Origin of the sequence: Priestia sp. TRN 1309, assembly GCF_050846875.1 — a bacterium.
Taxonomy (GTDB): Bacteria; Bacillota; Bacilli; order Bacillales; family Bacillaceae_H; genus Priestia; species Priestia zanthoxyli.
This window is the reverse complement of sequence record NZ_JBOZGM010000013.1, coordinates 1-49,246: the sequence shown is the minus strand read 5'-3', so window position 1 is coordinate 49,246 and position 49,246 is coordinate 1. Positions and strand designations below refer to the sequence as shown.

51 protein-coding genes and 2 tRNA genes are annotated in these 49,246 nt (G+C 37.8%); 3 read left to right on the top strand and 50 right to left on the bottom strand.

Annotated elements, in window-relative coordinates:
* Positions 1-258: 258 nt before the first annotated feature.
* The 15 genes from lysS to spoIIE all read right to left on the bottom strand — a co-directional run bounded on the left by lysS (position 259) and on the right by spoIIE (position 17,193).
* Positions 259-1,743 carry a lysine--tRNA ligase gene (gene lysS / locus ACRPLQ_RS26060; protein ID WP_013054894.1) on the bottom strand — a complete coding sequence of 495 codons (1,485 nt, stop codon included), beginning with the start codon at positions 1,741-1,743 and terminating at the stop codon, positions 259-261.
* 272 nt (positions 1,744-2,015) lie between these two features.
* Positions 2,016-2,561, bottom strand: coding sequence for a 2-amino-4-hydroxy-6-hydroxymethyldihydropteridine diphosphokinase (folK, locus tag ACRPLQ_RS26055; RefSeq protein ID WP_165635902.1), 546 nt, complete (start codon positions 2,559-2,561; stop codon positions 2,016-2,018).
* The gene (gene folB / locus ACRPLQ_RS26050) at positions 2,562-2,921 is read right to left on the bottom strand and encodes a dihydroneopterin aldolase (protein WP_028412654.1); all 360 of its coding nucleotides are present in this window, start codon (positions 2,919-2,921) and stop codon (positions 2,562-2,564) included.
* A 21-nt stretch (positions 2,922-2,942) separates the two neighbouring features.
* Positions 2,943-3,806 (bottom strand): aminodeoxychorismate lyase, encoded by an 864-nt coding sequence (pabC, locus tag ACRPLQ_RS26045; protein WP_033580816.1) that lies wholly within the window; start codon positions 3,804-3,806, stop codon positions 2,943-2,945.
* A gap of 4 nt (positions 3,807-3,810) precedes the next feature.
* Positions 3,811-4,392, bottom strand: coding sequence for an aminodeoxychorismate/anthranilate synthase component II (pabA, locus tag ACRPLQ_RS26040; RefSeq protein WP_013054890.1), 582 nt, complete (start codon positions 4,390-4,392; stop codon positions 3,811-3,813).
* 2 nt (positions 4,393-4,394) lie between these two features.
* Positions 4,395-5,810 (bottom strand): aminodeoxychorismate synthase component I, encoded by a 1,416-nt coding sequence (gene pabB / locus ACRPLQ_RS26035; RefSeq protein ID WP_028412651.1) that lies wholly within the window; start codon positions 5,808-5,810, stop codon positions 4,395-4,397.
* 97 nt (positions 5,811-5,907) lie between these two features.
* A complete protein-coding gene (gene cysK, locus ACRPLQ_RS26030; protein WP_013054888.1) occupies positions 5,908-6,846 on the bottom strand; it encodes a cysteine synthase A in 939 nt (312 codons plus the stop codon).
* Positions 6,847-7,047: 201 nt separating this feature from the next.
* Positions 7,048-7,926: an Hsp33 family molecular chaperone HslO gene (gene hslO, locus ACRPLQ_RS26025; RefSeq protein ID WP_028412650.1), complete on the bottom strand. Its 879-nt coding sequence runs from the start codon at positions 7,924-7,926 to the stop codon at positions 7,048-7,050.
* Between the two features lie 12 nt (positions 7,927-7,938).
* Positions 7,939-8,706 carry a type III pantothenate kinase gene (locus ACRPLQ_RS26020; RefSeq protein WP_013054886.1) on the bottom strand — a complete coding sequence of 256 codons (768 nt, stop codon included), beginning with the start codon at positions 8,704-8,706 and terminating at the stop codon, positions 7,939-7,941.
* Positions 8,707-8,925: 219 nt separating this feature from the next.
* A complete protein-coding gene (ftsH, locus tag ACRPLQ_RS26015; protein ID WP_013054885.1) occupies positions 8,926-10,836 on the bottom strand; it encodes an ATP-dependent zinc metalloprotease FtsH in 1,911 nt (636 codons plus the stop codon).
* Between the two features lie 93 nt (positions 10,837-10,929).
* Complete coding sequence (gene hpt, locus ACRPLQ_RS26010; RefSeq protein ID WP_028412649.1) at positions 10,930-11,469, bottom strand: hypoxanthine phosphoribosyltransferase; 540 nt, start codon at positions 11,467-11,469, stop codon at positions 10,930-10,932.
* A gap of 27 nt (positions 11,470-11,496) precedes the next feature.
* Entirely contained in the window at positions 11,497-12,873 is a 1,377-nt protein-coding gene (gene tilS / locus ACRPLQ_RS26005; protein WP_028412648.1) for a tRNA lysidine(34) synthetase TilS, read from the bottom strand.
* Positions 12,874-12,969: 96 nt separating this feature from the next.
* Complete coding sequence (locus ACRPLQ_RS26000) at positions 12,970-13,935, bottom strand: protein kinase domain-containing protein (RefSeq protein ID WP_034263697.1); 966 nt, start codon at positions 13,933-13,935, stop codon at positions 12,970-12,972.
* Entirely contained in the window at positions 13,904-14,644 is a 741-nt protein-coding gene (locus ACRPLQ_RS25995; RefSeq protein ID WP_013054881.1) for a VWA domain-containing protein, read from the bottom strand. Before ACRPLQ_RS25995 ends, ACRPLQ_RS26000 begins: the two co-directional genes overlap by 32 nt.
* 71 nt (positions 14,645-14,715) lie before the next feature.
* Entirely contained in the window at positions 14,716-17,193 is a 2,478-nt protein-coding gene (gene spoIIE / locus ACRPLQ_RS25990) for a stage II sporulation protein E (protein ID WP_013054880.1), read from the bottom strand.
* A gap of 312 nt (positions 17,194-17,505) precedes the next feature.
* Between spoIIE and ACRPLQ_RS25985 the strand changes: the two genes are divergently transcribed.
* Together ACRPLQ_RS25985 and ACRPLQ_RS25980 are read left to right on the top strand one after the other, a co-directional pair.
* Positions 17,506-17,579, top strand: a tRNA-Met gene (locus ACRPLQ_RS25985).
* Between the two features lie 10 nt (positions 17,580-17,589).
* Positions 17,590-17,661, top strand: a tRNA-Glu gene (locus ACRPLQ_RS25980).
* Between the two features lie 121 nt (positions 17,662-17,782).
* On the opposite strand, the gene ACRPLQ_RS25975 is transcribed toward ACRPLQ_RS25980, so the two are convergent.
* From ACRPLQ_RS25975 to metG, 25 genes are all read right to left on the bottom strand, one after another.
* Complete coding sequence (locus tag ACRPLQ_RS25975; RefSeq protein WP_013054879.1) at positions 17,783-18,250, bottom strand: S1 domain-containing RNA-binding protein; 468 nt, start codon at positions 18,248-18,250, stop codon at positions 17,783-17,785.
* Positions 18,251-18,338: 88 nt separating this feature from the next.
* Entirely contained in the window at positions 18,339-18,710 is a 372-nt protein-coding gene (locus tag ACRPLQ_RS25970; protein ID WP_013054878.1) for an FtsB family cell division protein, read from the bottom strand.
* A 4-nt stretch (positions 18,711-18,714) separates the two neighbouring features.
* Entirely contained in the window at positions 18,715-19,338 is a 624-nt protein-coding gene (yabQ, locus tag ACRPLQ_RS25965; RefSeq protein ID WP_028412646.1) for a spore cortex biosynthesis protein YabQ, read from the bottom strand.
* Complete coding sequence (yabP, locus tag ACRPLQ_RS25960; RefSeq protein ID WP_013054876.1) at positions 19,335-19,640, bottom strand: sporulation protein YabP; 306 nt, start codon at positions 19,638-19,640, stop codon at positions 19,335-19,337. The genes yabQ and yabP overlap by 4 nt, the downstream gene beginning before the upstream one ends.
* A 99-nt stretch (positions 19,641-19,739) precedes the next feature.
* Complete coding sequence (locus ACRPLQ_RS25955; RefSeq protein WP_013054875.1) at positions 19,740-20,006, bottom strand: RNA-binding S4 domain-containing protein; 267 nt, start codon at positions 20,004-20,006, stop codon at positions 19,740-19,742.
* Between the two features lie 20 nt (positions 20,007-20,026).
* Entirely contained in the window at positions 20,027-21,487 is a 1,461-nt protein-coding gene (mazG, locus tag ACRPLQ_RS25950; RefSeq protein ID WP_432236331.1) for a nucleoside triphosphate pyrophosphohydrolase, read from the bottom strand.
* Positions 21,488-21,499: 12 nt separating this feature from the next.
* Entirely contained in the window at positions 21,500-23,104 is a 1,605-nt protein-coding gene (locus ACRPLQ_RS25945; RefSeq protein WP_028412644.1) for a putative polysaccharide biosynthesis protein, read from the bottom strand.
* A 229-nt stretch (positions 23,105-23,333) separates the two neighbouring features.
* The gene (gene spoVT / locus ACRPLQ_RS25940; RefSeq protein ID WP_028412643.1) at positions 23,334-23,870 is read right to left on the bottom strand and encodes a stage V sporulation protein T; all 537 of its coding nucleotides are present in this window, start codon (positions 23,868-23,870) and stop codon (positions 23,334-23,336) included.
* A gap of 249 nt (positions 23,871-24,119) precedes the next feature.
* On the bottom strand, positions 24,120-27,650 hold the full coding sequence (gene mfd / locus ACRPLQ_RS25935) for a transcription-repair coupling factor (protein ID WP_048021886.1): 3,531 nt from the start codon (positions 27,648-27,650) through the stop codon (positions 24,120-24,122).
* A 69-nt stretch (positions 27,651-27,719) separates the two neighbouring features.
* Positions 27,720-27,950 (bottom strand): anti-sigma-F factor Fin family protein, encoded by a 231-nt coding sequence (locus ACRPLQ_RS25930; protein ID WP_013054869.1) that lies wholly within the window; start codon positions 27,948-27,950, stop codon positions 27,720-27,722.
* Positions 27,951-28,009: 59 nt separating this feature from the next.
* Complete coding sequence (pth, locus tag ACRPLQ_RS25925) at positions 28,010-28,567, bottom strand: aminoacyl-tRNA hydrolase (protein ID WP_028412641.1); 558 nt, start codon at positions 28,565-28,567, stop codon at positions 28,010-28,012.
* 139 nt (positions 28,568-28,706) lie between these two features.
* Positions 28,707-29,336 carry a 50S ribosomal protein L25/general stress protein Ctc gene (locus ACRPLQ_RS25920; RefSeq protein ID WP_028412640.1) on the bottom strand — a complete coding sequence of 210 codons (630 nt, stop codon included), beginning with the start codon at positions 29,334-29,336 and terminating at the stop codon, positions 28,707-28,709.
* A gap of 186 nt (positions 29,337-29,522) precedes the next feature.
* Positions 29,523-30,476 (bottom strand): ribose-phosphate diphosphokinase, encoded by a 954-nt coding sequence (locus ACRPLQ_RS25915; protein WP_014462059.1) that lies wholly within the window; start codon positions 30,474-30,476, stop codon positions 29,523-29,525.
* Between the two features lie 18 nt (positions 30,477-30,494).
* Positions 30,495-31,874: a bifunctional UDP-N-acetylglucosamine diphosphorylase/glucosamine-1-phosphate N-acetyltransferase GlmU gene (glmU, locus tag ACRPLQ_RS25910; RefSeq protein WP_014462060.1), complete on the bottom strand. Its 1,380-nt coding sequence runs from the start codon at positions 31,872-31,874 to the stop codon at positions 30,495-30,497.
* A 194-nt stretch (positions 31,875-32,068) separates the two neighbouring features.
* Positions 32,069-32,359: a septation regulator SpoVG gene (gene spoVG / locus ACRPLQ_RS25905; RefSeq protein ID WP_013054864.1), complete on the bottom strand. Its 291-nt coding sequence runs from the start codon at positions 32,357-32,359 to the stop codon at positions 32,069-32,071.
* 155 nt (positions 32,360-32,514) lie between these two features.
* A complete protein-coding gene (locus ACRPLQ_RS25900) occupies positions 32,515-32,892 on the bottom strand; it encodes a RidA family protein (RefSeq protein WP_013054863.1) in 378 nt (125 codons plus the stop codon).
* 21 nt (positions 32,893-32,913) lie between these two features.
* Complete coding sequence (purR, locus tag ACRPLQ_RS25895; protein ID WP_013054862.1) at positions 32,914-33,735, bottom strand: pur operon repressor; 822 nt, start codon at positions 33,733-33,735, stop codon at positions 32,914-32,916.
* Positions 33,736-33,791: 56 nt separating this feature from the next.
* Positions 33,792-34,661 carry a 4-(cytidine 5'-diphospho)-2-C-methyl-D-erythritol kinase gene (gene ispE, locus ACRPLQ_RS25890; RefSeq protein WP_013054861.1) on the bottom strand — a complete coding sequence of 290 codons (870 nt, stop codon included), beginning with the start codon at positions 34,659-34,661 and terminating at the stop codon, positions 33,792-33,794.
* Between the two features lie 193 nt (positions 34,662-34,854).
* Positions 34,855-35,025, bottom strand: coding sequence for a small, acid-soluble spore protein, alpha/beta type (locus ACRPLQ_RS25885; RefSeq protein WP_016762700.1), 171 nt, complete (start codon positions 35,023-35,025; stop codon positions 34,855-34,857).
* 194 nt (positions 35,026-35,219) lie between these two features.
* On the bottom strand, positions 35,220-35,453 hold the full coding sequence (veg, locus tag ACRPLQ_RS25880; protein ID WP_013054859.1) for a biofilm formation stimulator Veg: 234 nt from the start codon (positions 35,451-35,453) through the stop codon (positions 35,220-35,222).
* Positions 35,454-35,726: 273 nt separating this feature from the next.
* Positions 35,727-36,599: a sporulation peptidase YabG gene (yabG, locus tag ACRPLQ_RS25875; RefSeq protein ID WP_028412638.1), complete on the bottom strand. Its 873-nt coding sequence runs from the start codon at positions 36,597-36,599 to the stop codon at positions 35,727-35,729.
* A gap of 77 nt (positions 36,600-36,676) precedes the next feature.
* Complete coding sequence (gene rsmA / locus ACRPLQ_RS25870) at positions 36,677-37,555, bottom strand: 16S rRNA (adenine(1518)-N(6)/adenine(1519)-N(6))-dimethyltransferase RsmA (RefSeq protein ID WP_028412637.1); 879 nt, start codon at positions 37,553-37,555, stop codon at positions 36,677-36,679.
* The gene (gene rnmV, locus ACRPLQ_RS25865; RefSeq protein WP_028412636.1) at positions 37,549-38,112 is read right to left on the bottom strand and encodes a ribonuclease M5; all 564 of its coding nucleotides are present in this window, start codon (positions 38,110-38,112) and stop codon (positions 37,549-37,551) included. The genes rsmA and rnmV overlap by 7 nt, the downstream gene beginning before the upstream one ends.
* Positions 38,113-38,335: 223 nt before the next feature.
* Complete coding sequence (locus ACRPLQ_RS25860; protein WP_028412635.1) at positions 38,336-39,106, bottom strand: TatD family hydrolase; 771 nt, start codon at positions 39,104-39,106, stop codon at positions 38,336-38,338.
* A gap of 71 nt (positions 39,107-39,177) precedes the next feature.
* On the bottom strand, positions 39,178-41,160 hold the full coding sequence (gene metG, locus ACRPLQ_RS25855; RefSeq protein ID WP_028412634.1) for a methionine--tRNA ligase: 1,983 nt from the start codon (positions 41,158-41,160) through the stop codon (positions 39,178-39,180).
* Between the two features lie 566 nt (positions 41,161-41,726).
* Between metG and ACRPLQ_RS25850 the strand changes: the two genes are divergently transcribed.
* On the top strand, positions 41,727-42,017 hold the full coding sequence (locus ACRPLQ_RS25850) for an AbrB/MazE/SpoVT family DNA-binding domain-containing protein (RefSeq protein WP_170836841.1): 291 nt from the start codon (positions 41,727-41,729) through the stop codon (positions 42,015-42,017).
* A 32-nt stretch (positions 42,018-42,049) separates the two neighbouring features.
* Here ACRPLQ_RS25850 and rsmI read toward each other — a convergent pair whose 3' ends face one another.
* The 10 genes from rsmI to ACRPLQ_RS25800 all read right to left on the bottom strand — a co-directional run bounded on the left by rsmI (position 42,050) and on the right by ACRPLQ_RS25800 (position 49,033).
* Positions 42,050-42,922: a 16S rRNA (cytidine(1402)-2'-O)-methyltransferase gene (gene rsmI / locus ACRPLQ_RS25845; protein ID WP_016762698.1), complete on the bottom strand. Its 873-nt coding sequence runs from the start codon at positions 42,920-42,922 to the stop codon at positions 42,050-42,052.
* The gene (locus tag ACRPLQ_RS25840; protein WP_013054850.1) at positions 42,900-43,187 is read right to left on the bottom strand and encodes a GIY-YIG nuclease family protein; all 288 of its coding nucleotides are present in this window, start codon (positions 43,185-43,187) and stop codon (positions 42,900-42,902) included. Before ACRPLQ_RS25840 ends, rsmI begins: the two co-directional genes overlap by 23 nt.
* Complete coding sequence (locus ACRPLQ_RS25835) at positions 43,174-43,920, bottom strand: tRNA1(Val) (adenine(37)-N6)-methyltransferase (RefSeq protein ID WP_028412633.1); 747 nt, start codon at positions 43,918-43,920, stop codon at positions 43,174-43,176. Before ACRPLQ_RS25835 ends, ACRPLQ_RS25840 begins: the two co-directional genes overlap by 14 nt.
* 78 nt (positions 43,921-43,998) lie before the next feature.
* Positions 43,999-44,364, bottom strand: a complete 366-nt coding sequence (gene yabA, locus ACRPLQ_RS25830; protein ID WP_013054848.1) for a DNA replication initiation control protein YabA — start codon at positions 44,362-44,364, stop codon at positions 43,999-44,001.
* A 14-nt stretch (positions 44,365-44,378) separates the two neighbouring features.
* Positions 44,379-45,206: a PSP1 domain-containing protein gene (locus ACRPLQ_RS25825; protein WP_013054847.1), complete on the bottom strand. Its 828-nt coding sequence runs from the start codon at positions 45,204-45,206 to the stop codon at positions 44,379-44,381.
* 4 nt (positions 45,207-45,210) lie between these two features.
* Complete coding sequence (holB, locus tag ACRPLQ_RS25820; RefSeq protein ID WP_013054846.1) at positions 45,211-46,203, bottom strand: DNA polymerase III subunit delta'; 993 nt, start codon at positions 46,201-46,203, stop codon at positions 45,211-45,213.
* Positions 46,204-46,236: 33 nt separating this feature from the next.
* Positions 46,237-46,566: a cyclic-di-AMP receptor gene (locus ACRPLQ_RS25815; protein WP_013054845.1), complete on the bottom strand. Its 330-nt coding sequence runs from the start codon at positions 46,564-46,566 to the stop codon at positions 46,237-46,239.
* Positions 46,567-46,629: 63 nt separating this feature from the next.
* Complete coding sequence (gene tmk / locus ACRPLQ_RS25810) at positions 46,630-47,256, bottom strand: dTMP kinase (protein WP_028412632.1); 627 nt, start codon at positions 47,254-47,256, stop codon at positions 46,630-46,632.
* A 16-nt stretch (positions 47,257-47,272) separates the two neighbouring features.
* Positions 47,273-48,697, bottom strand: a complete 1,425-nt coding sequence (locus tag ACRPLQ_RS25805) for an aminotransferase class I/II-fold pyridoxal phosphate-dependent enzyme (protein ID WP_165635903.1) — start codon at positions 48,695-48,697, stop codon at positions 47,273-47,275.
* A gap of 153 nt (positions 48,698-48,850) precedes the next feature.
* A complete protein-coding gene (locus tag ACRPLQ_RS25800; protein WP_013081329.1) occupies positions 48,851-49,033 on the bottom strand; it encodes a sigma factor G inhibitor Gin in 183 nt (60 codons plus the stop codon).
* Positions 49,034-49,246 lie beyond the last annotated feature (213 nt).

Genomic DNA, 49,246 nt, shown 5'->3' with positions numbered 1-49,246 from the left:
ATAAAAATTAACGTTGACGTTTGTCGCTTTGTTCAGTTTTCAAAGTTCAACCGCCGCTCTTAAGCGACTTTACTATCTTATCAAGTTATCAACGTAATGTCAACAACTTTTTTTATTTCTTTTTGTTGTTTTCGCTTATCTGCGTTAGCAACAGATATAAATATACCAAATCGTTTTCATAAAAACAAGAGGTAAATTAAAAGTTTAAATTTTCTAATATTAATACCTAAAAAAAGATGGCCGTAGCCATCTCTTTTTTTAGCGTTGACGCATATGTGGGAATAATAGTACATCACGGATTGACGGTGCATTTGTTAGTAACATAACAAGGCGGTCAATACCGATTCCTAGACCACCTGTAGGTGGCATACCGTATTCTAATGCCTCAATGAAGTCATCATCCATCTCATGTGCTTCATCGTTTCCTTGTTCTTTCTCTTTCAACTGAGCTTCAAAGCGCTCACGTTGGTCAATTGGATCATTTAGCTCTGTAAATGCGTTCGCGTGTTCACGCGCAACGATAAACAGCTCAAAACGGTCAGTAAAACGCGGATCTTCCGCATTTTTCTTAGCAAGTGGAGAGATTTCTACAGGATGTCCGTAAATGAACGTCGGTTGAATTAACTGCTCTTCTACTTTTTGTTCAAAGAATTCATTTACAATATGTCCATATTGCATATGTTCAGTGATTTCTACCCCGTGTTCTTTTGCTAAAGCACGAGCTTCTTCAACAGATGTTTCTCCCCAGAAGTCTACGCCCGTATATTGTTTAATAGCATCGACCATATGAAGTCTTGTCCATTCTGGCGTTAGGTCTACCTCTTGATCACCATACTGAATCTTTGTTGTGCCAAGTACTTCTTGCGCAATGTGTGCAATTAAGTTCTCTGTTAAAGCCATGATATCTTTGTAGTCCGCATACGCTTCGTACAATTCGATCATTGTAAATTCAGGATTGTGACGTGTAGATACACCTTCATTACGGAATACACGGCCAATTTCATATACTTTTTCTAATCCACCTACGATTAAACGTTTTAAATGAAGTTCAATCGCAATACGCATATAAAGTTCCATATCAAGCGCATTGTGGTGTGTCACAAACGGACGAGCTGCTGCTCCACCTGCGATTGAATGCATCATCGGTGTTTCAACTTCTAAGTATCCGTGATTATCTAAGTAACGGCGCATCGATTGAATAATGCGGCTTCTTGAGATAAATGTTTGTTTACTTTCTGGGTTTGTAATTAAATCTAAGTAACGTTGACGGTAGCGCTGTTCAATATCTTTTAAACCATGATATTTATCTGGAAGTGGACGAAGCGCTTTTGTTAGTAACGTGAAATCTTTTACTTTAATAGAAAGTTCGCCAACTTTTGTTTTGAATAAAACACCTTCAACCCCTACCAAGTCACCGATATCTACGCTGCTGAAGATTTCGTACTGTTCTTCGCCAATTGCATCTTTACGTACATAAAGCTGAATTTGTCCTGTTAAATCTTGAACGTGAGCGAAACCTGCTTTTCCTTTTCCACGCTTTGTCATAATACGACCAGCTAGTGACACAGGCACTTCATTTTCTTCTAACTGTTCTTTTGTTAACTCGTCATACTCACTAATTAATTGCTGTGATGTATGTGTACGTTCAAAACGTTGACCAAACGGATCAATACCCTGATCTCGTAGGTTGCTCATTTTTTCGCGACGAACGAGAAATTGATCATTTAATTCTTCATGACTCATCGTTTACTCATCTCCATCGTATAATTAAGTTTTCCGAAACAGAAAAAAGGCCAGCATGTTTACTGGCAACTACTACGTTTCTTTAAAATTATTATAGGTTCAGTCGTTTCTCTATGTCAAATCGCTTTATTCTTGCTTCGCTTCTCTTTTTCTTCGATTTCTCTAACAAGCTACCGAATAAACCAACAACCTGCGAACCCAAACCTTAAAGTTTTCACTGTGAACTCTACTTTACGCCAATATAAAAATGAATCAACTAATAAGATTCATTTTTAATTATGTAAATCATTCCTATTATTTTCGAACATATCTAGTATATCAGTTGTTTGCTCTCGAAATAATTTTACATCTTTTAAATCCGATAACCGTTTTGTGATGGTTTCAACTTTTTCTTCTGCTACAGGGAGAATAAGAGATGGAGCTAGTTCGTTTAGAGGAACCATCACAAACGCCCGTTCAAACATTCGGGGATGAGGGACGTTCAGCCTATCCGTATGAATGATTTCATTACTATAAAGTAAGATATCCAAATCAAGGGTTCTAGGTCCCCATACAATCTCTCTTTTTCGACCTGCCGCTTGTTCAATGGCTTGCAAACAATCTAAAAGTTGCTCTGACGAATACGTTGTTTGTATTTTTACTACCATGTTTAAAAAGCTTGCTTGATTCGTATACCCGACCGGGGCCGTTTCATAAACAGATGAAACAGCCACTACCTTAACCTCAGAATGTTTCATCAAGCCAGTAACTCCCGACTTCAAATGTTCCATTCGATTTTCAATATTTGATCCTAATGCAATATATGCTTCTGTTGTCATTCAACGGCTCCTTTTAATTTCAATAGCTACCGATTGATAATAACCGGGAATTGGCGGATCAGGCTTATATACCTTTACTGTACAAGCCTGCACGAGTTCGTAATTAGCAAGCAATTCAGATGCAATCGTTTCGGCCACCGTTTCAACTAACTTGAACGTGCGCTTCTCTACAACTTCCTGGCATGTTTGGTATAAATCTGCATAGCTCACCGAGTATTCTAAATTGTCCGTAGTACCAGCTTGTTTTAAATCTAGTTCTACAGTTAAATCCACGTGAAAACGCTGCCCTAATTTATTTTCTTCTGGAAATACACCATGATATCCATAGAAACGCATATCATTCACATAAATTTTATCCATCTTTAGCCTCTCCTTTCGCTTTTATACATGTAGCTCGCGTCGACTCATTAGCGACATCGTGTAAGAGCGATACTCTTTTTGCAACTGAGCTGTTAACGTATGGTCTCCGACTGAAAACTTCTTATCCTTTATACTTCGAAGAGGTACGATTTCTTGAATGGAATTTGTAACGAAAGCTTCATCACTCTCCAAAAGCTGTTCCGCCGTAAATAAACCTTCTACAACTTCTATGTTTTTCTTTTTTAAAAGCGTAAAGATAAACTGTCTCGTAATTCCATTTAAGATACCTGTTTCAAGAGACGGTGTATATACACAATCATCTTTTACAAAAAATAAATTGGACACAATACCTTCGGCTAAGAACCCTTCTTTTGTTAAAAAAATACCCTCTTTATTTAAGTCTGAACCAACTTCTCGCTTAGCCAGTACATTGTTTAAATAATGATGAGACTTCAACCTCACGGTTCCTTCGGGCGTATTTCGCTTTGTCTCAAGAATAAGCCCCTCTTTTACAAGGGGGCTCGATGGATGAGGCATTGATTTCATGTATACAATTGTAGATGGCTTGTCGTATTCTTCCACTTGCAGTCCAATTCCGCCATTTCCTGCTGAAACATTTAATCGAACATACGCATTTCTCTCATTGTTTTTCATTAACAGACTATTAATAATTGCCAACACGTCCTGTGTGGAGTAGTCCCATACAATATTTAATTCACGTAAGCTGCTACGCAGTCGATCCAGATGGTCTTCCACTAAAAATGGATGACCATCATAAACTCGTAGCGTTTCAAATAGCCCTAGACCATACATATATCCGTGATCAAACGGAGAAATAGTGGCTTCAGACGCAGGCTTTACTTCACCATTTACGTATATATACATATCATTACACTCGCTTTTTTTCGTAAGTTTCAATAAAATTCTTCAGCATTTCTTTACCGTAAGAAGTCATGATAGATTCAGGGTGGAACTGTACCCCTTCAATAGGTAATGATTTATGGCGAATCGCCATAATTTCATCTTCTGCTGTCCACGCTGAAATCTCAAAGCAATCCGGCAGTGAACTTTTTTCTACAATCAAAGAATGATATCGAGTTGCCGTGAACGGATTATCAAGACCTTTAAAGATAGTACGGCCATCATGATGCATTTCAGATGTTTTACCGTGCATTAATTTATCCGCACGAATCACATTCCCTCCAAAAGCTTGCCCAATCGACTGATGCCCTAAGCATACGCCGAATATTGGAATCTTACCTGCAAAATACTCGATGGCTTCTAAACTGATTCCCGCTTCGTTAGGACTACAAGGTCCCGGGGAGATCATCAAGAAATCTGGATTTAGCACTTCAATTTCAGAAAGTGTAATTTCATCATTTCTTTTTACAAGAAGCTCATGCCCTAGCTCACCTAAATACTGTACTAAATTAAACGTAAAAGAATCATAATTATCAATCATTAATATCATCTTTACTCACCCTCACTCAGCTCATTTTCGCTCTGCTCTTTTGCTTTCCATAGTGCAATTGCTTTTTTCAGTGATTCTTTGTATTCGTGTTTCGGATTTGAATCAATTACAACACCCGCACCAGCCTGCACATAAGCTTGGCCGTCTTGAATAATCATAGTGCGAATCGCAATATTTAATTCCATATCTCCATTAAACCCAATCCAACCAATCGATCCTGTATAAATTCCTCGCCTTACAGGTTCAAGTTCTTCAATGATTTCCATTGTACGAACTTTAGGCGCTCCAGTAATCGTTCCTCCAGGAAAAACCGCATCTACAATATCTACAAAATCTTTATTGCGCGCGAGCTTGCCTTTTACATTAGACACAATATGCATCACATGTGAATACTTTTCAATAACCATAAACTCGTCAACATGAACGGTACCATAGTCGCTTACTCTACCAAGGTCATTACGCTCCAAATCAACAAGCATCACATGCTCTGCACGCTCTTTTTCGTTATGAATAAGCTCATCCGCTAACTGTTGGTCTTCTTGATCATCCTTACCGCGAGAGCGCGTTCCCGCAATTGGTCTCGTACTGATTTCGTCACCGGCTTTTTTCACTAATAGTTCTGGTGAACAGCTCACAATGTGAAATTCTTCTGTCTGCATATAAGACATATAAGGAGACGGGTTGATTTTTCGTACCTGTTCGTAGATATGCATAGGATGAGTTTGAAGCTGTTGAGACTGTCGAACAGATAAGTTCACTTGAAACACATCGCCTTGACCGATGTACTCATGTACGCGAGTTGTGGCATCTGAAAAAGCAGCTTCAGACATTGAAACCTCACTCTTTTCGGCAACACGATGAATACGCTCATATGAGAGCCCTTCAGCACTTGCCTCCATCCAGTCCTTTTTGTATTGATCAATACGCTTATGTGCCTGCTCTTTACAATCTGCTTCATCGTTAACGATAATCCAGAGCTTTTCCTTTTCTTGATCGTATACAAATACGTCATCGAAAATAAGGAAATAAACGTCCGGCGTTTTCAATGAATCTTCAGCAAGATCAGGTATGGTTTCTACATAGCGGATATAATCATAGCTAATAAAGCCAATTGCTCCACCTTGAAAAGGAGGAAGATCTGGATTCACCTCTGCTTCAAACTTCTTCATCCAGTCTCGCATAAGATGAAGCGGATTACCTTTTTGAACAGTAGCTTGGCCATCCGTTTTGATATGAAGCTCGTTTTGTTCGCCTCGCAAAATGGCTACAGGTTTTAATCCCATCATTTGAAACTTTCCGCCTCGACCGCTTTCAAGCAGGATATGATTCGGTTCCTCTTTTGACAACTCTTGATATTTTTTGAACCATTGGTTTTTAGAGATAGAAATAGATTCGCCCCAAGTCATTCTTTGCTGCATTTGTTCACTCTCCTAAAAATAAATCACCTGCTTTCATTTTACATGATTCTCAGATGAAAAAAAACAGCTTCATATAGAAGCTGTTCTTTTATGGTTTTTATGCTTGTGTTTGTTCCTCGAATTGGAACAATGGAGTACTTAAGTAACGCTCACCGTTACTTGGAATAATCGCTAACACTTTTTTACCTTTTCCTAGCTGTTTTGCAGCTTTTAACGCAGCATAAATCGCAGCCCCAGAAGAGATACCTACTAGTACGCCTTCTGTTTTTGCTACTTTACGTGCATATTCAAAAGCTTGGTCGTTTTGAACAGCGACAACTTCGTCATATACTTCCGTGTTAAGCGTATCCGGAACAAAGTTTGCACCGATTCCTTGAATTTTATGAGGTCCTGGTTGACCACCACTTAAGATCGGAGAATCAGCTGGCTCTACCGCATAAATTTTGATGTTTGGATACTTTTCTTTTAATACTTCGCCAGCACCTGTAATAGTACCGCCAGTACCGATACCTGCCACAAATCCATCTAGCTGATCGCCAAACTGCTCGATGATCTCTTTAGCCGTTGTTTGACGGTGCACTTCTGGGTTCGCTTCATTTTGGAACTGCTGAGGAATAAAGTAGCCGTGCTCTTTTGCAAGCTCAGTTGCTTTATTAACCGCACCTTTCATTCCTTCTGGACCTGGTGTTAACACTAACTCTGCACCGTACGCACGAAGCAGATTACGACGCTCAATACTCATCGTTTCAGGCATTGTTAAAATAGCACGGTATCCTTTTGCTGCAGCTACCATTGCTAAGCCAATTCCTGTGTTACCGCTTGTTGGTTCAATGATGGTGTCTCCAGGCTTTAATACACCTTTTGCTTCAGCATCTTCGATCATTGCTAATGCGATACGATCTTTTACGCTGCTTCCTGGGTTCATAAATTCTAATTTTAAATATACATCCGCCATATCTTCTTCAACTAGACGGTTTAGTTTTACGATTGGTGTTTGACCAATTAACTCTGTAATTGAATTTGCAATACGTGCCATATGACCACTCCTAATACCAACTAATTTTATTGATTTTGTATACAATTTATCAGATGTTTTCTAAATTGTCAATCATTTTGTCTTTCCATTTACCTATTTTTGTTATATTTTTAGATCAATATATACATAAATAGGACTTAACACTTATAAAAAAAGGCGTTCATTTATAAAATGACGCCTTTAAAGAATCTTTTATTTCATTTAAATTGCTTGTTCTTTCATTTCTTCTAGCTGCTTTTTATCAAAACGATAGGTTTCATTACAAAAATGACACTGTGCTTCAGCTTGGCCGTCTTCCTCAATCATCGATTGAATCTCTTCTTTTCCTAAGCTGATAATGGCATTAGCAATTCTTTCTTCTGAGCACTGACATTTGAACTCTACAGGCATTGTCTCTAGAAACTTTACGTTTTCTTTTCCAAGAACTTCTTCTAAGATTTCCTCAGGAGAAAGACCTTTTTGAATCAGTTTTGAAATGGGTTCAATCGTTTGTAAACGTTGTTCAATAGCTGTAATCGTTTGATCATCTGTTCCTGGCATAAGCTGAATGATAAATCCACCCGCAGCTAAGATTGTGTTATCAGGGTTAACAAGTACACCTACACCTACTGAAGATGGAACTTGCTCAGATGTCACGAAATAATACGTGAAATCCTCTCCTAATTCTCCCGATACGATAGGTACTTGTCCATTAAATTGATCACGCATCCCGATATCTTTTACAACACTCAGCGTACCATCTGTACCTACAGCACGTGCTACATCTAATTTTCCATGCTGATTTAAATCGAAGTGCGTTTGCGGGTTCGTTACATATCCACGCACTTCACCCTTGGCATTGCTGTCTACTAAGATAACACCAATTGGGCCGCGGCCTTCAATTTTAATTGTTAGCTTTTGCTCACCTTTTAGCATAGCCCCCATCATAACTCCCGCAGTCATTGAACGTCCCAATGCTGCAGAGGCTGTAGGCCATGTATAGTGACGGCGCTGCGCTTCTCCAACTGTATCCGTTGTTTTTACCGCATAAGCGCGAACTTGACTATTGTAAGCTAGTGCTTTTACTAAATAGTCGCCCATAATATACACCTCTTACTCCATATTTTTTGTATAGATTATTTGTAATCCTTTTAAAGTCAAAAATGGATCCACAATATCAATAATATCCGACTCTTTAGCAATCAATGTTGCGAGTCCTCCAGTAGCAATAACTTTAGGATTTACTGTTGCTTGCTCTTTCATTCTTGCTACAATTCCTTCTACTTGTCCAACGTATCCATATAAAATACCTGCTTGCATCGCAGATACTGTATTTTTCCCAACAATGCTATTTGGTCGCGCAATTTCAATACGCGGAAGCTTAGATGCTCTTGAATAAAGAGCTTCTGTCGAAATATTAATACCAGGGGCAATTGCACCACCCATATATTGCTTATTTTCATCAATGTAGCAATATGTGGTTGCGGTACCAAAATCAACGATAATTAAAGGGCTTCCGTACAGCTGAATTCCAGCAACAGCATTGACAATACGGTCTGCTCCCACTTCACGTGGATTTTCATATTTAATATTTAAACCCGTCTTAATTCCAGGACCAACAACAAGCGGCTTTAAATGAAAATACTTTTGACACATTCTCTCCAATGCAAACATAATAGGAGGAACAACAGAGGAAATAATAATACCATGAATATCTTTAAAAGATAAACTAACGTGCTCAAGCAAGGCTTTGATTGTCATGCCATACTCGTCTTCTGTTTTATTACGGCTTGTTTCTACACGCCAATGGTACTTTAATTCATCTCCATCGTATACACCTAATACCGTATTGGTATTTCCAACATCTAATACAAAAATCATTTCAATCACCACTTTATTTAAATTCAGTATTCACACTGAAACCATCATACCATAACTGGTAAATAGACGTGTATATTCTAGATAAAATAGGAATATAATGACACAATTCTCTAGTAGATATCCTACTTATCCACTATATATGAAAAACTTTTTGCCAAATCTAACTTCTACCCAATAAAAAAGATCAGTGGAGATTGTCTCCACTGATCTTTTTTGATCTTATGCTTTTGGCTCTTCATCGTCTGTCTTTGTTTGGATGTTTACTTTAACATCTTCATCTGTTACGTGACTAGAACGGTCTGGAAGAGTTCCATGATCTACTAAGTGATTGATCTGCTCAGCGTCTAACGTTTCTACTTCTAACAATGTTTGAGCTACAAGCTCTAACTTGTCACGGTTTTCCGTTAAGATCTGCTTCGCACGCTCATAGCTTTCTTTAATGAAACGTTGGATTTCATTATCAATTTCATGAGCAATCGCATCACTGTAGTTTTGTTCACTGTGTAAATCACGACCTAAGAATACTTGGCCTTGTTGTGATTGACCGAATTGCATTGGTCCTAACTTTTCACTCATACCGTATTCTGTTACCATTTTACGAGCGATGCTTGTTGCACGCTGGAAGTCATTGTGAGCACCTGTACTCACTTCGCCGAAAATAATTTCCTCAGCTACGCGACCACCAAGCAATCCAACAATTTTATCCAGCAGCTCTGGCTTCGTCATAAAGTAGCGATCTTCTTTTGGTAACATAACAGCATATCCACCAGCTTGCCCACGTGGAACAATGGTTACTTTATGTACCATATCAGCTTCGTCTAATACGACACCGATAATTGTATGTCCTGCTTCATGATAAGCAACAATATTGCGTTCTTTTTTAGAAATAACTCGACTTTTCTTAGCTGGACCTGCAATTACGCGGTCTGTTGCTTCGTCAATATCGACCATTTCAATTTTCTTTTTGTCCTGTCTAGCAGCTACTAAGGCAGCTTCGTTTAACAAGTTTTCTAAATCTGCACCTGAGAAACCTGGCGTACGCATAGCAATTGCTTTTAAGTTTACTGATTCATCTAAAGGCTTATTGCGAGCATGTACTTTAAGCACTGCTTCACGGCCATTTACATCTGGACGATCTACCGTAATTTGACGGTCGAAGCGGCCTGGACGTAATAACGCTGGATCTAAAATATCCGGGCGGTTTGTTGCTGCAATAATAATGATACCTTCGTTAGCACCAAAACCATCCATCTCAACAAGCAACTGGTTCAATGTTTGTTCACGCTCATCGTGTCCACCACCAAGACCTGCGCCACGTTGACGACCTACAGCATCGATTTCATCAATAAAGATAATACATGGAGCATTCTTCTTCGCATTTTCGAATAAATCACGAACACGAGAAGCACCGACCCCAACAAACATTTCAACAAAGTCCGAACCACTGATAGAGAAGAAAGGAACGCCTGCTTCACCAGCAACAGCTCTTGCTAATAATGTTTTACCAGTACCAGGAGGTCCCACAAGTAAGACACCCTTCGGAATTCTTGCACCTAGCTCTGCGAATTTACGAGGATCTTTTAAGAACTCAACAACTTCCACAAGTTCTTGCTTTTCTTCGTCTGCACCAGCTACGTCTTTAAATTTAACCTTTTTCTTTTCTTCGCTGTAAAGCTTAGCCTTACTCTTACCGAAGTTCATAACACGACTTCCGCCGCCCTGAGCTTGGTTCAGTAAGAAGAAGAATAGGATGAAAATAATAACAAACGGAATGATTGACGTAAAGAACGTTACCCAGCCGCTTGTTTCATCAGCAGGTTTAAAATCAACTTCTACTTGATTATTTTCTGAAGCAGCGTCAATACGATCAAGTGCTTTGTCACCATCTACGATGTAAGTTTGGAACGTTTGATCCTTTTTATAAGAATCTAACTTTCCTTGCACAACATACACGCCTCTTTCAGGCTTCATAGAGAGTGATTTCACATCACCTTTGTCTAAGTGTTGAACAAATGTATCGTATCTCATTGGTTCTGCTTTTTGATTAGAGCCACTAAAGAAGCTTACCACGCCAATAATGACTAAAAATATAAGTAAATAAAAGATGGTATTACGGAAGATCCGATTCATTTCTTACCTCCTCCCACGATAAACAAATACTGTATTCAATACTAACATAGAACATTTATCCTATCCAATAAATTGCACTTGGATATGTGCTTCTTAATTGCTGTATACTTGCGGTTTAAGAACCCCAATATACGGCAGGTTACGATATTTTTCTTGATAATCCAATCCATACCCTACTACGAACGCATCAGGTACTTCAAATCCAACGTAATCTGCTTTAATAGCTGCTTTACGACCTGTTGGTTTGTCTAAGAGTGTGACAATCTTAATTGACTTAGCTTTACGGTACTTGAATAACTCTACAAGATAGCTAAGTGTTAAGCCGCTGTCGATAATATCCTCTAAGATAAGAATGTCTCGACCTTCAACTGATGTATCTAAATCTTTTAGGATTTTTACTTCACCAGAAGAAACCATCGCATTGCCATAACTTGATACATCCATAAAATCCATTTCTAAATATGTATCAACACGCTTAATTAGATCAGACATAAAAGGCATAGCGCCTTTTAGTACACCGATTACCAAAGGAAAACGGTCAGCGTATTCCTCAGATAATAGCTTACCCAATTCTTTTACTTTCTGTTGTATTTCTTCTTCTGAAATCAAAATTTCTTGAATATCCTGCTTCATTCCTTACTTGCCTCCTAGAAGTTTTCGCTACTTATAGTATAAAATAACATATCTGGACTTATGTGTATGCAGTTCATAAGCAGATTTTTTCAAACCAGGTAGCCACAAAATAGTTCCTTGGCTATCTTCCACTACCGGCCAATGATCTCTGAAGTGTAAAGGGATTTTTTCATCGATAAAAATATCCTTTACTTTTTTATGTCCCTTCATGCCCTTTACTCGCATTTTATCGCCATTTTTTCGTGTCCTTACCTTTAATGATTGTAAATCGTGAGCTTCATCTAAAAGAAAAACATCGTTTCCTTTTATATCTTCGACTTTATTATGTATTTCACAAATAAGCTGGTGACCATTTGGAAGCTCAACGACCCCTGGAATCGGAACAATAAATTCATATGGCTCGATGTTCCCCTCATTAAAGGTGAAAAGACAGTCGTTGTAAGATCGGATAATGCGTAAACCATTTGGAAAGTCAAGCGTCCCAGACGGTTTTTCACTTTCACAAAATCCTACTAACGTGTCAACATGCGCTGAGGAAAGGGTTGGAGGAATTTCTTTATAGAGATAGTTTAATATTAGTTGAATACCACGCCTTTGTAAAGGCTTGCGTATCCTTAGAAAACAATCTCTATCAATGAGAATTTCATTTTGCAATTTCTTTCTCATTACTTTATTCATCACATCGGTCGTTAATTCCTCTAAGTATGCTTGATCTTCATGCAAGTTCTCGCTAAATTGTTGAAATTTTTCATGTACAGCGACGTTTTCTTGCTTTAAAAATGGCAAAACGTAATGACGAAACCGATTTCTCGTGTACGAGTCTTTCTCATTACTCGGATCAATTCGAGGTGTAAGCCCATGTAGCTTACAGTAGCGATTGATTTCTTCTTTCGTTACGGCTAGGAAAGGCCTAATAATAAATCCATGCCCATATGGCCGCTTGGGCTGCATCCCTGCGTATCCATTCATCGTACTACCTCGAACCATTCGCATTAACATCGTTTCAATCTGATCATCTCCGTGATGTCCTAATGCAAGAAGGTTTGCTTTGTGCTTCTTCATAACATGAGTAAAAAATGCATAGCGGCATTCTCTAGCAGCTACTTGAGAAGATAGCTTTCTTTCCTTCTGATAGGCAGTAACATCAATCTGCTTCGCCTCACATTTAATATTCAATTGTTTGCAGTAGTTCTGCACATATTCCATGTCTTGCTGTGACTCTTGGCCCCGGAACATATGATCAACATGAGCAGCAATAATCGTAAGAGATTTTTGCTCTTTCAGACTCCATAAGAAATGCAGCAGCGCTAAAGAATCAGGACCACCAGAAATACCTACAACCACCGTAGAGCCTGCGGATAATAACTGATGTTTTGTCATAAAATTGTTCACTTGCTTTTCCATAGGAATGACTCATCCTTATAATGTACACGCAATAATGTATCATTAATTTACTTTATACGAATGACTATAAGGAAAGTTTCACAATTTCTCCAAACTTTATAGCACTTGAATAAATAGATACAAAATATAAATCAACATTACAGACGTACAAAGTAGTAGCGTCTCTAACACGTGAGAACGCTTCTTCTTTACTTTAACACGAGGGGCAGACGGTTGACGAACGTTTTGAGGCTTTGTTCCTCTACTTTTTGCCCCTCTTCTTTTTTCGACCGATAACACCTCTGTTTTCATTTCTTTAGCTGACTTATACTTTCCCGTAACCGCTTGATACAAAACGTCTCCGAAAGGCTCCAACTGCTTTGTTGTTAATATAAATTGTTTTAATTGTTCAGCCGGTTTGTCTGTTTTATTAATTCGCTTGCCATAAGCCGCGTGAATCAAAACCATAGATACGGCAAACAAATCATAGGTCGGTTCTGCTTTTCGGGAGCCAAGCCCCCAGTGCGCTCGATCATAAAAGTCGGTAAATTCTTTTATTGACCGCCCTTGCAGAGTTGTTCCTCCCACGTCGATCCATCGAACTTTTACAGGGTTAGATGTTACGACCAGGTTTTCGGGTTTTAAATCGCCAAATACCCACCCTTCTTCATGAAGGTTTTCTAAGTCTGTTAAGAGCTGGCTTGCAAACACTTGCAACCATTCTGTCCCTCTTGTTGAGATAAAAGAAAGGAGAGGCTGCCCTTTCACATACTCCATTACATAGAAAGAAAGAGCGTGAGAACCATAGCTCCAATCATCTACATCAAGTAAACGCGGTCCTAGCACTTTGTCTTTGACTTGAGACAACTTTTTTAATACATTCACTTCTGCTGTAACGGACATGTTGGAAAAGCTTATTTTTAACGCTGCTAGCGTTCCGTTTACTAATTGGACTAAGTAGACAACTCCAGTTGCTCCCACGCCTAATTTCTCAAGAATTTTATAATGGACGTGATGCCATTTCCCTTGAATTTCTGTTCCCGGAGATAGGTTACATACCTGATTCTTCAATGTATTGTTCATTATTTTTTAACAACCCTCTCAATGAGCGCTTTTTGGTGAAATAATGAGTAGCCTCTTTGATAGCCGGTCCAGTAGGCGTAATACCTCCTGCTGTTAGTTTTGGGAAAATCGTTGAAAGCGACTCTAATCTTGGATTCCAGTCCATTAGCTTCTCTACATCTTTCTTTTTCCCAGGAAATAAAAAGATTGAAAATTGATTGTGCCCCATGCGAGCATTCAAGCTTAACGATAAATCTAACAGCGACTCCTTTACAGTAGGGAGCTTATTTTTCATACTTCCGCTCATGTCAACTAAAATAAGAATCTCTAAGTCAACCGTTTCCCCAAGTTCATCAACCACTTCCATGATTTCTCCACGCTTCTCAGGAGATAACTCTTCTAATCTTGAATTAGAGGAACCTAGAATTTGCTGAAGTTCTTTATTTACAACGCCTTGAAGTGTTTGCGTCATTGCCTGCCTTGTAACCATTTGAACAGTTTGAGACAGCTGTTTTACGTAAACAATTTGACTCACGCCACCGCCTGACATGGCAATGCCTTCTATTTCATTCGTGCTTTGCTCATCAATTGTATCCTCTTCCATCACACCAATAACGTTTACACTAATTCCTTGTTCTTTAGCTAGTGCAGCCATTGCTACCGGATCTTCACCTGTATTCGAACCACCGTCCGTAATGACCAACATCTGTTTCAATGTACCTTTTTTCATAAAAAAATCCCCTCCTCATTATCAGTATTAACATGATAGACGAGGAGGAGATAAAATATACTTCTATCTAACTATTGTGCTTTTTTACGATAAGCGTAAGAAGGAATCGATGACCATTTCGGGGTATTGTGCTGAAGTTTTGCCACAACTACCGTCATATCATCTTCAATTAAACCTGATTTTGTTCGAATAACTTCTTCCATAATTAAGTCTGCAATTTCTTGTGGATCGTTTGTTTGAAGCTCGCCAATTTTTCGCTTCATCCACATTTCGTAGTTCTCAACGTGTTTCGGTCCTTCAAATACACCGTCACTCATCATAATTAACAAGTCTTCCGCCTTCATTTGTTCATTCACAACATCCACTTCAAATTCTTCAATAATGCCCATTGGCAAATTGCTTGCCTGTATTTTAATAACCTTATCTCCGCGTTTGATGAAACTTGGCGTAGAACCGATTTTCAAGAAGTTTACATTGGCATCTTGTAAATCAATCATCGCTAAATCTAAGGTCGAAAAGATCTCATCGTTTGTACGCAGGGATAAAATAGAGTTAATCGATTTGATTGCAATTGTCTCTTCTATTCCTGTTTGTAAAATTTGTTTTAACAGCTGAAGCGTTTCGCTGCTTTCATAGTGGGCACGCTCTCCATTTCCCATGCCATCACTAATAGCTAGTGCATACTTACCGGCGTTTAGCTCAATCATGGAATAGCTGTCACCGGATACAAACCCTCCGCCTTTAGCAGCATGTGCTACGCCTGTATCAACAACGTATGCTTTTGTACAGCCAAACGAAACGTGGCAATAGCCTTGAGGGTATTTAGCACATTCTTCGTTCTTTACTACAATACTTTCACCTAAAATATCTGTAAGCATTGGCGCAATAATTTTCTCGCATTCTCCTCTTCCGTGACAATATGGCACCCACATTTCAATATCTACATTTCCAGGTTCTAAGCTATAAATTTCAATTTGATTGATTTCCATCCCAAAGTTACGAAGAGCTTCTAAAATCTGTTCTTCTTGTACATTTAAATTTTCGCGCTCTCGCTTAATTTCTTTTGCAAAATTCCCCATGACTTCAGAGACACCGTGAAGCTGTTCTGCTACAATCCTTCTACTTTCTTGAATTTGTGCTTTTAAGTGCTGATTGGCTTTAAAATACGTAAGTTCATGCTCAATCACATCGATGACTTTTTTCGATTTCACGCAATGTTTGTCCATTTCTCGAATTAGCCTTGGATTTTGTTCAAGAGTGCCATTATCAACTTCAAGCATAATTTCCTTCATATATTCATAGGTTGTATCAAACTGCTGTGCCCAGCATTGTTCTTTTTTAAAACAAAATTGGCACGTCCTTTCGGTAACGCTGCTTAAGAAATAATCAACTTCTTTATCAGCGCTTGGCTTTTCATCGTAAAATCCATTTTGCGTAAAGCTTTTGGAAAGTGCTTGAAAAACATTTGAAAACTGTTCTACGCGATTTGCTGTTACATCTCGGATCTTACGCACGTACTGCTGTTGTTCAAGCATATTTTCAGATGTCCCTGGTACTAGTTTACTTAAGTTTTTCAAAACAAAAGATGGGGTTAATAAAAATAGGACAACGGCCGTCAGTGATTCATACAAATTAGTCGTCAATCCTTGATCTGCCTGAGCATATAGGCCAATTAGCAATGAACCAACAACCAGCCCTAGAGCTGCCCCTAGCTTTTTACCGTCTTTTAAAAGTCCTCCAAGCAAGCCAGAAAAAGCGAGTAAACTCATTTCGTACAAACTAGAAACATTCGCGAAACTTAAAATTAAACCGGTTACGACCCCGACCGTAGCTCCTATCGTAGGGCCAGATACAAACGCAAAAACTAATACTAAGTAACGAGATAATATATGTTCAGCCGAAAGGCCGTAAATCATCCACCCTATTGTCCCTGTCATAACAGATGCCAACAAAATAATAAGAGAAATCACTTCTTCTGTTTTTAATGATTGTTTTCGCTTTCGATATGAAATTAAAGGCACGCTTTGTAGGAAAATCATTGTTAAGATAAAGCTCAACCCTGCTTCTACTGCCACAAATGTAAAATCATACATGGTGAATTCCTTGGTAAACACATAAAAAATAGTTAGTTTTGTAAGTAACATCGCGCTAAATACAGTGAACGGCAGTTTCTTTAACGGATCCATTGTCAGTATGCCGCTAAATCGATGAATTAGTAAGAAAACAAATAGTGTAGCAAATACGGTACCTCCATTTTGAATGGAAACACTAAATGCCCCTGCCAATACGGCTAAACTTGCTAACGGTGCTTTTTCTTTCTTTATAGCCATTACGGCTGCAAAGAATGGCAAAGCAAATGGCATGATTTTCATTAAAATTAACGCTCGTCCTAATAAGAAACCTACGACTAGCAGCAATAATCCCCATTGAAATAACACCTTTTCCGTTTTCATACCCGCCTTTGTAAATACACGGGACATTTCTAATCTAGTTCGGTTAAATACCGCCTCTGTTGTTGGACTTGCAAAATCTCTTTCCGTCTTTTGCATTCTCCCACCACCCGCTAATTATACTTATTCGTTATTATATCGCGGCGAAAGGTGAAATTTTGTCAAACGGACTAGCAAAATACCTATAATCGTTCGACTATTTTCTAGTATTATATTGAAAACTATACAAAAAGATGTACAATCTTACATGGAGATTTAAAAAATATGAGAGATACTGTTCGCCCCAGAGAAAGCCTATGCTCATCATTCTTTTTTAAAAGCAAATAAAAGTCTATAAAAATAACAAAAAAGTTATTGACAATAACCCTGCTTTTTTATATTATTATAAATGTCTTTTAGAGAACGTATAATGGCGGTGTAGCTCAGCTGGCTAGAGCGTACGGTTCATACCCGTGAGGTCGGGGGTTCGATCCCCTCCGCCGCTACTCGAATAACGGCCCGTTGGTCAAGCGGTTAAGACACCGCCCTTTCACGGCGGTAACACGGGTTCGAATCCCGTACGGGTCATCAAAAAGCATGTACAACAAGTACATGCTTTTTTTCTACTCTTTTTTACATATAAAAAAAGCACCTTTTAGATAAAAGGTACTTTCCAAAAACTCGCTATCTATTTGATATAAGCAGCAAGTTAACCGCGTTTTGCACCGCGTCCACCGCGTTTTGATTCGGTATGGCGTTTTAGGGAAGATAAACGTTCTTCACTGTCTTTTAAGAAACGATTCATTTTTTGTTCGAATGTTTCTTTTGTACGGAAATCATTACCGCCACCACGATTGTTATTACGTTGTGGGCGTGAATCACGTGGACGGTCTGAGCGTGGCGCTCTTGCAGGACGCTCTGGTCTTTCTGGACGTTCTGGTTTATCTACCGCTTTCTTAATTGAAAGACCAATTTTACCATCTTTCTCAACGTTAATTACTTTGACTTCAACTTCGTCGCCCACTTTTAAATGGTCGTTAATGTCCTTTACGTAATTATCAGCTACTTCACTGATATGAACCAAGCCTGTTGAACCTCCTGGTAACTCAACAAAAGCTCCAAAGTTCGTAATACCTGTTACCTTTCCCTGTAACTTGCTGCCTACTTCGATTGACATAAAAAAAATGCTCCTCCTTAAATGATAAAAGAAATCAATTTATTATATTATACAAAAAGCAAAAATACACTGTCAACGAACCATACGTTTAGTCTTTTTTTACATTAAAGATAATTTCCCCGTCTTCTGATAAAAAATAATCTCTGCGGGCAATCTTTTTAATATAATCATCGTCATTCAACTTGACGATTTCACCTTTTAACTGTTTTTGCTTGCTTTGTAATTTTGTCAGCTGCTGTTCTAATTTTACCTTCTCAGCTTTTTTGTTCTCAATAGCTGAGGTTTGCGTAATTAAAGCTGATACCATCAATCCACCAATGATTAAGGCCAACACTCCGAAAACAGTCAAACGCCTAATTAAACCGATACGCTTTCGATCTGTATTTTGTTTAATTTGTTCTTGTTTATGGCTATAATCAGTATTTAACTTCGCGACCTTTTTTTTTCGTACCGCACTCATTGAATTAGTCGTCCCCCTTGTTTTTTAAAGTGTTCACCCATGCAACGACTCTCATTATCATATTCTTTGCACGATTGTAAATTCCTTCTATATACCGAAAACCCATATGTAAAAATCGTTTTACAGGTTTAGGCATCATTCTCCAAAATACGAAAAGAACCCACCTAGTCGGTAAGTAAATAAGCTTTAGACAGAATACGAGCAGCTTATGAACAGCTCGGTAGATCCCTAAAGCGACTACAAGTAGAATATGAATAAAGAAGCGGATAGGCTTGACCAAAAAAATATTACTAAGCGTTAAAACACCTCGATATAAACTTAATACGCTCGAGACAGTAAATGTTAATACTTTTAAATACAGTGATTGAAATAAGCTTTGATACGCGGCAAAGCCGCAAAACAAAGCAAGAAACGCATACAAACGCAGTTCTCCTTCATTCACTAAAAACAACACATAAAAAATGAGAAGAGCTTGCACCATCCAAAACAATACGTCATTTACAAATACAAACCATGGGCGTGATTTAGAGCGATTAACAAAGTAACGATAAGTATCGAGAGAAGCACCTAAACCGCTTCCCATCGATACCATCGCAAGCATTGTATAGAGCTGAATGTTTAAACTCATCGAAACAACTTACTAAAGAATCCTTTAGCCTTCTCCGATTGGTTCTCATCTAAGTAAACTATATCAAAGATTTTTCCTTTTATCGATACAATTCCTTGATCAACGTCTAAATTTTTCATTTGCAGATTTTGCCCTCTAACTGACAAGAAACCCATCACTGTTTCAAGTAAAAATTCCTCATTGTCAAAGCTCTCTACCTGCTTCACACCCGTGATATCTAAGAGACGCCGACCCTTCATCACTAAATCATGATTTGGAGTATGGTCTTTGTTTGAATTGCTTGTTTCATAAAATTGGCTCATATCTTCATCCCCACCTCATTCATTAAGAGCATTCGCTCTTGTTATCTGTTGTTTAAAACATATGAATGAGAAAGGTGATTTAGAACAAGCCTTCATCAGTTATACTTCAGATGAAATACGCTCTTCTTTGACAATTGAGTACAAATTAGCTGCTTCTTCTTTTTTAGCTGCTTCTTGAAGGGCCTCTATTTTAACGGTAATTTTCTTCGTGCCAAATGTGATGGCTAATTCATCTCCTACTTTCACATTTGTGCTTGCTTTTGCAACGATACCATTAATCGTAATACGGCCCTTGTCTGATACTTCTTTTGCCAATGTACGGCGCTTAATTAAACGTGATACTTTTAAAAATTTATCTAACCTCATAATTCCCTCACCTTTCTGTTTTACAAACCTGTTTTTTTGGCTTCTTCCCAAAATTCATCTAACTCTTTTAACGAAAAAGATTCAAATGGTTTTTCAGAAGCTCTCACTTTTTCTTCAATATATTGAAATCGATTTAAAAATTTTGTATTCGTTTTAGCTAATGCAGCTTCAGAGTCGATTTTATAAAATCTTGCAATATTCACTAAAGCAAATAAAATATCTCCAAATTCATCGCTCATTTTTTCTTTATCAGCATGCTGTACTTCATCTTGGAATTCAGCAAGTTCTTCCTGTACTTTTTCCCACATAGGTTCAACTTCTGACCAATCGAAACCAACTTTTGCAGCTTGTTTTTGGTATCCGTGCGCTTTCATTAAAGAAGGCATAGCCCCAGGTACAGAAGCTAACAGAGAAGAAGGCGCCTCTCCTTTTTCTTCTTTTTTGATTTCATCCCAATTTTTTAAGACCTCATCTGCATCATTCACGCTCACTTCCCCAAATACATGCGGATGGCGTCTTACCATTTTCTCTGAAACACTGCGAATGACGTCATCAATTGAAAACATTCCTTCATCTTCACCGATTTGTGCATGAAGCAATACCTGCAGCAATACATCACCGAGCTCTTCAATCATATTATCGTCATCTTGACGGTCAATTGCATCTAATAACTCATAAGACTCTTCTAGCAAATAGCGCTTGAGCGATTCATGCGTTTGTTTTTGATCCCAAGGACATCCGTTTGGCCCTCTGAGCGTGGCAATAATCCTTCTGAATGAGTCAAATTGATGGTATAAAACCGTTTCGTCCGCTACTGGAGGGACATAAATAGTCGTTAAGTTATTGAGCGACATTTCTCTATCTAATTCATACAGCTTGACCGGCTGGATTTTTTCTTCACTGCTTCCCGCTGCCGTTACAATGTAAACGAGGTAATCATCAGGAACGTGTTCCATCAGCGTTAGTTTTACCTCTGAAGCAACGAACTGATCGTACACTTGAGCAATTAGAACATGACCCGTTAACTCTATTTCGCTTCGCTTTAAGTCTGTTCCGTCTAGCAGCTGAAATCCTTCAATAGGATCGATCTTTAGTGCGCCAAAAATTGGATCTAAGAAGCTTTGTCCCCCTTTAATTTCAACAGGAATGCTGCGTTCTTTTCCTTTTTGTAAAAGTAATTGAACCGTACGTTCTGCCACTAAAGGATGCCCGGGAACGGCATACACCACTTCTTCTACTGAAGCTTTATCGATTAAATCATTTGATATATGTTCATATACCTCTTCAAATCCATCATAAGATTCGTATACGTCATCATAGGATACGTACGTCAAGCCTTCACTTTCTAATTCTTTGATTACAGGATGTTCTTTTGTGCGCATATAAATATGCTTTTCCTGCTGCAGCAAGCGATAGATGCCTACGGGTAGCTGCTCTAAATCGCCTGCTCCTAAACCAATAACTGTTACTTTACCTGTCATTGCTTCACCTTCTTATTTATTTTTTAATACGTATTTAGCTAAAACACTTCCCATTGGAAGTAAACGTAATTCCTCTTCGGTAAAAATATGTTGTTTCATAATGATAAACAAATAAAACAAACCGCCTATTAAAACACCAGATCCTGTTTCAACCACTTGTTTGCTTGTATCTAAACCATTAGACCATACAAAGTGATGTAAACAAAATAAATAGCTTTGCAAAAGAATGACCATTGCTATGCCCGTTATAAAAATACCTCCACTCGCCTTTTTCGGAACGAGCGATACAGCTAGCTTTTTATACAGACAAAATAGATTGATTGCTGCAACAATAGCGAATCCAGCTGAGGAAGCAATGGCTGCTCCTATGGTTTGAAAATCTGGTATTAGCCAAAGATTCAATATCAGTTTAACCGTCATGCCAGCGATGACGGCTATTACAGGTGCGAAAACAGCTCCCATCCCCTGAAGCACAGCTCCAGCAGTTGCTGCTACGGTTGTAAATATAACTAACAAGCTCAAAATTTGTAAAACGTCCGTTCCGTCGGAGTTACTATATAAAAGCATATTAATGGGTTTCATCAGCGCAATCAAGCCAAAGGCTGCTCCAACTCCGACTACAAGCGATAGTCGGAGAGACAGCTGAACTTTTTCAAGCACAAATGACAAGTTCTTTTTCGCAATGGCTGAAGAAATAACGGGTACAAGTGAAAGTGAAAAAGCTGTACCTACTACTGTACCTAATTGAATCAACGGAAGTCCACGGTCATAAATACCTTTTGAAACTTTTGCTGCCTGTTCAGCCATGCCATGCGCCGTCAGACCAGAATATAATGTAAAGGAATCAATAAGCTGAATAAACAGCAGACCCATAGCGCTGATACAAATTAATAAACCTTGAATAATAAGGATTTTCACTACTTTTTTGATGTCTGCTTTTTTTATGCGTTGAAATACTCCCTTAGAATTTGTCTTTGTTCTAAAAACAAATAAACATAAAATAATAAGAGATGTTATACCGCCTGTTATGGAACCAAAAATAGCTCCTGCTCCTGCAGTATAAGGACCATACCCATGGTGGATAAAGAAAATAGATAGGCACAAAATAGTCCCTACTCGAACAATTTGTTCTGCGATTTGAGACAACGCAGTAGGAAACATATTATATAATCCTTGATAATAACCACGAATGACAGCAATAAACGGAATAAGTAAAAACGAAAATGAAATAATTTGAATGAGAAGCGTTAACTGACGATCTCCCATCCACTCGGCAATCGTTTCTGCAAAGATATATTGGAGGGAAAACATTATGCAGCCTACTACAAACAAAAAAGCAAATGAAACTTGAAGTATTCCTCGGATTTCCTTTCTCCGATTTGTTGCCACATAATCGGCTACTAACTTTGAAATAATTACAGGGAAACCGTATGTACCTAGCTGTAGCGCAATTCCATATAGCGGATAAACTTGCTGATAGATATAAAACCCTATATCTCCCGCAATATGGTGATATGGAATACGGTAAGTAGCACTTAAGATTTTCGTAAATAAACCTGCGAGCGTTAAAATAATCGCGCCGTTAAAAATAGAATAGAGCTTTGATTGTTTCTGCATTCCTACACCTTTCACCTGCAGCTTGTAATTATGTGAACAACGCTTTTTATGAGCCGCTAACTGTAGAAGAATAGCGCTTTGTTCTTATAAAACATCCTGCACTTTCCAATAAATAAAATACCGTACCATTATATCATGTTCTCTTTATTTCTAAGGTAAGACAGCATGAAAAAAGGTAGCAGAAACTGCTACCTTTTCAGTAAATAATGTAAAATAAAGATAATTACGCTTACTGCTCCATTTGACGAGATAAGAAGCTAGCTGCCGTTTCGGCTGCTTTATGCTCTACTTCACCAAGAGACTTCTCTTTTGAGAAGATGACAACAGCTCCAATCGGATCTCCATTTGCAATAATCGGACCGATTGTGTAAGAAGAAATATTTTCTTCGTATCCATCGACAAATTCAAGGTTTTTCCCATCAGTTACTAAAGAAGAACTGCGGCTTTCCATAACAGATTCTACTAAAGAACTAATGTTTTTATTTAAGTATTCTTTTTTAGAGCTTCCTGCTACCGCAATAAATACATCGCGGTCACAAATAAGTACAGGATGACCTAAGCTATCGTATAGCGCTTCGCCATACTCTTTTGCAAAATCTCCTAATTCACTAATTGGCGAATATTTCTTTAAAATAACTTCTCCATCGCGATCGACGAAAATCTCTAGCGGGTCTCCCTCTCGGATGCGAAGTGTTCTTCTAATTTCTTTTGGAATCACAACGCGACCCAAATCATCAATACGACGAACAATACCTGTTGCTTTCATTCATTGAAGCCTCTCTTTCATATGATGATTAAAATAGTTGGTGAATATCACTGATGGCTATATGATAAAAGGTTCACCTTTGTTGAGGTTAGTATTCTTCACTCTACAACTTCTATTCACCAACCATCTCTTTTTTTGTTAAAAAGTGTGCTTTTATTAAAAAAATGTCCAAAAAACCGCCAAAACATGGGGATTTGGACATTTTTATTTCGGCTATATAAAAAGAAGGCTCAAAAATGAGCCTTCTTTTTAATTCGTAACTTGTTCTTTTTTAACAGTAGCTACTCCTTTTACTAACTGATACACAATATTGAGCCATTCTTTTTGAGCAAGTCCTTTTACATTAACCACTAATTTTACTTTTTTGCCTTCCATACCTAAGCTGACCATTCTGCCAAATTGATCACCTAGCATGAATAATTTTTGACCGTCTATCGTTGAGCTCGCTTCTTCAGACAGCAGAATAGAAATTTCTTGTTTTGACTGAAGAATAGATTCTACTAGGTTCTGCGTTGCATATACTTTTGTTTCAGCTACTTTAAACAAATACTCAACCTCAGCCGGATACTCTCCAAAACGATCAATCATTTCATCTTGCAGTTCTTGAATATCCTCTAGCGCTTCAATTCCTCTAAAGCGCTTATACATCTCAATTTTCAAGCGGCCGTCTGTAATGTACTGATCAGGGATATACGCGTCTAAGTCCAGGTTCATTTCCACATTAAATTTCACACTTTCTCCGTCAGACCCGCGTCTTTCCTCTATCGCTTCTTTAAGCATTTGTGAATAGAGATCGAAACCGACAGAATCGATAAATCCATGCTGCTGAGCACCCAGTAGGTTTCCGGCGCCACGTATTGAAAGATCACGCATAGCAATTTTAAAACCAGAACCTAATTCGGTGAATTCTTTAATAGCTTGCAGACGCTTTTCAGCTACTTCTGTCAGTACTTTGTCTTTATGATACGTAAAGTACGCATATGCCACGCGATTTGAACGACCTACGCGTCCTCTTAATTGATACAGTTGTGATAATCCCATCTTATCAGCATTGTTGACAATGAGCGTATTTACATTTGGAATATCTACTCCTGTTTCGATAATAGTTGTACTCACAATCACGTCATATTCGCCTTCTAAAAAGCTTAAGATAACCGCTTCGAGTTCTGTTTCATTCATTTTTCCGTGGGCATACGTTACCCTAGCATCAGGCACGAGCATCGAAATTTCTTCTGCTTTTCGTTCAATATCTTCTACGCGATTATACAAAAAGTAAACTTGGCCATCACGCGCTAACTCACGCTCAATCGCTTCACGAACTAGAACCGGATTATACTCCACTACATATGTTTGAACCGGAAAACGATTTTCAGGCGGCGTTTCAATAACAGACAAATCCCTTACGCCCAACATAGACATATGTAATGTTCGTGGAATAGGTGTTGCTGTAAGTGTAAGGACATCAACGTTTGCTTTCATTTGCTTGATTTTTTCCTTGTGCGTTACACCAAAACGTTGCTCTTCATCGATAACTAACAACCCTAAATCCTTATAAATCACATCTTTAGATAGTAAACGATGTGTACCAATCACTACATCTACGGTCCCGTTTTTTAGCCCTTTAATTGTTTCCTGCTGCTGTTTACGGCTGCGAAAGCGGCTCAATAGCCCAATATTAATTGGGTAGTCTTGAAAACGCTCACGGATGGTTTCATAATGCTGCTGAGCTAAAATAGTGGTTGGTACTAAAATAGCCACTTGTTTTCCATCTGTCACAGCTTTAAACGCAGCACGAATGGCTACTTCTGTTTTTCCGTATCCAACGTCTCCACAAAGCAGACGATCCATTGGTCTTTCATGTTCCATATCCTTTTTAATTTCTTGTACAGAACGAAGCTGATCTTCGGTTTCTTGATAAGGGAAAGCTGTTTCAAATTCTCTCTGTAAATCGCCATCCGGGGAAAATGCATAACCTTTACTTGCTTCGCGCTCTGCATACAGTTTAATTAAGTCATCAGCGATGTCTTGAACAGAAGACTCAACTTTTCGTTTCACTTTCTTCCAGTCATTTCCGCCAAGTTTATATACTTTCGGCTCTTTCCCTTCAGAGCCTACATATTTTTGTACTTGATCAATCTGTTCAACAGGAACGTACAGCTTGTCAGAGCCTTCATATTTGATATGGATATAATCTTTATGATTACCGTTAATCTCTAACGTTTCCATTCCTAAATAACGGCCAATACCGTGGTTCACGTGAACGACATAGTCACCTACGTTTAACTCTGAATAGCTTTTAATACGCTCTGCATTGGAAAGCTTTTGACGACGCTTTGATTTCTTGATCCGTTTTTTAAACAATTCTTCCTCGGTTAAAACTGCTAATTTTTGCATCGGCAGTTCAAAGCCCATTTGTAAATCGCCTTCAATAATTTGAACAAGACCTGGCACAAGCTGACCATTTCCATCTAAAATAGATGAATCAATATCATAATCTGCTAGCACCCCTTCGAGTTTTTTCACGCGCTCTTTATCTGCTCCTAAGAGGACTACCGTATAATTAGCATTTTTCCAACGTTCAATTTCACTTTTTAATAAGTTCATTTGGCCGTAAAACTGCTGCATCTGCTTACATGAAATATTAATAATATTTTGCGGACTCGTATACGATACGTGCTTCAAAAATAACGATAAGTATAAAAACTGATGTTTTGCTCGCTGAATAAGAGATGGGAGCTTATGAGATAATTGAACATCTCGAACAATTTGCCCCTGTCCTAATAATTCTGTTATCCATTCAGCTTCCTCTGTTTCAAGCTGATCAGACGTCTCTTGAATTCGAGTTGTTTCATCAAAGATGACAAGGCCACCTTCTGGTAAATAATCTAGTAAACTAGCAGGCGATTCGTAAAAGAATGATAAATACTTGAACATATTTTCAAGAAGTTGACCTTGACGCAGCTGTTCAATTTCACCTTTAATATTTTCTGTTAAGGTAGCTTTTAGCGCTGCGTTTTTCACTTGCTGCAGCGTCGAAGCCAGCTGTGCTTCTAGTTCTTCAATTCCTTGGGCCACTTCATTTTGGTTCACAATGATTTCCGTAGCAGGGCCGATTGAAATTTCTTTTAACTGTTCTTGAGAGCGTTGATCCTCAATTGTAAAAGTACGAATGGAATCGATCTCGGTATCAAATAGTTCAATTCGGACAGGTAGCTCTTCTGTTAACGGATAAATATCAATGATTCCTCCGCGCACACTAAACTCACCCGGAGCTGAAACCATCGATGCCCGCTCATAACCCAACTCAACTAACCTTTTTAAATAATGATCAACGTCGATGTCAATTCCCATTTGAAACGGCAGCTGCGTTTGCTCCCATCTTGCTTTAGGAGGCAGCAGCTTTCGAATTCCTGCAAGCGGGGTTACAACTACTCCACCTGTATGTTGACTCCAATAATTGAGTACTTCAATTCGCTGAGCCTTTAATTCTGGACTTGCAATCCCCACTTCTGTAGCAACTAAATCGTTAACAGGGTATAAGAAAACGTCTTTTTCCGGTAAAAGGTGCAAAAGGTCTTCATACACTTTTTGGGCTTGATATAAATTATGAGTCACTACTAATAAGGGGTATTTTTTATCCTCATTTAAGAGTGCCATTAATACAGATCGAGCTGAACCGGAAATTCCCGTTACTAACTGTTCTTTCAAACCTTCTTCTAAACTGCTGACAACAGCTCCAATTTCTTTATTTTCTTCAAATTGCTGTCTAATCCCTCGCAAAGGAATTCCCTCCTCCCATGATATGTCTAAACTAAACAGAAAAACGCTTTGGTTTGAGACCAAAGCTTTTTATTGTATAAATGTTTCGTACTGATGATAGTCTGGATTTCGTTCTAGCGCTTCTTGACAGTCTTCACAAATAATTTTAACCACGATGTCTCCACTATTATGGTAGTGAATAAAGTCTTTTCGTTCATCTGCGGTCAGGTGATTAAAACCGAGTGCTTCTGTATTGTGAGCTGTCTTTTCTATCATACCGACTTTTGCGCCACAATGTCTACAGAAATAATGAATAGACATACAAATCCTCCCAAATCTTTTAGTGTTAGTATGGACGATTGAGAGAAATTTTATTCTGCTTAATTATAGCGATTCATTACTTCTAAGAACGTTTGACCTAAAAAGTCTTCACTCGCGTGCACAGACGTTTTCATCGCTTCTTCCATATGAACCATTTCATCTTCTGTAAAGCGCCCTAGTACATAGTCAACTACTTTCATACCGTTTTTCGGACGATCAATCCCAATACGAATTCGGTTAAACTCTTGGGTTTTTAAATGCTGAATAATTGATTTTATTCCGTTATGGCCGCCTGGACTTCCTTTTGTACGCAATCTTACTTTTCCGCACGGCAAATCTAAGTCATCGTAAATAACAAGCAAGTCTTCGACGTCTATATCAAAATAGTCCATTAACGGGCGAATACTTTCTCCTGATAAATTCATATATGTTAGAGGCTTTAATAATATGACTTTTTCTCCTCTTATTATACCTGTTCCATATATTCCGTTAAACTTTGTTTTATCTAATGAAATCATAAACTGTTCGGCAATTTTATCAATTGCCATAAATCCTATGTTATGACGAGTACGGTCATATTCTTTTCCAGGATTCCCTAAACCAACGATTAATTTCAAAATAGATACTCCTTTCCACTCTATGTGAGTTGTACATAATAGGTAAATGTCTTTAATGTTTTACATTACTATATAGTATCACTTTTATTATAATCAATTCACACAAAAAGACGTAACCTTTTGGTTACGTCTTTTTATATTATTCTTCGCTATCTTTTTCTTTTGTTGCTTCAACGTCGCCTTCAGCATCCTGAACTTCGCCGCTATCCGGCTCTTCTTCCTGTTGAGGAGGTAGTACAGAAGCAACTGTATCTTCTGCATCATGCGTAATTTCTAGCTTTTTATCTACCTTAATATCCCCTACTGTAATTGTATCGTTAATTCCCAAATCTGATACATCTACATCAATAGATGATGGGATATCTTGCGGCAAGCCTTTTAATGAAATTTCATATAGAGACTGCTGTAATACGCCGCCTTCTTTTGTTCCTTTTGCTTCTCCTACTAGAGATAAAGAAACTTCAGTATCAATTTCTTTCTTCATGTCGACCACTTGGAAATCGGCGTGGACAATTTCGTTTTTTAATGGATCGGTTTGAATATCATGTAACATTACGGAATATTTTTGCTTGTCCACTTGTAATGTTAACACTCCATTGCGTCCTGCTTCACGAATAGTCTTAATAAAATCAGCACTGTTTAAGTAAATAGGCGTGGATTCTGTTTTATTTCCGTAAACAACCGCTGGGAAGTTTCCTTCGTCGCGAATTTTTCTATTTGTAGAATTTTTGAAATCCGTTCTTTTATTTGCTTGAATTGAAATACTCATTTTATTCACCTTCCAGTATGTTTTCTACTTAAAATGTACCCTTTTTAGAAGGCTGCTAAACATAAAACTCGTTTCAATCAGCAATATATCTTTGCTCATCCCGTCCAAATCCCTTTAAAACCAAGGATTAGCCCATTTAATTTTTTTCAAAAAAACCTCTTTCCAAATGGAAAGAGGTTCTGTTTATCAATCAAATAACGTACTAACTGATTGCTCTTCGTGAACACGAATAATCGCTTCACCAATTAACGGAGCTACTGAAAGTTCTGTTACTTTACCAATTTTCTTATCTTCTGTTAAAGCAATAGAGTTTGTTACAGCTAGCTCTTTGATTGTAGAGTTTTGAATACGCTCAATCGCAGGGCCTGAAAGAACTGGGTGTGTACAACAAGCATATACTTCTTTTGCACCTGCTTCAATTAATGCACTTGCACCAATTGTAATTGTACCAGCTGTATCAATCATGTCATCAATCAAGATTGCTGTTTTCCCTTCCACTTGTCCAACAATGTTCATAACTTCTGCTACGTTTGGACGTGGGCGACGTTTGTCAATGATAGCGATCGGCGCTTTTAGACGTTCCGCTAAACGGCGAGCACGCGTTACGCCACCGTGGTCCGGAGATACAACAACAACGTCATCAAGATTTTTACTCTTGAAGTATTCACCTAAAATTGGAACACCTACTAAATGGTCAATTGGAATATCGAAGAAACCTTGAATTTGAGGAGCATGTAAATCTAATGTGATAATACGAGTAGCTCCCGCTTTTTCAATGATATTTGCTGCTAATTTGGCAGTGATTGGTTCACGTGCACGAGCTTTACGATCCTGACGAGCATAGCCATAGTAAGGCATAACGATGTTAATTGTTTTAGCTGATGCACGTTTTAATGCATCAATCATAATTAATAATTCCATTAAGTGTTCGTTAACTGGAGCACTTGTTGATTGAATGATAAATACATCACAACCACGGATACTTTCTTCAATGTTAATTTGAATTTCACCGTCACTGAAACGATCAACCGAACATTTACCTAATTCCACACCAATTACTTTTGCGATCTCTTCAGCTAAAGCCTTGTTTGAATTTAGCGTAAATAACTTTAAATTTTCATCAGCATATACATTTGACATTTTATTGTGAAACCTCCGTCAGGATTTTTTATTAATATCAAGCTTTTCAGCATAGTTTTCTTTATTTACTTGTTTCGCACGAGCAATTGATAATGCTTTTCCTGGCACATCATCCGTTACGGTTGAACCAGCTGCAACATAGGCGCCTTCACCAATTGTTACAGGTGCAATTAAGTTTGAGTTACATCCTACGAATGCCCCATCTTCAATCTTTGTTAAAAATTTATTTTTCCCATCGTAGTTAACTGTAATAGATCCGCACCCTAAGTTTACACCTTTTCCGACCTCTGCGTCTCCAATATAACTTAAATGAGAAGCTTTGCTACCTTTGCCAAAAGATGCTTTTTTAATTTCTACAAAGTTTCCTACGCGCACTTCATCTCCAATTAATGATTGAGGACGAATATGTGCAAATGGGCCAATTGTGACTTCGTGACCAATTTCACTATCGTGAGCAACAGAATGGCGAATAGAAGTATTATTACCTATTTTGCAGTCTTTAATTTCACTGTTAGGTCCTACTTCACAGTTCTCTCCAATTACAACTGTTCCTTGAATAACCGTACCAGGATAAATAACCGTATCTCTGCCAATGACAGCATCTGCTGAAATGTACGTGTTAGAAGGATCCACAATCGTCACTCCATTTAACATATGCTGCTTGTTGATACGCTTTTTCATTGTTTCTTCTGCTTGAGACAGAGCAAATCGATCATTAACGCCCAATGTTTCAGCAAAATCGGATGTTTGATATGCAGAAATAATTTGACCTTCATTTTTTAGAATTTCGATAACATCAGGTAAATAGTACTCTCCCTGTACATTATCATTTGAAACTTTTGAAAGTGTCTCAAATAATTTCTCATTATCAAAACAGTACGTACCAGTATTAATTTCCTGTACAAGACGCTCTTGTTCTGTGGCATCTTTATGCTCAACAATCTTTTCAACAGAGCCTTGTTCATTTCGAATGATGCGTCCATATCCTGTTGGATCTTCTGCATGAGCCGTTAAAATAGTTGCCATTGCATTTGTTGCTTCATGATGCTTTAATAAAGATTCAATTGTTTCAGCTGTAATAAGCGGAGTATCTCCACATACAACAATTGTCGTACCTTTTTCATGTGCAAGTAAAGATTCTGCTTGCATTACTGCATGAGCTGTTCCTAACTGCTCTTCTTGTAAAGCAAATAAGCTTTTATCTCCAACATGTGATTTCACTTTTTCGGCACCGTGACCTACAACTGTAATTAAATTTGTTAAATCTAAGCGTGATAACTGATCAATTACGTGTTGCACCATCGGTTTGCCACACACAGGGTGTAACACTTTATATAAAGATGACTTCATACGTGTACCCTGACCAGCTGCCAATATGACTGCATATCTTTTTGACATAACAGGCCTCCAATTTTACCTTTTTATCCATTAAGAATATTATATCAAAAATGACAGCATTTCAAGGAATCATTTATAAGTCATGAATTTTATTTTTTGGTAATGCTAAAGTTTTACAAAGGTGTGAAATTATATAAGCGGTAATCAAAAAGAAAAGAGCCTACTTTTCAGTAGACTCTTAATGTATCATATGTTTACGAAGCACCCGCTTCTTCGAATTCAACTTCTACCTCACCTAAACGATGATATTCTGCTAAAACAGCATCTTGAATCTTTCCGCGAGTATTTGAATTGATTGGATGTGCAATATCACGGAACTCACCATCCGGTGTACGTTTACTTGGCATGGCTACAAATAAGCCATTATTACCATCAATCACACGAATATCATGAACAACAAATTCACCATCTAATGTGATTGAAGCAATCGCTCTCATACGTCCTTCAGTGTTCACGCGGCGTAATCTTACGTCAGTTACTTCCATCTTGTTCACCACCTTTTTCTATGCGAAGCTTTACATACTTAATTCCACAGAATTTTGTGTTTTCCTGCTATTCAGAAAAAATTTTTAGAAAATTTTCGCAAAAAAAGTGAACAATTGGAAGTTACTTGCTTTTTGTTAGAAATTTGTTAATTTAATTACCCTTTAACAAGCGCAATAACTTCAATTTCAACAAGTACATCTTTAGGTAGTCTCGCTACTTCTACACATGAACGTGCCGGCTTATGGTCGCCGAAGTAGTCACCATAGACTTCATTTAATGCTGCGAAGTCGTTCATATCTTTAATGAACACGGTTGCCTTTACAACTGTATTTAGAGAAGCTCCTGCTTCTTCAAGAACTGCTTTTAGATTTTCAAATACTTGAGTAGCTTGTACTTGAACATCGCCTTCGACCAACGTACCATCTGGACGAAGTGGAATTTGACCTGAACTGTAAAACAAGTTATTCACAACAATTCCCTGTGAATATGGACCAATAGCTTGCGGTGCATTTTTTGTTTGAACCTGTAACATATGTTCCTCTCCCTTACTTGATCAAATATATTTTAAGTAATTGCCTTCCTGTACACGAATTTGTTTATCTTTAATATTTACATCTGTTAATTGTACAAGAGACACATACTCATCCACTAAACGTTCTTCAATATCTTCTGATTCTACTAAAACTCCAATACCAGCAACAGTTGCATCAAACTCTTCAAGCAAACTAACCATTCCATTTACCGTACCGCCGGCTTTCATGAAGTCATCAATGATGAGTACATTTGACCCCACCGCTAAACTTCTCTTAGCTAACAGCATCGTTTGAATGCGCTTAGATGAACCTGACACGTAGTTAATACTAACGGTCGATCCTTCAGTTACTTTACTGTCTCTGCGCACAATAACAACGGGCACGTCTAAATACTGAGCAACCGCATACGCAATAGGAATACCTTTTGTTGCTACAGTCATCACCACATCGATTTTGCGGTTAGCAAAAAGCGATGCATACAAGCGACCGATTTTATTCACAACGCGGGGGTTCCCTAAAATATCAGTTAAATATAAATATCCACCTGGCAATAAACGCTCAGGTTTTTCAATCAACCCACATAATTCTTGAACAAGCTGACCGGCTTCTTCATTCGTCATCTTTGGAATGAATTTAACTCCGCCGGCAGCCCCTGGTAGCGTAACCAAAGTTCCGATACCCTGCTGTTCAAAAGTTTGTTTAATAATCGCCATATCTTCGCTAATAGATGATTTTGCGGAATCATATTTATCTGCAAAATACGTAAGAGGGATAAGGCGCTGAGGGTTTTGAATGAAATAGTTGGTCATATCAATTAATCGTCCACTACGTCGAAACTTCATAACATCCTCCTGAAAATCCGAATATTGTAATGTAAATATAACATTAACATACGGATTTATTCAAGCGTTATTCGTTCACCTAGTAACCTAACTGCATAAACTTTATCACAAAAGCCACGTAATCCATTATAAATGCGATGCATACGTGAATCATGCTGTACAAGTCCAAATACAGTTGGCCCACTGCCACTCATGAGTACAGCATCGGCGCCAAAACGCTTTATTTGTTCTTTAATGAGAGCTACTTCCGGATGCATTTTCAGCGTTACTGCTTCCAATACATTTCCGACAAGGCTACACATTTGATCATAATTTCCTGATTGTATGGCGTGAACCATCTCATCTACTTTAGGATGATCCATTTCCTCAATTTTTAAGTTTCGATATACATCTGCTGTAGAAACACCTATTTCAGGCTTAGCCAAAATCACCCAGCAGCTTGGAGGTGCCTCAATATGCTCTACAATCTCTCCGCGCCCTGTAGCAAGAGCTGTCCCTCCGTACACGCAAAAAGATACGTCAGAGCCAATCTCAGCCCCTATTTCTGCAAGTGTGTCTAATGATAACCCTAATTCCCATAACGTATTTAAACCGCGTAATGTAGCAGCCGCGTCACTGCTGCCTCCAGCTAATCCAGCAGCTACTGGAATATGTTTATCAATTAATATATTTACACCTTTTGAAATGTTATAACGTCGCTTCAAAATCTGCGCTGCCTGATAAGCGAGATTTCGCTGGTCATCTGGAACAAAGCGATTATGAGAATAAATAACAATTCGTCCATCTTCACGATCAGAAAGTTCAATTCTGTCCGCTAAATCAATTGTTGTCATAATCATCTTAACTTCATGGTAACCATCTGGGCGTTTATGTAACACATCAAGTGACAAATTTATTTTAGCCGGTGCTTTCACCATTAATTTCAACTTACTTCACCTACTTCATCTTATCGAGTTTAACGCTATTTTATCATAAAATGAACAAGATATAGCTGTTCATTTAAACATCTTTGTTTAATCCTCTGTTTTATCTTTCATTTTGGGACAAAAAAACCGAAGCGGTTATACACTTCGGTTTTCCTCATTTCACTTTAAATAATCGCATAAGCATTGATTTTCACTATTGCCTTAGCTGCTGCTGTGCAAGCTCCACTGCTCGCTTCACCATATTGCCTGCGTCTTTTGCCCGAATAGCGCCCCAACCTTCTGCTTGTACAGTATCGTAAAAACCAAGTTCTTTAGCCAGTTCTTCTTTCAGCTTCGATGACATAATCCCTCTACGCCTTGACATTGCACATGGCTCCTTTACGTATAAAATGAAATTTCAACCTGAATCTCCTCGCTCTTTATACATGAAAATGCGAGGACGATATGTATAGTATGTATAAAAAATAATTTATATATAATTTGAAAAAAAGACCAATAAAAAAGCAGTAAACCAATGTCCACTGCTCATCACCACTTGCTATATTGCCTATGTCATTCTTAGAAAAATTTTAGTTGCACTGTTTCCGTTAACACATCTGCGTAACTATACGAAACGCGCTCCAAAGAGTTTTCCTCTTGATCTAATTCAACGATAAAAACAGATGGGTACGTTTCTGTTAATACACCTGAACGTTCTACTGTTTTTCTACGACCACCGTTTGCTTTTAAAGTTAATCGTTGGCCTAGGTGCAAATCCAGCGCTTGCTTAATATCAGACAAAGTTTTCGCCATATTGGTCCACCTCACTATGTATAGTGTAACACATGTTAGAAAAATAGTCAAAAACATAAAATTATAACAATCTATCTCTAATTGTGTCAATAAATAATTTTCAACATGAATCTACATTTCGCTGTTAGTATGCTCGTTTTTTAACGAAATATGTATATCTTTAGCAAATATTGAAAATGATTTTGTGAAATTCAGCGTATACTTTGGCTTCATACGAAAAAACAACTGGTTGCACATCATGCGTGTACATGCTGTAACCAGTTGTTTTTATTTCTACTCATCGCTTTCATAAGGCATGCCCGTGCGAAGCAGCCCTTTTGTTTCTACTCCTCCTAAACCTTTAGCACCCGTTAATGTATTACGTAAGACGTCCCATACATTAATACGATCCGTGAAAGGAGTAAAACTTAGTTTTGCTACTACATACACGGGGTCAAGCGCATGAATATTTACACGCGAAGGTGAACTAGCAAAGTTTGCTCCAGCTTGAATCAATAATTCAAAATGCGATTGACAGGCACCTGCAAAAATCACCAGCTGATCTAAATTACCAACTCTTTTTCTTGCTTCTTGGACTGTTCGAATATAGTGCTTGGAATGTCTATAAGCAAGAAGATCATCCTTATTTCCTTTTCCTTTGGAATAAGCATCATGCCCTGTCAGCACCAGAATATCAGGCCTTACATCCTCAATTAACTTTCCAACTTTCTCCGGCATCTCTGACTCTACGCAATGAACACCATAAACAGGAACACCAATTTTTTCATAAACCAACAAACATTTACGTAAATAATTAGGGTCTCCGTCTACGTGCAGGACCTTTCCAGGAATTTGAAACAAGCGATGTGAATGGCTGTATCCATTAGTCATACTATATTCAGTTTTCTCTCGAACGAGCCGATAATCCTGTTGAATAAGCTCCAAGGATCTTTCTAAAAGTTCTTCTTCTTGTTTTTTTCTTTGATCCTGTTCTTTAGCATCCACAACCTCTAAATCTGTACAAGGAGCGTCGGCAATCAACCGAACGTCTTCTCCTATTAAAGTCGCATATTTCCCCGCTTCGCTGTCATTAATAGCTATAACACGAAAAAGCAAATCTCTTTGATAAGAAGGTCGTGTAACTATATCACCAATTTTGATGTTCATATGCTTCACTCCGTCTTTGCTACTTCAAAAATAAATTCTCTTCATAGCCTATGACTTCATGATAAAAATGTGATGATTTAGCGAAATGATTTTAAAAGTTGGTCACTTAACGCTCCGAATTCTTGAATAGACAGCGTTTCGCCTCTTCTTTTCGGATCAATTTCAGCAGTTGCAAGTGCTTGCTCAATGTCCGCTTTTTTCTGTTTCCCATTTGGCAAGTTGTTCACTAGATTGTTTAAAATGGTTTTTCGGCGCTGTCCAAAACTTGCTCGTACAACTTGGAAGAAGAATGCTTCATCTTGTACTTCTACCGCTGGCTTCGGTCTTCTCAGCAGCCGAATAACAGCTGAATCTACATTAGGCTGCGGATTAAATACTGTTTTAGGCACAATCATAACCGTCTCAGCCTCTGTATAGTATTGAATCGCAATAGAAAGTGAACCGTACTCCTTTGTTCCCGGTTTAGCTGCTATACGGTCGGCAACTTCTTTTTGAAGCATAACAACGATTCCCCGTACCGGAATTTGCTCTTCTAATAATTTCATCAAAATGGGTGTCGTCACGTAATACGGTAAATTCGCAACGACCATTAAATCTTCTATGTTTTCGAATTCTTGTTCGAGCGTCTCTTTTAAATCCGCTTTTAACACATCTTGATGAATAACTTTTGCATTTGGGTAAGGAGAAAGAGTGTCGGCTAAAATCGGAAGCAGACGCTGGTCGATTTCAAATGCCAGTACTTTTTTTGCGCGCTTTGCTAGCTGTTCAGTTAACGCTCCGATACCGGGTCCAATTTCAATTGCTCCCGTTTCTTCTGTTATTTCTGCATGATCAACAATGCGATGTAAAATGTTCGTATCAATTAAAAAATTTTGTCCCAAACTCTTTTTAAATGTAAAACCGTATTTCTTTAAAATTTCCTTGGTTCGATTAGGCGTTGCAATATCTTTTAACACGATTCCTTTTCCTCCTTATTTATCTGCTCAACAGCTTTGATAAACTCCTCTTTTGAAATTTGGAACATCTGTAATCGTTTATGAAGCTGCTTTCCATTGGCATAGCCTATTTTTAATAACTTTCCTATTCTTTCACGTCGAGACTTGGCTTTACTATCTCCTACCAAACGAGCTACGATTAAATCCTCTTGAGAAATCTCCATATCTGCTTCTACCCACTCTTGCTTTACATCTTTTAGTGCTTTTTGAATAGACGCAATAGAAGCATGTTCAACTCCAATACCTTTGCCGTTTTTAGGGCGAGCCTCTTCTTTATCTAAAAATGCATGTTTACATCCTGGAACACGTTCTGAAACAATATTTCGAATTCGCTGTCCTGGATAATCTGGATCTGTAAAAATAATTACGCCTCTTGTTTTTTGAGCTAATTTTACTTTTTCAATGGTTTCTTCATTTACAGCTGATCCATTTGTCTCGATAGTATCCGCATCCACTGCACGTTTAATCGCTACGGTATCGTCCCGACCTTCTACTACAATAATTTCTTTAATCTTCATTTCTTCCTCCAAAACATTCAGTTTTGTTCATTTGCTTTTCAGTAAAAATGAAATGCTCGTTACTCACATCATTTTTCTTCTATGAAATCAACGTTTTATCTTATTATCAACTAAATTAAAAAGCATCTATCTGTTATTTTAACTGAAAAAGGCAGAGGATAACATTCTCCTCTGCGCCTATCTTTACTTTAACACGAAAATGATTGTTATATGGGAAAAAGTTTTAATCATTAATGCCAAATAGTTTTTTAGCGTTAGCTGTTGTAATATCAGCCAACTCTTCATACGTTATGCCTTTTAACTCTGCAATTTGCTCCGCTACGTATGACACATAACCAGGTTCATTGCGCTTGCCGCGGAATGGATGAGGAGTTAGATAAGGACAGTCTGTTTCAATTAATAGTTTATCTAAAGGAAGTTCTGCAGCAACTTCTTTTGGTTTTTTTGCATTTTTAAATGTAACAGGTCCACCAAAAGAAATATACATATTCATATCCATACACTGCTTCGCTACTTCAATACTACCCGTGAAGCAATGCATAATACCTCCTACTTCCTCTACGTGCTCTTCTTTTAAAATGGTTACCACGTCTTCGGTGGCATCACGATTATGAATAATGATAGGTAAATTCACTTTGCGCGCTAAGCGAATTTGACGGCGAAATACGTCCTTTTGAACCTCTTTAGGTGATTTATCCCAATGATAGTCTAATCCCATCTCTCCTAAAGCCACAACTTTCGGATGCTGAGCTAACTCTTCAATCCAAGCTAAATGCTCATCCGTCATATCAATTGCATCTACTGGATGCCAGCCTACACTAGCATAGATAAAGTCGTACGTTTCAGCTATTTGAATAGCTTTTTTAATGGTAGGTTCATCAAATCCAACAACCACCATGTTTTGAACACCTTTTTCTAACGCGCGATTAATTACTTCTTGCAAATCGTCTTCATACTGTTCTGCGTTTAAATGAACATGTGTATCAAATAACATCTAATCGATCCTTTCCATGAATAAAAGGGGGTCCTCGCATGTTACACGTGAAACACCCCTTTTAACTATACTTATTTTATCTTCGTGCCGTTTGCTAAGTTTTGATCTACGCTTGCTAGTGAAAGACCATTCTCATCTTCACCGGCTAAAATCATTCCTTGTGATAGTTCGCCGCGCAATTTTACAGGTTTTAAGTTGGTTACACAAATTACTTTGCGACCTACTAATTCTTCAGGCTTATAAAACTTGGCAATACCTGATACAACTTGGCGTTTTTCATAGCCAAGATCAAGCTGCAGCTTTAATAGTTTATCTGCCTTCTTAACTGGTTCTACTTGCGTAACTTGCGCTACACGAAGCTCTACTTTCATGAAATCATCAATCGTAATCTCTTCAGAAGGCTCTTCCTTCACAACAGGTTTTTCTTCCTTCGGAGCACTTCCTTGCATCTGCTCTTTAATAAACGCTACCTCTTCTTCTCGATCTAGACGAGGGAACATTGGCTCACCTTTTTCTACTTTTGTGCCTTCTTTAAGCATATTAAAGCGCGTCGTGCTTTCCCACGTTTTTAACACATCTTCTTTTACACCGATCTGAGCAAAAATTTTCTCAGGTGTACGTGTTAAGAATGGCTGTAGTAATACCGCAATGTGACGAATTGATTCAGCTAGATGTGTCATAACGGAAGCAAGTTCTGCACGCTTATTCTCATCTTTTGCTAACGCCCAAGGCTGCGTTTCATCAATGTATTTATTCGTGCGGCTTACATATTGCCAGATAGAAGCAAGAGCCACTGAAAACTCCATATCCTCCATCGCTTCTTCATATTTATTCACTGTATCTTTTTGAGCTTGTACGATAAGTGCATCAAACTCTGTTACATTTCCTTCATAAGTCGGAATAACACCATCAAAATACTTATTAATCATCGCCACTGTACGGTTAACTAGGTTGCCAAGGTCATTTGCTAAGTCAAAGTTAATACGTTCAACAAACGCTTCTGGTGTGAATACACCGTCTGAACCGAATGGAACTTCACGAAGCAAGTAGTAACGAAGGGCATCTAACCCATAGCGGTCAATCAATGTCACTGGGTCTACTACATTCCCTTTTGACTTCGACATCTTTCCATCTTTCATTAATAACCAGCCGTGAGCAAATACTTTCTTAGGAAGTGGCAAATCAAGTGCCATCAACATGATTGGCCAATAAATGGTATGGAAACGTACGATTTCTTTTCCTACTAAATGTACGTTAGCCGGCCAGTATTTTCGATAGTTTTCATCATTCTCAGTATCATACCCAAGAGAGGTGATATAGTTAGAAAGCGCATCAATCCATACGTAAATAACGTGTTTTGGGTTACCTGGAACTTTTACCCCCCAATCAAACGTCGTACGAGAAACAGCTAAGTCTTCAAGACCCGGCTTAATAAAATTATTGATCATTTCGTTTTTACGAGACTCCGGTTGAATAAATGAAGGGTTCTCTTCATAAAAAGCTAGTAAACGATCTACGTATTTCCCCATTTTAAAGAAATAGGACTCTTCTCGAACGAGCTCTACAGGGTGTCCGCTATCCGGGCTTTTCCCACCTACAACTTTTCCATTTTCAACGATTGGATCTACTAGTTGATGCTCTGTATAGTACGTCTCATCGGGAACTGAATACCAACCTTCATACTCATCAAGATAAATATCACCTTGTTCTAAAAGGCGCGCGAAAATCTTTTCCACGATTTCTTTATGTCTTGGTTCTGTTGTACGGATAAAATCGTCATACGAAATATCCATCTTATCCCACAGCTCTTTGATTCCAGAGACAATATCATCTACGTATTGCTGAGGTGTCACGTTTTTCTCTTCTGCTTTTCGCTGAATTTTTTGACCATGTTCATCCGTACCTGTTAAATAACGTACGTCAAACCCTCTCAAACGTTTATAACGAGCCATTGCATCTCCCGCTACCGTCGTGTATGCGTGCCCTATATGTAATTTACCACTCGGATAATAAATCGGCGTAGTAATGTAAAATGTATTATTTCCATCTGCCATGTTCATAACCTCCAACATTCCATTTCAACATTTTGATTTATATGGATGTAATCATATAAACCCTGTCTTCTTATTCTACTATCTATCATACTATTTTACATGATAATTTCAAAACATTCTCTTCCTATATACACGGGAATATGACGGATTCACTTCATTTTTAAATAATCGTTATTTTCCCAAAAAATAATCCTGTTAATTGTATCAGCTTCGCCCTATTTTTATATAAAATATACCCCCATTCAAAAAGTCACTTTGATAAAAACGACAAATAGGTCTAATTTTGTCGTTTTATGTCGAATTATATTTACCCTATCTTCAAAATAGTTAATATCAAGCTATTTAGGCGATTAATCTTTTTTCCAATGAAACCCCTTGTCATTCCTTGACTGACGGTCACAATTAGCTTCTAAACGAGTCGGGGAAAAAATTTTTTCCCAGCTACATTTTTTTACATATAAAATGATTGACTAGTTTTGGAAACGCTGGTATTATGAAAGTACGTTGAAATTGTCGAATAATGACGAAAGTAATAACATAGAAAAATGATCATTGAGAGGAGAACGATTAACATGAAATCTACAGGTATTGTTCGTAAAGTTGATGAATTAGGACGCGTAGTAATTCCAATTGAATTACGTCGTACATTAGGAATTGCAGAGAAAGATGCTCTAGAAATCTATGTAGATGAAGAGCGCATCATCTTAAAAAAATATAAACCAAACATGACTTGCCAAGTAACAGGTGAAGTATCTGATGATAACATTCAACTTGCTAGCGGCAAATTAATTCTAAGCCGTGAAGGTGCAGAACAAATCATGAAAGAACTTCAAGATTCTTTACAAGCTTCTAAATAAAACGAAAAGCTGTCTATGATAGACAGCTTTTTTTAATGTACGTGATATTCACTATAAATGTCTCGTTTTGATACATCTCGGTCTTTTGCCACTTGCTTAATCGCTTCTTTGTTTGAAAGTCCTTCTTCTACATAGTGATCAACGTGCTCGATAATGGTGAGCTGTTCCCACCATAGATTACTTTCATCTGGCGCTTCTTCATTTGTCCCTTCAAGAATTAAGCAGAATTCCCCTCTAATATCTGTGGCATTTGTCCATTCAATTGCTTCTAATACGCTTCCTCTTAAAAATTCTTCATAGCGTTTGGTTAACTCTCTACATAACACAATAGATCGGTTCCCTAAAATTTCTTCTATACTCTTTAGCGTTTCTTTTAACCGATGAGGGGCTTCATAAAATATCATGCTTTCTTTAATATACTGAAGCTCTTGAAGCTGTTCTTTACGCTGTTTTTTATTTCTGTTTAAAAATCCATAGAAATAAAACTGCCCTGTAGGTAGACCAGAAGCAATTAAAGCTGTTAATGCTGCGTTAGGCCCCGGCAGCGGAACAACCGTATATCCTTCTTTAACGGCAGCTACCACTAACTCATAACCAGGATCTGAAATACAGGGCATACCCGCGTCGCTTACTAAAGCAATATTTTTTTCACTGTCCAAGTCGCTTAACAGCTGTTCACTTTTTGTATGTTTATTATGTTCATGATAACTTGTAATAGGCGTATCGATTTCAAAGTGGTTACATAGTTTTTTCGTTTGTCTCGTATCTTCTGCGGCAATATAATCAACTTCTTTTAAAATTCGAATCGCACGAAATGTCATATCCTCTAAGTTTCCAATAGGAGTGGGAACTAAATATAAAACGCCTCGTTCATTCGATACATCATAACTTTTTTGTGATTTCATTCTGCTTTTCTTGCTCCCTTCGAATGTAAGCCTGTTTTTGCACTCTGCTTAACTGTTTGAACCAATACTCTTTTTGCATAGCTTCTGTTTTAGAAGTAAACACCTCATGCCAAATTAATGAAACAGGCCTTCTTGCTCTCGTATATTTTGCCCCTTTCCCTTCATTATGGACAGAAATACGTTTTTGCAAATTATTCGTGTAACCAGCGTAATACGTACAGTCCTTGCATTCAACTACATAAAAATAATGATTATTCTGTTCCATATAAAATCCTTTTTAATTCGTCCGTGTATTCATCATTATCTTGGTAGACCACCAGCGGAGGAAGAATCTTTAAATCTGGACTTCCATCCTTCGTACCTTCAATTAAAAGTGTATTTGCTTCTTTCCCATCTTTAGGATAGACAAACTGAAGTCTCTTTGGCTCTAAACGGTATTGCCTCATTAACGTAACGATATCTAATAGTCTCCCTGGACGGTGAACCAATGCTACTTTTCCGCCTTGCTTAACTAGTTGACTACTGGCTCTAATCACATCTTCCAACGAACAATGAATTTCGTGGCGAGCGATTGCAAAGTGTTCGTTTTCATTTATTTCTTCTTTATTGGATGTGGTGAAATAAGGAGGATTACATGTTACAACATCATATTTTCCATAACCCAGTTCTTGAGGTGCATTTTTTAAATCACCATGTATCATTTTAATCTGCCCATCCAGCTGATTATACGCAATACTTCTTTGTGCCATACTATGTAGCCGCTCTTGAATTTCTACACCAATGATTTTTCCCTTTGTTCGTTTAGATAAAAACAGTGGGATTACACCGTTTCCTGAACATAAATCAACCAAGTTGCCTTTACGAATTGGGACATAAGCAAAGTGAGATAAAAGCACAGCATCCAATGAAAAGGAAAAGACAGATGGACTTTGAATAATGCGCATTTCCTCATCGGCTAATAGATAATCTAAACGTTCATCTCCATATAACTCAACCATAATCGTTCTTCTCCTTGTACATCTATTATTTACATCTTTTACTCATAAAAAGAACCTCTCCAAAAGGGAGAGGTGTTGTTACTTTTTATTTAAAAATGACAAGCAAAACAAACAGTCTCCATCTTTACGCACACTTCCATAATGAATGTTACAAATATGAAAACCCTCTTGGTAAAGGCGAGCCAAATTGTCATATCCTTCTCCGATATCAATTTGTTTTTGCTCTTTTGTTTGAGCGCTTGCTTTTGAATGTCTATTTTTCAGCTTCGTTTCGAAGTTTGTCTGGTCAAGGCGACGGCGCAAATGATCATTTTCTATTTGCAGATGATGATTTTCTTCAATTAGCTCAGCAAGATGCTCTTTCAACTCACCTAACTGCTTATATAAATGACCAATTTGTTCCTCCATGTTTGTCACCGAATCAAAAATCTCTTTTTTATCCACCTTTGCCCACCTCGTTAATCTGTGGCTTGAAACGAAACAGCACCTTCATTATTGATCTCATCCAGAGTATACTCTAAAATTTGTTCGTGATCTGACAGTTCCACTTGAATAATTCTTTCCAAAATATTCAAACCTACTACACGTCCTGAACCATCTGAAGTTTTAATTGTTGAGCCTATATCAGGAAGCTGTTCTTTTGCCGTTTCATACTCATCATTTTCATATTTTAAACAACACATCAAACGTCCGCATAAACCAGAAATTTTCGTTGGATTAAGCGATAGGTTTTGGTCTTTGGCCATCTTAATAGAAACCGGCTCAAAATCACCTAAAAACGTTGAGCAACATAGCATACGTCCACAAGGACCTATCCCACCCAACAGTTTTGCCTCGTCTCGTACACCAATTTGACGAAGCTCAATTCGCGTACGGAAAATAGCAGCTAAATCTTTAACTAGCTCTCTAAAATCAATACGGCCGTCTGCTGTAAAATAAAAAATGACTTTATTACGATCAAACGTATATTCTACATCTACTAACTTCATATCTAAATCGTGTGATTGAATTTTTTGCACGCATACGTCATACGCTTCTCTAGCAGCTTGTTTATTTTCATCCACAATCAGCCTGTCTTTTTGTTCAGCAATGCGGATTACTTTTTTCAAAGGAAGCACGACATCATGTTCACTTACTTGTTTTTTGTTAATAACCACTCTGCCAAATTCAACACCACGAACTGTTTCTACAATAACAAACTCACCATCTGGAATTGTAAGTTCTCCAGGGTCAAAATAATATATTTTTCCCGCTTTTTTAAAGCGAACGCCTACTACATCATACAAGCTTTTATCCCTCCTGCAAATCCAACACCAGCTGTTCCATTAATAACTGTAGATTCATATTTGAATTTAATTTATTTTTGGCCTTCAAGATAACCTCTAAGCGATAAATCGCTTTTTCCTGCGTTGTCTGAAGAGCTTGCTGTTTTAATTCTTCTATTTTATGACGATAGACGATTTTAGACTCTTGTCCAACTTGCAGCGTCAACAAATCACGGTAAAGAAGCATCAATAAAGTTAAACCAATATGAGCTTGTTCTTTTTCTTTAAAATGTGTTACCCACTTTTCATGAATAAAAAGAAGAGCTTGTTGAGGTCTCGTTGTTAACACTTCATATAATTGTATCACTAACTTTATTGCAAGTCCAAACCATTCATCTTTACTTAATTCAATTGCTTCATCAATGCTGTTTGTTAAATTAGACAAGATGGACGCATCTACTGCGGAAAGGCCATTTTCTACTAGTTTTTCAGCTAACTGTTCTGGTGTAAGAGATCGAAATGATATTACTTGGCAACGTGAGATAATCGTATCTAATAAGCGCTGTATATTTTCTGTTAATAAAATTGCATAAGTTCCGTTGCCAGGCTCTTCTAAAAATTTCAGTAAACTATTTGCTGCGCTTACTGTCATTTTATCAACATGATTCACAATATATAACTTTTTATTAGATTCAACACCGGTTTTTGTGAATTCTGATTGCAAGAATTGAATTTGCTCTTTTTTAATCGATAAACCAGCTGGCTCAATCAAGTGAATATCTGGATGATTACCTGAATCAATTCGCCGGCAGTTACTGCACTCATGGCATGGCCTATGATTAACTGGATTTTGGCAAAACAGTGCTTTAGCAAACAAAAAACTAATTTGTTTTTTACCTGTTCCTTTGCTTCCTTCAAATAAATAAGCATGAGCAACTCGCTCTTTAAGTAAGCTGTTTTGCAAAATCTTTAATACGTTCGGCTGAAGAGCTTCAAGCTGTTCCCATGTATTTCCCATTCAATCATCACTTTCTATTTAAAATCTTCTCTCTTAAAATTGATGAAATTGATCTACTGGTAGTACGAATACTGTAGCTCCGCCCACTTCAACTTCAACAGGATACGGAATGTATGAATCTGCATTACCACCCATCGGTGCCACAGGAGAAATCATCTGTCTGCGGTTTTCACATTGGCCCTTAATAATATCAAGTACTTCATCTACTTTATGATCATCTGTACCAATCATAATTGTTGTATTCCCTGATTTTAAAAATCCGCCCGTACTTGATAATTTGGTTGAACGAAATCCTCTTTCTACAAGTGCATTTAAAAGCTTTGAGCTATCTGAATCTTGAATAACGGCCATTACTAATTTCATGAATAACACCTCATTTTACTTTATTGTTAAGAATAGTATAGCAAGAATAACAATCATCTGTATTTATTTTAAAATCAATTGTATCTGTTTATAAGCTTCTTCACAGACCTTTTCAATGGATTGATTTGCATCAATTCGGCGAATACGCTCTGGAAATTGACTCAAAAGAGATAGATATCCATCTCGTACTTTGTAATGAAAGTCTAAGGATTCTAAATCTAATCGATTAATCTCATCTTTTCGACCTTTATTAATTCTTTCTAATCCTACCTCAGGCTCAATATCAAAATATAAAGTGGCCTGTGGCATCGTTTGCTCAATAGCAAATTGATTGATAGCAAAAATATCTTCTACACCTATCCCCCGCGCATTTCCTTGATAAGCAAGTGAGCTATCAATAAAACGGTCACATAATACTATATTCCCTTTATTTAGCTCAGGAATCACTTTTTCTACAAGATGTTGTCTCCTAGCCGCAGCGTAAAGAAGTGCTTCTGTTCTGGCATCCATTTCCGTGTTAGATGGATTTAAGATGATTTCACGAATTTGTTCAGCAATTCGTATGCCTCCAGGCTCTCTTGTTAATACAATGTTATAGCCATCTTGTATTAATTTTTGTTGAACCATATGGATGATGGTCGTCTTACCAGCACCCTCTGGCCCTTCGAATGTAATAAACGTTCCTGACATGTATAAATTCCTTTCTCTATTTAAATACTTCTATCTTTCCTTCTTCCATACAAGAGCCGCCTTGAATATGACCATTTAACCTTTGAATATGCAAAATATAGTCAATATGATTGCTCGTAATCGTTTCTCCCTCCATTAAAATAGGAATTCCAGGAGGATATGGAATAATAGATTGTGCGCTTACACACCCAATCGCTTCTTCAAACGAACACATATGCTTTGTCCTTAATTTTCTTTCTTCCATAGACAGGAGAACCGTTGCCCTTGAAAAACGAAATGGTTTGATTAGTGGTTTTTCATACGACTTACGCTTTATATTTGCTACTGCTTGTCTAACCCGCTTAATTGTATCATTAAAGTCCCAACTGCTGCTTAACGGTAGAACAAACAATACATAGTTAACGTCAGCTAGTTCTGTATAAATATCTTGTTTTTCCAGTTCCTTTTGCAAATCATATCCTGTTGCCGCGGAACAAGTCAATGTCATTTTCAAAAGGTCGGTAGTAGTTTGATCTGTTTCCACATTAATAGTTGAAAGTGTATCAATCTTATTAATCTTTTCAACAAACGAATGAATATTGTCAGTCATTCTATCGATATCATGCTGTGTAAACTGCTGCAGATAATACCGTGCCAAATCGAGAGAAGCCATAATAGGGTATGAAGGACTGCTTGACTGAAGTACTTGTAGGTAATGGCGCACCGCTTGCTTATTCACTAATGTTCCCTGCATATGTAAATAAGAACCCATTGTCATAGCTGGTAGCGTTTTATGTGCTGACTGAACGACAAGGTCAGCTCCATACGTAACAGCTGACGACGGAAAAGGATTGCCTAAAATAAAATGGGCTCCATGAGCTTCATCAATAACTATAGGAATATTGTAGCTATGAATAAAGTCAATGGTCTCCTTTAAATCTCGTGCCACCCCGTAGTAAGTAGGATTTGTTAATACAAATGCTTTTATATCCTCAGAACGCTCTAAAGCCGCTTTAATTGTTTTAATGGATACACCTGTACTAAGATGTGTTTTTGAATCTATTTCAGGAGCTAAAAAAATAGGTGATGCCTTTGATAAAGTAATAGCATTAAAAATAGATTTATGAGAATCTCTTTGAACAGCAATTTTATCTCCTTCTTGACAAAGAGATAAAATTGCTGAGAGGTTGCCTACAGTAGAACCATTAACTAAAAAAAAGCTTTCATCTACTCCATACAACTTTGCCGTTAACTCTTGTGCTTCTTTAATAACAGATTCTGCTTCATGTAAATCATCTAATCCGCTAATTTCCGTTAGATCGTATTGCAAAAAATCTGCGTAAGAAGACTGAATATGTGAAGGTAGAATTTGACCATTTTTATGGCCGGGCACGTGGTAAGAGAGTGACCTCTTTTCGCTATGCCTTACTAAACGGTTATATAAAGGTAAATATGTATCCATACATCCATTCCTTACTTTTTGTAAATATAACATTGTTAACTTGATAAAAGAATATGTAAGCATTTTTCCTATCAAAATTCATTTTTCTTTCATTATAACAAACTTAGATGATTTTTTTGAGCCATATAAAGAAGCCCTTATAAAAAAGGGCTTTTAGTAAGAAAACGCTCCTGATATTCTCTTTAATTGATTTACTAACAATTGATAACGAAAATGAGATGAATCCACCTCTACAATCTCTACCTCGCAGTGTTGGCATATAAAGCTGGAAAACACCTCAATACCCTTTGTATGCTGTTCATGACAAACGGAACATGTTTTAATTTGTTTTTCCATTACTCTCCACCTCCACTAAATAAGTATCGACAAGATGTAACTTCTTTATGCAGTTCATTTACCCCATTTTATGTAGATAGCTTATACTTTGTGAATAATAAAAAAAGACTAGCTAAAATAGCTAGTCTTTTTTCAAGTGCCTGGCAACGTCCTACTCTCACAGGGACAAAGTCCCAACTACCATTGGCGCTAAAGAGCTTAACTTCCGTGTTC

Excerpts from the sequence above, each read along its gene's own strand:
- lysS (WP_013054894.1), bottom strand. The coding sequence starts at position 1,743 with ATGAGTCATGAAGAATTAAATGATCAATTTCTCGTTCGTCGCGAAAAA.
- folK (WP_165635902.1), bottom strand. The coding sequence starts at position 2,561 with ATGACAACAGAAGCATATATTGCATTAGGATCAAATATTGAAAATCGA.
- folB (WP_028412654.1), bottom strand. The coding sequence starts at position 2,921 with ATGGATAAAATTTATGTGAATGATATGCGTTTCTATGGATATCATGGT.
- pabC (WP_033580816.1), bottom strand. The coding sequence starts at position 3,806 with ATGTATATATACGTAAATGGTGAAGTAAAGCCTGCGTCTGAAGCCACT.
- pabA (WP_013054890.1), bottom strand. The coding sequence starts at position 4,392 with ATGATATTAATGATTGATAATTATGATTCTTTTACGTTTAATTTAGTA.
- pabB (WP_028412651.1), bottom strand. The coding sequence starts at position 5,810 with ATGCAGCAAAGAATGACTTGGGGCGAATCTATTTCTATCTCTAAAAAC.
- cysK (WP_013054888.1), bottom strand. The coding sequence starts at position 6,846 with ATGGCACGTATTGCAAATTCAATTACAGAGTTAATTGGTCAAACACCA.
- hslO (WP_028412650.1), bottom strand. The coding sequence starts at position 7,926 with ATGGGCGACTATTTAGTAAAAGCACTAGCTTACAATAGTCAAGTTCGC.
- ACRPLQ_RS26020 (WP_013054886.1), bottom strand. The coding sequence starts at position 8,706 with ATGATTTTTGTATTAGATGTTGGAAATACCAATACGGTATTAGGTGTA.
- ftsH (WP_013054885.1), bottom strand. The coding sequence starts at position 10,836 with ATGAATCGGATCTTCCGTAATACCATCTTTTATTTACTTATATTTTTA.
- hpt (WP_028412649.1), bottom strand. The coding sequence starts at position 11,469 with ATGAAGCAGGATATTCAAGAAATTTTGATTTCAGAAGAAGAAATACAA.
- tilS (WP_028412648.1), bottom strand. The coding sequence starts at position 12,873 with ATGGAAAAGCAAGTGAACAATTTTATGACAAAACATCAGTTATTATCC.
- ACRPLQ_RS26000 (WP_034263697.1), bottom strand. The coding sequence starts at position 13,935 with ATGAACAATACATTGAAGAATCAGGTATGTAACCTATCTCCGGGAACA.
- ACRPLQ_RS25995 (WP_013054881.1), bottom strand. The coding sequence starts at position 14,644 with ATGAAAAAAGGTACATTGAAACAGATGTTGGTCATTACGGACGGTGGT.
- spoIIE (WP_013054880.1), bottom strand. The coding sequence starts at position 17,193 with ATGCAAAAGACGGAAAGAGATTTTGCAAGTCCAACAACAGAGGCGGTA.
- ACRPLQ_RS25975 (WP_013054879.1), bottom strand. The coding sequence starts at position 18,250 with ATGTCAATCGAAGTAGGCAGCAAGTTACAGGGAAAGGTAACAGGTATT.
- ACRPLQ_RS25970 (WP_013054878.1), bottom strand. The coding sequence starts at position 18,710 with ATGAGTGCGGTACGAAAAAAAAAGGTCGCGAAGTTAAATACTGATTAT.
- yabQ (WP_028412646.1), bottom strand. The coding sequence starts at position 19,338 with ATGAGTTTAAACATTCAGCTCTATACAATGCTTGCGATGGTATCGATG.
- yabP (WP_013054876.1), bottom strand. The coding sequence starts at position 19,640 with ATGAGCCAATTTTATGAAACAAGCAATTCAAACAAAGACCATACTCCA.
- ACRPLQ_RS25955 (WP_013054875.1), bottom strand. The coding sequence starts at position 20,006 with ATGAGGTTAGATAAATTTTTAAAAGTATCACGTTTAATTAAGCGCCGT.
- mazG (WP_432236331.1), bottom strand. The coding sequence starts at position 21,487 with ATGACAGGTAAAGTAACAGTTATTGGTTTAGGAGCAGGCGATTTAGAG.
- ACRPLQ_RS25945 (WP_028412644.1), bottom strand. The coding sequence starts at position 23,104 with ATGCAGAAACAATCAAAGCTCTATTCTATTTTTAACGGCGCGATTATT.
- spoVT (WP_028412643.1), bottom strand. The coding sequence starts at position 23,870 with ATGAAAGCAACAGGTATTGTTCGTCGTATTGATGATTTGGGTCGCGTT.
- ACRPLQ_RS25930 (WP_013054869.1), bottom strand. The coding sequence starts at position 27,950 with ATGTCTATTCATTATTTCTGTAGACATTGTGGCGCAAAAGTCGGTATG.
- ACRPLQ_RS25920 (WP_028412640.1), bottom strand. The coding sequence starts at position 29,336 with ATGAGTATTTCAATTCAAGCAAATAAAAGAACGGATTTCAAAAATTCT.
- ACRPLQ_RS25915 (WP_014462059.1), bottom strand. The coding sequence starts at position 30,476 with ATGTCAAATGTATATGCTGATGAAAATTTAAAGTTATTTACGCTAAAT.
- glmU (WP_014462060.1), bottom strand. The coding sequence starts at position 31,874 with ATGTCAAAAAGATATGCAGTCATATTGGCAGCTGGTCAGGGTACACGT.
- spoVG (WP_013054864.1), bottom strand. The coding sequence starts at position 32,359 with ATGGAAGTAACTGACGTAAGATTACGCCGCGTGAACACTGAAGGACGT.
- ACRPLQ_RS25900 (WP_013054863.1), bottom strand. The coding sequence starts at position 32,892 with ATGTTACAGGTTCAAACAAAAAATGCACCGCAAGCTATTGGTCCATAT.
- purR (WP_013054862.1), bottom strand. The coding sequence starts at position 33,735 with ATGAAGTTTCGACGTAGTGGACGATTAATTGATATGACCAACTATTTC.
- ACRPLQ_RS25885 (WP_016762700.1), bottom strand. The coding sequence starts at position 35,025 with ATGTCAAGGCGTAGAGGGATTATGTCATCGAAGCTGAAAGAAGAACTG.
- veg (WP_013054859.1), bottom strand. The coding sequence starts at position 35,453 with ATGGCGAAAACTTTGTCTGATATTAAGCAAGCGCTGGATTTGCACCTA.
- yabG (WP_028412638.1), bottom strand. The coding sequence starts at position 36,599 with ATGAACATCAAAATTGGTGATATAGTTACACGACCTTCTTATCAAAGA.
- rnmV (WP_028412636.1), bottom strand. The coding sequence starts at position 38,112 with ATGAAGATTAAAGAAATTATTGTAGTAGAAGGTCGGGACGATACCGTA.
- ACRPLQ_RS25860 (WP_028412635.1), bottom strand. The coding sequence starts at position 39,106 with ATGTTATTTGATACACATGTTCATTTAAACGCAGAACAGTATGAAGAC.
- metG (WP_028412634.1), bottom strand. The coding sequence starts at position 41,160 with ATGGCAGATGGAAATAATACATTTTACATTACTACGCCGATTTATTAT.
- rsmI (WP_016762698.1), bottom strand. The coding sequence starts at position 42,922 with ATGAAATCACAAAAAAGTTATGATGTATCGAATGAACGAGGCGTTTTA.
- ACRPLQ_RS25840 (WP_013054850.1), bottom strand. The coding sequence starts at position 43,187 with ATGGAACAGAATAATCATTATTTTTATGTAGTTGAATGCAAGGACTGT.
- ACRPLQ_RS25835 (WP_028412633.1), bottom strand. The coding sequence starts at position 43,920 with ATGGTTGAGTTATATGGAGATGAACGTTTAGATTATCTATTAGCCGAT.
- holB (WP_013054846.1), bottom strand. The coding sequence starts at position 46,203 with ATGGGAAATACATGGGAACAGCTTGAAGCTCTTCAGCCGAACGTATTA.
- ACRPLQ_RS25815 (WP_013054845.1), bottom strand. The coding sequence starts at position 46,566 with ATGAAATTAGTAATGGCCGTTATTCAAGATTCAGATAGCTCAAAGCTT.
- tmk (WP_028412632.1), bottom strand. The coding sequence starts at position 47,256 with ATGTCAGGAACGTTTATTACATTCGAAGGGCCAGAGGGTGCTGGTAAG.
- ACRPLQ_RS25805 (WP_165635903.1), bottom strand. The coding sequence starts at position 48,697 with ATGGATACATATTTACCTTTATATAACCGTTTAGTAAGGCATAGCGAA.
- ACRPLQ_RS25800 (WP_013081329.1), bottom strand. The coding sequence starts at position 49,033 with ATGGAAAAACAAATTAAAACATGTTCCGTTTGTCATGAACAGCATACA.